General features: G+C 63.0%; 52 protein-coding genes and 1 pseudogene (2 of these 53 cut by a window edge). 23 read left to right on the top strand and 30 right to left on the bottom strand.

Annotation, left to right across the window (positions count from 1 at the left end):
- The 6 genes from ACKWRH_RS41880 to ACKWRH_RS41905 form a co-directional block, all read left to right on the top strand.
- Positions 1-221 carry the 3' end of an AMP-binding protein gene (locus tag ACKWRH_RS41880; RefSeq protein WP_445218301.1) on the top strand. 1,681 nt of this gene lie to the left of the window's left edge, so 221 of the gene's 1,902 nt are visible here — the last part of the coding sequence; the start codon falls outside the window, past its left edge; the stop codon is at positions 219-221.
- A 40-nt stretch (positions 222-261) separates the two neighbouring features.
- The gene (locus ACKWRH_RS41885; protein WP_445218302.1) at positions 262-1,233 is read left to right on the top strand and encodes an ABC transporter permease; all 972 of its coding nucleotides are present in this window, start codon (positions 262-264) and stop codon (positions 1,231-1,233) included.
- 41 nt (positions 1,234-1,274) lie between these two features.
- The gene (locus ACKWRH_RS41890) at positions 1,275-2,291 is read left to right on the top strand and encodes a sugar ABC transporter substrate-binding protein (RefSeq protein WP_445218303.1); all 1,017 of its coding nucleotides are present in this window, start codon (positions 1,275-1,277) and stop codon (positions 2,289-2,291) included.
- 83 nt (positions 2,292-2,374) lie between these two features.
- Complete coding sequence (locus tag ACKWRH_RS41895; RefSeq protein ID WP_445218304.1) at positions 2,375-4,492, top strand: ABC transporter permease subunit; 2,118 nt, start codon at positions 2,375-2,377, stop codon at positions 4,490-4,492.
- Positions 4,489-5,586 (top strand): hypothetical protein, encoded by a 1,098-nt coding sequence (locus ACKWRH_RS41900; RefSeq protein ID WP_445218305.1) that lies wholly within the window; start codon positions 4,489-4,491, stop codon positions 5,584-5,586. Before ACKWRH_RS41895 ends, ACKWRH_RS41900 begins: the two co-directional genes overlap by 4 nt.
- Positions 5,583-7,079 (top strand): sugar ABC transporter ATP-binding protein, encoded by a 1,497-nt coding sequence (locus tag ACKWRH_RS41905; protein ID WP_445218306.1) that lies wholly within the window; start codon positions 5,583-5,585, stop codon positions 7,077-7,079. The genes ACKWRH_RS41900 and ACKWRH_RS41905 overlap by 4 nt, the downstream gene beginning before the upstream one ends.
- Before the next feature lie 10 nt (positions 7,080-7,089).
- Here the strand turns inward: ACKWRH_RS41905 and ACKWRH_RS41910 are convergent, their stop codons facing one another.
- The 3 genes from ACKWRH_RS41910 to ACKWRH_RS41920 form a co-directional block, all read right to left on the bottom strand.
- The gene (locus ACKWRH_RS41910) at positions 7,090-7,578 is read right to left on the bottom strand and encodes a DUF2059 domain-containing protein (protein WP_445218307.1); all 489 of its coding nucleotides are present in this window, start codon (positions 7,576-7,578) and stop codon (positions 7,090-7,092) included.
- Between the two features lie 41 nt (positions 7,579-7,619).
- Entirely contained in the window at positions 7,620-8,840 is a 1,221-nt protein-coding gene (locus ACKWRH_RS41915) for an OpgC domain-containing protein (protein ID WP_445218308.1), read from the bottom strand.
- A gap of 336 nt (positions 8,841-9,176) precedes the next feature.
- Entirely contained in the window at positions 9,177-12,218 is a 3,042-nt protein-coding gene (locus ACKWRH_RS41920; RefSeq protein ID WP_445222571.1) for an ATP-binding protein, read from the bottom strand.
- 263 nt (positions 12,219-12,481) lie between these two features.
- On the opposite strand from ACKWRH_RS41920, the gene ACKWRH_RS41925 reads away from it, so the two are divergent.
- The 5 genes from ACKWRH_RS41925 to ACKWRH_RS41945 all read left to right on the top strand — a co-directional run bounded on the left by ACKWRH_RS41925 (position 12,482) and on the right by ACKWRH_RS41945 (position 17,543).
- Positions 12,482-12,976 carry a hypothetical protein gene (locus ACKWRH_RS41925; protein WP_445218309.1) on the top strand — a complete coding sequence of 165 codons (495 nt, stop codon included), beginning with the start codon at positions 12,482-12,484 and terminating at the stop codon, positions 12,974-12,976.
- Between the two features lie 313 nt (positions 12,977-13,289).
- A complete protein-coding gene (locus ACKWRH_RS41930) occupies positions 13,290-14,327 on the top strand; it encodes a thermonuclease family protein (RefSeq protein WP_445218310.1) in 1,038 nt (345 codons plus the stop codon).
- A 234-nt stretch (positions 14,328-14,561) separates the two neighbouring features.
- A complete protein-coding gene (locus ACKWRH_RS41935) occupies positions 14,562-16,214 on the top strand; it encodes a tyrosinase family protein (protein ID WP_445218311.1) in 1,653 nt (550 codons plus the stop codon).
- 9 nt (positions 16,215-16,223) lie between these two features.
- A complete protein-coding gene (locus tag ACKWRH_RS41940) occupies positions 16,224-17,102 on the top strand; it encodes a copper chaperone (RefSeq protein WP_445218312.1) in 879 nt (292 codons plus the stop codon).
- Between the two features lie 87 nt (positions 17,103-17,189).
- Positions 17,190-17,543 (top strand): hypothetical protein, encoded by a 354-nt coding sequence (locus tag ACKWRH_RS41945; protein ID WP_445218313.1) that lies wholly within the window; start codon positions 17,190-17,192, stop codon positions 17,541-17,543.
- 10 nt (positions 17,544-17,553) lie between these two features.
- Here the strand turns inward: ACKWRH_RS41945 and ACKWRH_RS41950 are convergent, their stop codons facing one another.
- The 13 genes from ACKWRH_RS41950 to ACKWRH_RS42010 form a co-directional block, all read right to left on the bottom strand.
- Complete coding sequence (locus tag ACKWRH_RS41950; protein WP_445218314.1) at positions 17,554-17,991, bottom strand: VirK family protein; 438 nt, start codon at positions 17,989-17,991, stop codon at positions 17,554-17,556.
- A 24-nt stretch (positions 17,992-18,015) separates the two neighbouring features.
- A complete protein-coding gene (locus ACKWRH_RS41955) occupies positions 18,016-18,327 on the bottom strand; it encodes a chorismate mutase (RefSeq protein ID WP_445218315.1) in 312 nt (103 codons plus the stop codon).
- Positions 18,324-19,013 (bottom strand): urease accessory protein UreG, encoded by a 690-nt coding sequence (gene ureG / locus ACKWRH_RS41960; protein WP_445218316.1) that lies wholly within the window; start codon positions 19,011-19,013, stop codon positions 18,324-18,326. Before ureG ends, ACKWRH_RS41955 begins: the two co-directional genes overlap by 4 nt.
- Positions 19,010-19,594 carry an urease accessory protein UreF gene (locus ACKWRH_RS41965; protein ID WP_445218317.1) on the bottom strand — a complete coding sequence of 195 codons (585 nt, stop codon included), beginning with the start codon at positions 19,592-19,594 and terminating at the stop codon, positions 19,010-19,012. The genes ureG and ACKWRH_RS41965 overlap by 4 nt, the downstream gene beginning before the upstream one ends.
- A 137-nt stretch (positions 19,595-19,731) precedes the next feature.
- On the bottom strand, positions 19,732-21,435 hold the full coding sequence (gene ureC / locus ACKWRH_RS41970) for an urease subunit alpha (RefSeq protein ID WP_445218318.1): 1,704 nt from the start codon (positions 21,433-21,435) through the stop codon (positions 19,732-19,734).
- Positions 21,436-21,447: 12 nt separating this feature from the next.
- On the bottom strand, positions 21,448-21,786 hold the full coding sequence (locus ACKWRH_RS41975; protein WP_445218319.1) for an urease subunit beta: 339 nt from the start codon (positions 21,784-21,786) through the stop codon (positions 21,448-21,450).
- Positions 21,783-22,361: a HupE/UreJ family protein gene (locus ACKWRH_RS41980; protein WP_445218320.1), complete on the bottom strand. Its 579-nt coding sequence runs from the start codon at positions 22,359-22,361 to the stop codon at positions 21,783-21,785. The genes ACKWRH_RS41975 and ACKWRH_RS41980 overlap by 4 nt, the downstream gene beginning before the upstream one ends.
- A gap of 6 nt (positions 22,362-22,367) precedes the next feature.
- Positions 22,368-22,670, bottom strand: coding sequence for an urease subunit gamma (locus ACKWRH_RS41985; protein WP_028148889.1), 303 nt, complete (start codon positions 22,668-22,670; stop codon positions 22,368-22,370).
- 26 nt (positions 22,671-22,696) lie between these two features.
- A complete protein-coding gene (locus tag ACKWRH_RS41990; protein ID WP_445218321.1) occupies positions 22,697-23,488 on the bottom strand; it encodes an urease accessory protein UreD in 792 nt (263 codons plus the stop codon).
- A 231-nt stretch (positions 23,489-23,719) separates the two neighbouring features.
- Entirely contained in the window at positions 23,720-24,994 is a 1,275-nt protein-coding gene (locus ACKWRH_RS41995; protein ID WP_445218322.1) for a beta-propeller fold lactonase family protein, read from the bottom strand.
- Positions 24,995-25,056: 62 nt separating this feature from the next.
- Positions 25,057-25,638, bottom strand: coding sequence for a cytochrome P460 family protein (locus ACKWRH_RS42000; protein ID WP_445218323.1), 582 nt, complete (start codon positions 25,636-25,638; stop codon positions 25,057-25,059).
- Positions 25,639-25,662: 24 nt separating this feature from the next.
- The gene (locus tag ACKWRH_RS42005) at positions 25,663-26,271 is read right to left on the bottom strand and encodes a cytochrome P460 family protein (protein WP_445218324.1); all 609 of its coding nucleotides are present in this window, start codon (positions 26,269-26,271) and stop codon (positions 25,663-25,665) included.
- A 247-nt stretch (positions 26,272-26,518) separates the two neighbouring features.
- The gene (locus ACKWRH_RS42010; protein WP_445218325.1) at positions 26,519-28,057 is read right to left on the bottom strand and encodes an amidase; all 1,539 of its coding nucleotides are present in this window, start codon (positions 28,055-28,057) and stop codon (positions 26,519-26,521) included.
- Between the two features lie 212 nt (positions 28,058-28,269).
- Between ACKWRH_RS42010 and ACKWRH_RS42015 the strand changes: the two genes are divergently transcribed.
- The 4 genes from ACKWRH_RS42015 to ACKWRH_RS42030 are packed head-to-tail and all read left to right on the top strand — an operon-like array spanning position 28,270 to position 30,193.
- On the top strand, positions 28,270-28,887 hold the full coding sequence (locus ACKWRH_RS42015; protein WP_445218326.1) for a sulfite oxidase-like oxidoreductase: 618 nt from the start codon (positions 28,270-28,272) through the stop codon (positions 28,885-28,887).
- Positions 28,874-29,635: a ferredoxin reductase gene (locus ACKWRH_RS42020; protein ID WP_445218327.1), complete on the top strand. Its 762-nt coding sequence runs from the start codon at positions 28,874-28,876 to the stop codon at positions 29,633-29,635. The genes ACKWRH_RS42015 and ACKWRH_RS42020 overlap by 14 nt, the downstream gene beginning before the upstream one ends.
- A 5-nt stretch (positions 29,636-29,640) precedes the next feature.
- Positions 29,641-29,907, top strand: a complete 267-nt coding sequence (locus ACKWRH_RS42025; protein WP_445218328.1) for a DUF6510 family protein — start codon at positions 29,641-29,643, stop codon at positions 29,905-29,907.
- 46 nt (positions 29,908-29,953) lie between these two features.
- Positions 29,954-30,193, top strand: a complete 240-nt coding sequence (locus ACKWRH_RS42030; protein ID WP_445218329.1) for a hypothetical protein — start codon at positions 29,954-29,956, stop codon at positions 30,191-30,193.
- 2 nt (positions 30,194-30,195) lie between these two features.
- On the opposite strand, the gene ACKWRH_RS42035 is transcribed toward ACKWRH_RS42030, so the two are convergent.
- The 7 genes from ACKWRH_RS42035 to ACKWRH_RS42065 all read right to left on the bottom strand — a co-directional run bounded on the left by ACKWRH_RS42035 (position 30,196) and on the right by ACKWRH_RS42065 (position 37,170).
- On the bottom strand, positions 30,196-30,606 hold the full coding sequence (locus tag ACKWRH_RS42035) for a DUF2000 family protein (protein WP_445222572.1): 411 nt from the start codon (positions 30,604-30,606) through the stop codon (positions 30,196-30,198).
- Positions 30,607-30,727: 121 nt separating this feature from the next.
- Positions 30,728-31,498 carry an SDR family oxidoreductase gene (locus tag ACKWRH_RS42040; RefSeq protein ID WP_445218330.1) on the bottom strand — a complete coding sequence of 257 codons (771 nt, stop codon included), beginning with the start codon at positions 31,496-31,498 and terminating at the stop codon, positions 30,728-30,730.
- Between the two features lie 32 nt (positions 31,499-31,530).
- Entirely contained in the window at positions 31,531-32,505 is a 975-nt protein-coding gene (locus ACKWRH_RS42045) for a zinc-binding alcohol dehydrogenase family protein (RefSeq protein ID WP_445218331.1), read from the bottom strand.
- Positions 32,506-32,546: 41 nt separating this feature from the next.
- Positions 32,547-33,416 carry an alpha/beta fold hydrolase gene (locus ACKWRH_RS42050; RefSeq protein ID WP_445222573.1) on the bottom strand — a complete coding sequence of 290 codons (870 nt, stop codon included), beginning with the start codon at positions 33,414-33,416 and terminating at the stop codon, positions 32,547-32,549.
- Positions 33,417-33,600: 184 nt separating this feature from the next.
- A complete protein-coding gene (locus ACKWRH_RS42055; RefSeq protein WP_445218332.1) occupies positions 33,601-34,533 on the bottom strand; it encodes a helix-turn-helix transcriptional regulator in 933 nt (310 codons plus the stop codon).
- A 346-nt stretch (positions 34,534-34,879) separates the two neighbouring features.
- Complete coding sequence (locus ACKWRH_RS42060; protein WP_445222574.1) at positions 34,880-35,494, bottom strand: response regulator transcription factor; 615 nt, start codon at positions 35,492-35,494, stop codon at positions 34,880-34,882.
- A 2-nt stretch (positions 35,495-35,496) separates the two neighbouring features.
- Positions 35,497-37,170 (bottom strand): ATP-binding protein, encoded by a 1,674-nt coding sequence (locus tag ACKWRH_RS42065; RefSeq protein ID WP_445218333.1) that lies wholly within the window; start codon positions 37,168-37,170, stop codon positions 35,497-35,499.
- A 328-nt stretch (positions 37,171-37,498) separates the two neighbouring features.
- Between ACKWRH_RS42065 and ACKWRH_RS42070 the strand changes: the two genes are divergently transcribed.
- Positions 37,499-38,203: a TMEM175 family protein gene (locus ACKWRH_RS42070; protein WP_445218334.1), complete on the top strand. Its 705-nt coding sequence runs from the start codon at positions 37,499-37,501 to the stop codon at positions 38,201-38,203.
- Here the strand turns inward: ACKWRH_RS42070 and ACKWRH_RS42075 are convergent.
- The 6 genes and pseudogenes from ACKWRH_RS42075 to ACKWRH_RS42100 all read right to left on the bottom strand — a co-directional run.
- Positions 38,130-38,567: pseudogene (locus tag ACKWRH_RS42075) on the bottom strand (YkgB family protein); the annotation flags it as partial. The gene ACKWRH_RS42070 and the pseudogene ACKWRH_RS42075 overlap by 74 nt on opposite strands.
- A gap of 19 nt (positions 38,568-38,586) precedes the next feature.
- On the bottom strand, positions 38,587-39,273 hold the full coding sequence (locus ACKWRH_RS42080) for a sensor histidine kinase (protein ID WP_445218335.1): 687 nt from the start codon (positions 39,271-39,273) through the stop codon (positions 38,587-38,589).
- A 37-nt stretch (positions 39,274-39,310) separates the two neighbouring features.
- Positions 39,311-39,565 (bottom strand): hypothetical protein, encoded by a 255-nt coding sequence (locus tag ACKWRH_RS42085; protein ID WP_445218336.1) that lies wholly within the window; start codon positions 39,563-39,565, stop codon positions 39,311-39,313.
- A 133-nt stretch (positions 39,566-39,698) separates the two neighbouring features.
- On the bottom strand, positions 39,699-40,679 hold the full coding sequence (gene egtD, locus ACKWRH_RS42090; RefSeq protein ID WP_445218337.1) for an L-histidine N(alpha)-methyltransferase: 981 nt from the start codon (positions 40,677-40,679) through the stop codon (positions 39,699-39,701).
- A gap of 56 nt (positions 40,680-40,735) precedes the next feature.
- Complete coding sequence (locus ACKWRH_RS42095) at positions 40,736-41,179, bottom strand: sigma-70 family RNA polymerase sigma factor (protein WP_223153778.1); 444 nt, start codon at positions 41,177-41,179, stop codon at positions 40,736-40,738.
- Positions 41,180-41,391: 212 nt separating this feature from the next.
- Entirely contained in the window at positions 41,392-41,757 is a 366-nt protein-coding gene (locus tag ACKWRH_RS42100; protein WP_282519898.1) for a response regulator transcription factor, read from the bottom strand.
- Positions 41,758-42,311: 554 nt separating this feature from the next.
- Between ACKWRH_RS42100 and ACKWRH_RS42105 the strand changes: the two genes are divergently transcribed.
- The 5 genes from ACKWRH_RS42105 (at position 42,312) to ACKWRH_RS42125 (ending at position 55,543) form a co-directional block, all read left to right on the top strand.
- The gene (locus ACKWRH_RS42105) at positions 42,312-42,761 is read left to right on the top strand and encodes a DUF417 family protein (protein WP_445218338.1); all 450 of its coding nucleotides are present in this window, start codon (positions 42,312-42,314) and stop codon (positions 42,759-42,761) included.
- Between the two features lie 442 nt (positions 42,762-43,203).
- A complete protein-coding gene (locus tag ACKWRH_RS42110; RefSeq protein WP_445218339.1) occupies positions 43,204-48,360 on the top strand; it encodes a trifunctional serine/threonine-protein kinase/ATP-binding protein/sensor histidine kinase in 5,157 nt (1,718 codons plus the stop codon).
- Between the two features lie 152 nt (positions 48,361-48,512).
- The gene (locus ACKWRH_RS42115; protein WP_445218340.1) at positions 48,513-54,032 is read left to right on the top strand and encodes a trifunctional serine/threonine-protein kinase/ATP-binding protein/sensor histidine kinase; all 5,520 of its coding nucleotides are present in this window, start codon (positions 48,513-48,515) and stop codon (positions 54,030-54,032) included.
- Between the two features lie 160 nt (positions 54,033-54,192).
- Positions 54,193-55,080, top strand: coding sequence for a DUF427 domain-containing protein (locus ACKWRH_RS42120; RefSeq protein ID WP_445218341.1), 888 nt, complete (start codon positions 54,193-54,195; stop codon positions 55,078-55,080).
- A 145-nt stretch (positions 55,081-55,225) separates the two neighbouring features.
- Positions 55,226-55,543, top strand: coding sequence for a hypothetical protein (locus ACKWRH_RS42125; RefSeq protein ID WP_445218342.1), 318 nt, complete (start codon positions 55,226-55,228; stop codon positions 55,541-55,543).
- A 29-nt stretch (positions 55,544-55,572) separates the two neighbouring features.
- On the opposite strand, the gene ACKWRH_RS42130 is transcribed toward ACKWRH_RS42125, so the two are convergent.
- Positions 55,573-56,568: an AraC family transcriptional regulator gene (locus ACKWRH_RS42130; RefSeq protein WP_445218343.1), complete on the bottom strand. Its 996-nt coding sequence runs from the start codon at positions 56,566-56,568 to the stop codon at positions 55,573-55,575.
- A gap of 128 nt (positions 56,569-56,696) precedes the next feature.
- On the opposite strand from ACKWRH_RS42130, the gene ACKWRH_RS42135 reads away from it, so the two are divergent.
- Positions 56,697-57,233, top strand: coding sequence for a carboxymuconolactone decarboxylase family protein (locus ACKWRH_RS42135; protein ID WP_445218344.1), 537 nt, complete (start codon positions 56,697-56,699; stop codon positions 57,231-57,233).
- 45 nt (positions 57,234-57,278) lie between these two features.
- Positions 57,279-57,671: the 5' portion of a YkgB family protein gene (locus tag ACKWRH_RS42140; RefSeq protein WP_014498377.1), read on the top strand. Its footprint extends 117 nt past the window's final position; only the first 393 of its 510 coding nucleotides appear in the window; the start codon lies at positions 57,279-57,281; the stop codon falls past the right edge of the window.

The raw sequence follows: 57,671 nt of genomic DNA on the forward strand, positions 1-57,671 counted from the left end.
CCACGCTTCGCGATCTCGCCGTCCGGGAAAAAGTCAGGACCGAGATCGATCGCATCTTCGGCCCCGACACCGCGGCAGATATCCTCGTCGAGAAAGACGAGAAGCTCAACACACTCGTCAGCATCTCGGTCCATTCCAGTGATCAGGATCGAACAAGGATGCTTGCCGAAAGCCTCGCAGCGCTTCCACAAACCTATCGCATTGAGAACCGATCGTCCTGACGGTCGCGCAACAGCCGAGTCAAAGAAAGGCAAGACGGGGATGAAGCGCTTTCGTTTCAATCAGCAAGAGATCGTCTTCGCCGTCTTCGCGCTGCTGTTCCTTGTGTTTTCGATCTTCCTGCGCGGCTTTCTGACGGCGGACAACATGCTGACGCTGCTCCAGAACGTGGCAGTGCTCGGCATCCTCGGCCTTGCCATGGCAATCGTGGTGATCGGACGCGGCATCGACATCTCGCTGATCGCAGCCCTCGCGGTGCCGCCGGGACTGGTGCTCCAGATGGTGCAGAACGGTCATTCGCTACCGGCCTCGCTGCTGACCGCCGTCCTGCTCACGATTGCGTTTGGCCTCGTCAACGGCTGGCTGATCGCCTATGCCGAAGTCCCTTCGCTGTTTGCGACGCTGGCGACAGGCCTGTTGCTGGCTGGGCTGGGGCAGACCGCACTGTTCCAGCTCGACGTCGTGCAATGGAGCCCCGGCATGGACGGCTTCGAGCGGCTTGGACAGGGCACCATTCTCGGCATTCCGACGTCGATCTGGATGTTCGCAATCGCCTGCATCGTGGTCGCGTTCCTGCTGCGCCAGACGCGCTGGGGCGCCTATATCTATGCGATCGGCGACAACCCCTACGCCGCGCGTGTCACCGGCATTCCCTCACGCCCGATCATCGTCCTGCAATATGTGATCACCGCCCTGATCGGCTGCTTTGCCGGCCTCGTGATGGCCGCATCCGTCAACTCGATGCCGACCCGCATCTTCAACTCGACGCTCATCTATGACGTCATACTGGTCGTCGTGCTTGGCGGCATCGGGCTATCGGGCGGCCGTGGCGGCGTGCTCAACGTCGTCATCGGCACGCTCGTTATCGGAACGATGCTCAACGGCATGACCATCATGGACATCTCCTACGCCGGACAGAATCTCATCAAGGGCGTGGTGCTGCTGTTCGCCGTCATCACGGACTCCTTCCTGAATCCGCGCAACGAGGAAACGGCCCAGCAGGGCGACATCTGAACGATCCAACAATAACGACAACCACAACCAAGGAGGAAGCAATGAAGCATTTCGGCAACCCGACAAGAGCAATTGTCGCCGCACTGGGTCTTGCGGCAATGACCGCGCCGGCCCTCGCCCAGCAGGGTCTGGACGAGCCGTTCCAGAAGCCGTTCAAGGAGGCACTGGCCGGCAAGACCGTGGCCTATGTGCCGGTCGCCATGAACTTCGACCTCACTGAGGGCTGGTATGCCGGACTAAAGAAGGAGCTCGAGCCGTTCGGCGTCAAGTTCGTGATCCGCGACGCCAACTGGAACACCAATGCCGGCGCGCAAGCCGTCACCTCGCTGATTTCGGAGAAGCCGGCGGTGATGGTGGTTCATAATCCGGACGTGCAGACCTACGCCAAGCTGCTTCAGCGCGCCGAGAACGAAGGCATCTACGTGATCCAGATCAACATGGGCTCGGCCTATCGCAGCTCGGCCTTCGTCGGTGCCAATTGGGTCGAGATCGGCGAACGCCAGACCGAAGGCGTGGTCAAGGCCTGCGAGGGCAAGTCCAACAAGATCGCGATCATCCAGGGTGCGCTGTCGGCCGCCGCGAGCGCCTATACGCTGAAGGGCGTCGAGAACGTGCTCGCCAAGCATCCTGAAATCAAGGTGGTGTCGAGCCAGGCCGCCGATTGGGATGCCGCCAAGGCCAAGGCGATCACCCAAACGGTGCTGAAGCAGAATCCCGATCTCTGCGGCATCGTCGGCTTCTGGGATGGCATGGACATCGGCACGGCAGCGGCCGTCAAGGAGGCCGGCCTCACCGGCAAGGTGTTCGTGGCGACTTCCGGCGGCGGCGAGCGCAAGGGCGCCTGCGAACTGGTGAAGTCGGGCGCATTCGATCTCAACATGAGCTACGACGTGCCGACCCAAGCCGCGCAGATGGCCGGCACCATCAAGTGGCTGCTGTCGTCGGGTGTCAAGCCCGGCTCCGTCAAGGGCTCGGAATACACCACGCTGATTCCGATCACCAAGGAGAACGCCGATAGCCAGATGGCCTGCTGGAATCTCAGCGACCTCAAGAAATAATTGTCGCGACGCAAGACCCTGGCGTCCCGGACGATCTCACGTCCGGGACGTGGTCTCGAAACTTGCAAGGTCCCGGAATTCCGATGCGCGACACTCTGACAAGCCTGCGCTACCGCTACTGGCCCGATCATCTCCTCGGTGAAATCCTGTCCAAGCGATGGACCGAGACAGCCATCCCGGTCATCCTCCTCCTGATCGTCGGCCTCGCGCTCAGCCGGTCCATCGACAATTTCCTGTCGCCGGCGAGCCTTGCCGACACCGCGCGCCAGGCTGGAGAGATCGGCTTCATCGCGCTCGGGCTGGCGCTGGTCGTCATCGTCGGCGGCATCGACCTCTCCGTCGGTTCGATCTTCGCACTGACCGATTTCTGTGCCCTCTATCTTCTCGACGTGCTGGGCTGGCCGGTCCCGGCGGTAGTGGCGGCCACCCTGCTTTGCGGCGCGCTGCTCGGCGCCGTCAACGGCATCCTGATCGGATATTTGCGACTGCGGGCCTTCATCACCACGCTGATCACCCTGATCATCTACCGCTCGGCCTACGATCTCCTGATCCAACGTTACTCCAACGCGATCGCGTCGGCCTTCCCCGACATTCCGTCCTGGGATTTCATCGGCGGCGGCAGCGTCTTCGGCATTCCGACCGTGGCGCTCGTCTATGTCGTCATCGCCATCTTCGGCCATATCTTCATGACCCGGCTGCGCCCGGGCTGGCACATCACCGCGATCGGCGGCTCGCGCCGTTCGGCTTACAATTCCGGCATTCCCGTCCGCCGCACCATCGCGCTCTGCTACGTCGCAAGCGGTGTGCTCACCAGCATCGGCGCGCTGTTCTTCGCGTCGCGGCTTGGCACCGTCGGTGGCGACATCGGCGTCGGACTAGAGGTAATCGTGCTGACCGCGACGGTGCTCGGCGGCATCACGCTCGGCGGCGGCAAGGGCTCGGTCGCCAAATCGGCAGTCGGGGTGCTGATCGTGCTGCTGATCACCAATGGCCTGACGACCATGAATGCACGTGGCGGCGTCAATCGGATGGCGCTTGCCGGCATCCTGCTGGTCGCCGCGATGGTCGATATCCGCTGGCAGAAGAATCGGACGCGCATCATCAGCAAGGTCTACGTGGCCCCCACCTACCACGCGCTGCCGCCACCGCCGCCGACCGAGATCGGGCAAGGCGGCCCATTCGAGCAGAACGACAAGCTGCGCAACGTCGAGTCGATCGGCCTCGGCCGCATCGAGGCACCGGAGGACGTCATCCTCGATCGCCACGACAATCTGTACGCGGGATCGCGCCATGGCGATATCATGCGCTTCCTCGCGCCCGACTATCAGAAGATGGAGGTGTTCGCCCATATCGGCGGCCAACCACTCGGCATGGCCTTCGACCGCGAGGACAATCTCTACGTCTGCATCGGCGGCATGGGGCTCTACCGGATCAAGCCTGACGGCACGGTCGAAAAGGCGACCGACGAGACCAATCGCAGCATGCGCTCGGTCAACGACGACAGCCGCCTGCGGCTCGCCGACGATCTCGACATCACCGACGACGGGCTGATCTTCTTCTCCGAGGCAACGGTGCGTTACGAGATGGACGAGTGGCCGATCGACGGCCTCGAGGCGCGCGGCAATGGCCGCATCATTTCTTACGACACCAAGACCGGCGTGACGCGCACCGAACTGCGCGGCCTCAAATTCCCCAACGGCATCTGCGTCGCCAGCGACGGCCAGTCGATTCTGTTCGCCGAAACCTTCGGCTGCTCGATCAAGCGCTATTGGTTCGCAGGGTCAAAGAAGGGCAAGGTCGAGGTCGTCATGGACAATCTGCCGGGCTACCCCGATAATATCAACCTCGCCTCCGACGGCAATTACTGGCTGGCGCTAGTCGGCATGCGCAGCCCCTCGCTCGACCTCGCCTGGAAGATGCCCGGCTTCCGCCGCCGTATGGGCAAGCGCGTGCCGGTGGACGAATGGCTGTTCCCCAACATCAACACCGGCTGCGTGGTCAAGTTCAACGAGCAGGGCAAGATCGTCGAATCGTTCTGGGACCTGCGCGGCGAAAACCATCCGATGATCACCTCGATGCGCGAGCATCGCGGCTATCTCTATCTCGGCGGCATCCTCAACAACCGGATCGGCCGCTACAAGCTCGACAACGCCGATCCGAACTTCGTCCAGTACGACAAGCGGTGGGGGAAGCAATCGTGATCGCGGCCGTGAGAGAGTTCGCCAACCGCTTTCTCGGGCGCGGCGACGCCACCATCACCGTGCCGTCCTTCGACGGCGCATTGAAGCCCAACCAGAAGCTGGAATCCGCCGAAACCTTGCTGACATGCGAGGCGCCGGAGGATCTCGCCACCGATGGCCGCAACCTCTTCATCGCGGCCGGCCAGCGGCTGATGTCTCTGAATGACGGCACGGCATCGGAGGTCCGCACGTTCGAACGGCCCATCTCCGCCCTATGCGCCCTTTCCGGCGGAGGCCTTGCGGTCGCGCTCGGGGGACGAGAGGTGCGTCTCTACGCAAGCCCCTCGGCCGAGCAGCCAAGTATGACGTTTGCCGATGCCGCCTTCAACGCCATCAACGCGCTGGCACTCGCAAGCGACAACACCCTGATCGCGACGGACGGCTCGGCGACATGCGGCGTCGACGACTGGGCACGCGACCTGATGGAGCTCAACCGGACCGGTCGCGTGTTCAGGCTGGATCCCGGCAACAAAACCGTCACGCTGCTGGCCCAAGGGCTCGGCCACGCCTTCGGTGCCTGCGCGCATGGCAACGGCGTGCTGGTCAGCGAGAGCTGGCGTCACCGCCTCGTTCTCGTGGCGCCGGGCGCATCGCCGCGGCCCGTGCTCGCTCACCTTCCCGTCTACCCCTCGCGGCTGTCGAAAGCGGCGGACGGCGGCTACTGGCTCACCGCCTTCACGGCGCGCACCCAGCTCATTGAGTTCGTGTTGCGCGAGCCGGCTTACCGGCGCCGCATGATGGCGGAGATCGATCCGGCATATTGGGTTGCCCCGCGCCTGCGCTCCGGCTTCTCGTTCAAAGAGCCGATGCAGGGCGCGCACATCAAGACCATGGGCGTGATCAAGCCGTGGGCGCCGCCGCGCTCCTACGGCCTCGTCATCCGCCTCGATGCAGATGGCCAACCGCTCTATTCGCTGCACAGCCGGGTCGACGGTGCCAATCACGGCATCGTTGCGGCGATCGAGATGGGCGACGATCTCGTCCTGATCGCCAAGGGACCTGGCCGCGTGCTGCGACTGCCGCTATCCGGTCTTGCCGAGGAATTCCGTTCATGAGCGACATCGTACTCTCGCTGCGCAAGGCCACAAAACTTTACGCTGGCGTGCCCGCCATCGACGGGGTCGACTTCGACCTCCGCCGCGGCGAGATCCACGCGCTGGTCGGCGAGAACGGCGCCGGCAAATCGACACTGACCAAGGTGATGGCCGGCGTGGTGACACTGACGTCAGGGACCATGACGATCGACGGCGCCGACGTCGCACCACGGACACCGCTGGAGGCGCGCAATCTCGGCATCGCCATGGTGTTCCAGGAAAATAGCCTGGTGCCGACCATGACTGTCGCGCAGAATCTGTTTCTCGGGCAGGAGAAATTCTATAACCGCCTGCGCGGCATCTACATCGCTGCGCAGCAGTTCCTGCAATCGCTCAATTTCGACGTCACGCCGACCGCCACCGTCGGCGGCCTCGGCGCCGCCAAGAAGCAGATGGTGGAGATCGCGCGCGCGGTTCTGCACCGCGCCAAGGTCATTATTTTCGACGAACCGACCGCATCGCTGACGCCGGAAGAGAAGAAATACTTCTTCGACCTCGTCCGCGACCTCAAGAAGCGCGGGGTCTCGATCGTCTTCATCTCGCACGCCCTGGAAGAAGCTTTGCTGCTCGCCGACCGCATCACGGTTCTGCGCGACGGCAAGCACGTCGTCACCGACGATGCCACCAAACTCGACCGTGCGGCGATCGTGCAGGCCATGGTCGGGCGCGACCTCTCCAACACGCTCTACGGTGCGCGAAAGAGCAGCGTACGGCCGCCCGGCGCGCGCGTGCTCACCGTGCAGAACCTGAAGATGGCGCCGATGGTGAAGAACAATTCCCTGTCGGTGTTCGCCGGACAGATCACCGGCGTATTCGGCCTCGTCGGGGCCGGCCGCACCGAAACGTTCAAGATCGTCTCCGGCGTGCTGAAGCGCGACTTCTTCCATGGCGGCGAGATCCTGCTGCACGACAAGCCGGTGCGCTACCGGGTGCCGGCGCCGGCGGTGAAGGCGGGCATCGCCTATGTGACTGAAGACCGCAAGGTCGAAGGCTTCTTCGAGACGTCCTCGATCGCACGCAACATCTATCTCGGCCTTCTGTCGAAATTTCCCAAGGGCCGCATGATGCTATCGCGGCGAGAAAACGAGGCGGTCGGCAGGACCTGGATCGAACGGCTCAAGGTTCGCGCGATCGGTAACGACGGCAAGGTGGTCGAGCTTTCCGGCGGCAATCAGCAGAAGGTCGTGATCGCCAAGTCGCTGGTGCAGGAGCCCGATCTGATCATCTTCGACGAACCCACGCGAGGCGTCGACGTCGGCGCCATCGTCGAGATCCACGAGTTGATCAACCAGCTCGCCGACGAGGGCAAGGCGGTGGTGGTCATCTCATCCTACCTGCCCGAGATCATGGCGCTCTCCGACCGGATCCTGGTCTCACGGCAGGGCAAGGTCGTGGAGGAATTCTCTGCGCTCGACGCGACGGAGGAGAGGATCATGTACGCGGCGATCCACTGAGCATGGCGGTCTACGGCTTGTGCGCTTTCTGGCGCAGCGCCTCGATGAGGCGCAGCTTCAGTTCGTCGGCGGCCTTCTGGCTGACGTCCTGGCCGATCTGCGCGCTCGCCTGCGCCAGCGCATCGGACTTTTCCATAAACTTCCGGCCAGCAGGCTGGGCATAGAACGCCTCGATCTGACGCAGCTCGTCGACGGTGAAGTTCTGGGCGTAGAGCGCGGCGATCTGGTCGATCATCGAGGCAAAGAACGGCGCGTAGATGTCGGAGCCCGGCGCCGTCATTGCATCATAATCGTGCTCGATCTCAGGCCGGTCCTGTGCGACCACCGGTCTCAGCTTGAGCAGGAGCTGCGGGAGCGCCGCGCGATACTGATCAGCGATCTTCAGCGTGGCGACGAGCTTTCGCGCAGCATCCATCGCCTCGGGCGACGGCCCTTGCGCCGACGCGTTGCAGACGAGGAGCAGGAGGGCGCCGGCAATCGTCAACAAAAATCTCGACATGCATCTCTCCCGACAAATCGTCCCGGCGACGCGACGTGTTCTCAACGACGAGCCGGAGCCGCGCCGATGACCGTTACCGGCACGCTTTCGGCGGCGGCCTCCCGCTCGTCGTCGACATCCGTCACCTTGACGAAGAGGCTGGGCACCCGCTCGGCGCGGTCGAGCAGCCACGCCGCCCCGAACATGATGACGAAGCCGGCGAACGAGACGGCGAGTTGCTCCCAGACGCCCCTCGTGAATTGCATCAGGATCCAGTGCGCCGAGAACGACAGGAACACGCTGAGGCAAAAGATCGGCAGCGAATGCTGGCCGCAGAGGATGACCGGATGCAGCCATTTCAAACGCAACGCTTTCCAGTGGCGTGGGATGAAATAGGTCATCCAGATCGCCAGCGCCAGAAAGTGCGTGAAGCGCAGCATGTCGAGGTCGGTCTTGTCGATCGGATAGATCGCCTTGATCATCCATTTCGGGATCAGCGCCTCGAGCGCAGGGATGTGCCAGGTCATCACGATCAGGAACGCGAAGGCGAGCCAGGCCGCCGCCAGTCCCATCACCGCCTTCGACCACACCCATGTTGCGATCTTGTCGATCTGGCCGACGCCACACCAGGCCGCGAACACGAACATCAGCTGCCAGCAGAACGGGTTGAAGTACCAGGTCGTGCCGGGAGGATAGGAGGCGATGTTCCAGTCGAACCAGCGCGCCAACACATACAGCACGACGGAGGCGGCCAGCGTCAGGTTCGGCCGGCGCACCAGGCCCCACACGATGAAGGGCGCGGCGAGCACCAGCGTGATGTAGAGCGGCAACACGTCGAGATTGACCGGCTTGTAGCGCAGCGAGAGCGCCTGACCTATCAGGATGTCCGGATGGTCGAGAAAATTGTGAACGTTGAACTCGTCCGCATACATCGGGTTGTCGAACCTCCTGACCGTACGGGCGATCTGCGCCGTGAACAACAGGAACAGCATGATGTGGGCGACATACATCTCGGCCGCGCGCCGCCACAGCCGCTTCAGCGCGGCGAGAAACCAGCCGCCGGCGACGATCGGCCCGTAGATCCAGCCGACCAGATACCCAGAGATGAAGACGAAGAACTCGGCGGCGTCACTGAAGCCGTAGTTGCGCAAGGTCAGCCAGGCCACGACGTCGTGCGGGATGTGATCGAGGAAGATCATCCACAACCCGATGCCGCGGAAGAGATCGAGCCGCAAATCGCGCTCGACCGGCGCCAACAAAGCCGACTGGTCCCGTGTGATCATGGCCCCGCCTCGTCCGGTGGGCGCCGCGCCGTCGCGGCGCCGAAAGATCGGATGCTAAAAAATGTAGATCAAAAGTCACCTGGCCCTGCGGCTAGTGCCGACGGTAGCCGACCTTGGCGTCCGTGCAAGGGGCTTCATCACCAGGGCGCGCAGACCGCATGAGACCGTGAACGGCGCCGGCAGGAGGTGGTGGTCTTCCCTGTAAAATGTCGAAAACAACCCCATGCACAGTAGAGACGGTCTCTTAAGTCCTTGCCTTGCCTGCGAAACTCAAATGACCCGTCGGGCAAAAAAATCAACCGGGCGGTACGATCGCACACCAGGGAGGGAGCAGGGTCAGGTCAGCTCGCCGCCCCGGGCGAGCATCTCGCTCAGCATCGCCTCGGCCTTGTGCTGGAGCGGCAGCGCGCCGCTCTCGGAGGCGATCGCGATGGTCGCGCGCAGGGCGGCGAGGATGGCTGCCTTGTTCTCCTCGCCGGAGGATGGCGTCACCACGGCCTCGCCGAACAGGGCCTCGGCCTCGAGGCCGGAAAACCCCTGCTGGCGGGCGGTGTTGCGCGCCTCGCGCAGCATGTTCTGCGCGGCCTGGACGTCGCCGAAGCGGAAGGTTGCGAGCGCAAGGTAGATCGAGCTGCGCAGCACCGCCGAGGTATAGCCGACCGCCTTCGCCTCCTCGCGCGCCTCGGCCAGCATGCCGCGCGCCCGGTCGAACAGCCCCTGCTCCAGATAGGCGATGCCGAGGTGACAGGCGAGCACCGGCACGAACAGCCGGATGCCGTGCTTCTGCGCCAGCACGAACCCGTCTTCGAGAATGGCAGCGGCCGCGGCCGGCTCATTGCGGCCGAGCATCAGCCAGCCGCCGCTATAGGCGGCGGCAACGCGGTCGTAGGGACGGTTGGTCTCTTCCGCGATCGCGGCGGCCTGTCGCTGGAGCTGGCCGGCGGCGTCGAGCTCGCCCATGACGGTGCGGGTGATGCTGTTCATCATGCAGCACAGCAGGAGCAAAGATCGTGCAGTCGTGCCGATTGGGGCACTCGCTGCGGGCGCGGCGAGATGGGCGCGGGCGGCGGCCAGCATTTCCTCTGCGCCATGGTAGCGCCCGGCAAGAAAATAGGCCTGCCCGAGGCCATACTGCGCGAGATTGCGCCAGGCGGGATTGCCCGAGGTCTCCGCCAGATGCACGACGTCTTCGCCGATCGCGACAGCTTCGACGGGCGTTCCATAGAAATTCTGCGCCCCCGCTCTCATCGTCATGGCCGCGACCTTGCGCCCAATGTCGTTGATCGCATCGGCTCGGCGTTCTGCTTCCCTTCCCAAATCCAGGGCTTCGGCGACACGCGCCGATCCGGCAAAGGCCAAACGCGCCTCCATCCGGAGATCGATGGCATCCACCTCTCGCGCGTGCGTCACTGGAGTCTTATCGAGAGATCCCATCGCGATCTCGAAATAGTCGACCGCGTCGGCATAGGCCGAGCGAACCAGACATTTTCGAGCGGCGCTCCTGCCGTGTTGAAACGCCTTCTGCCAATCCTTTGCCCTCGTCGCGTGATAGCAGAGGGTGTCCGGACCATCGGCCCATGCCTCATCGTCCTCAAGGGCTGCGAGTATGCTGGCATGGATGCCGTCCCGCACCTTTTCGACCATCGAATCGTAGGTCACCTGCCGGACCATCTCATGCCGAAATTCGAGCGAGTCCTCCAATTCACTGTCGATCCTGACAAGCAGTTCGGCGCGATCGAGCGCGGTAAGGCAATCCTGCAGGACATCTTCCGGCAAGGCCGCTACCTTCCGCAGCATGGCCTGGTTTGCTCGATGTCCAAGCGCCGCAGCTATCTGGAGGAGTGACCGTTCTTGTCGAGACACGCGATCAAGGCGCGCCGCGATGACGCCCTGGATGCTGCTGGGGATACCCAGCTCATCAACAGGACGCGCGAGGGAAAGATCACCCCACTGACCAAGAAGCATGCCGCTGTCCTTCAGATTGCGGCAGACTTCCTCGATGAACAGCGGAACGTTGGACGTATGAGAAATGATCCGATTCTTCAGGTCTGCGTTGGTCGTGGCGGGGCCAAGCATGTCCGCGAGCATGGCCAGGCCCGAATCGTCGTCGAGAGGCCGCATCGCCACGATTTCCGGGCGACAGCGCGCGATCCACACCGGCATTCCATTGGGCCGCGTCGTCAGTAGCACAAGCAAATCGGGGCATTGCAGCCCGGAGAGGGTGGCCACAACGGCATCGCTGGCGCGATCGATCCAGTGCAGGTCCTCGATCAGAAGAATCGTGCGCTGGCGACGGGCGACGCTCTCGACGATCGCACAGCTCGCATCTGAAATCGCGCGACCACGCGCGTGAGGCTCCAATTCGTCCCATTGCGAATCGGAAATCGGCAGGTCGAGGACCGCGTCGACCGCTCGCTGCTGTACTGTTGGCAACGCGTCTCTGGGATCGTCCGCCTTGGTCTGATCAAGGATCGACAGCAACAGACGCTTGAGGGCGCTGTACGGCGCACCCTGGAGATTCGGGCTGCACTCGGCATCGATCAGCCGCCAGCCACTGGCGCGGAGGTCCTGCGCGAACTCATGCGCAAGCCGCGACTTGCCAATGCCGGCGTCGCCCATCAGCAGGACCGTCTGCCGGCTGGCGCTGACCCTTTCCGCAGCGCGCCACAGCAAGGCCCGCTCCGTCGTGCGATCGACGAACCGGGAAATACTGCGCGCTCGCCGGACCCGCCAGCTCGAAAGATCGCTCGCGCCCATGACCCGGTACACGGGCTGGGGTTCACCAAAGCCGCGGAGCGCCTTGCGGCCAAGGAATTCAAAGCGGACGTGCCCATCGGCGAGCTTCTGGCAGGCCTCGGAGACGTAGATCTGGTTCGCCTCGGCCGCGGCCTCAAGCCGCGCGGCCAGATGCTGGGCTGCTCCGCCGATCTCGTAGACCTTGGAGAATTCGCTCGCGACCATGTAGGCCACGACATGGCCCGAGTGGAGGCCAACCCGGACCTGAAGTCCGGGATCGCCCAGGCTGCCGACACGCCGGACCAGCTCAATGGCCGCGTGGCAGGCCAGCGGCGCATGGTTGTCGTCGGCAATCGGGGCGCCGAATACCGCGGCCAACCCGTCGCCCAACTCCTTGCTGACGATGCCGCCGAACTGGCGCACCGCGCCCCTCATTGCCGCGAGCGCCGGTTCAAGGCGCAACACCGCCGCCTCCGGCTCCAGCTCGGCAACAAGACCTGTGGAATCGACGACGTCGGCACGCAGAATCGTCACAAACCGCCGTTCGCTGTCGGGGTCGATGCGCTGACGGACCGCCGCTCCGCATTTGGAGCACCAGCTGTCGCCCGGACCAACCGCCGACTGACACGCGAAGCAATGCATTCCAGTGCCTTCAACGACTGCCTCCGGCAGTCCCGCTCCAACGCCCGCGAGGCGTTTGACGTACATTACCCATAGTGGAATGCATGGCAATTGGGCTTGCGGGATACGCGATGTTACAGGATGGTAGCTCCCTGGGCGAAGTACAGTCCTGAGTGGTAGCGTAACTGCGCACAACAAATTGCGTGATCGGCCGCAGCGTGACGCGTATTTTCGGCCAGTCCCGTTACCGATTTTGACAAACAGACATATCGAGGAAAGAGGCGATGGCCGGACTGGTATATAGCGGCAAGGCATTTCGAGACTTGATGAACAGCAATTACTACCCTCTGGCGAATATGAAAAAGAGCGTCGCGAAGCTCAAGGCATCGGACGACATCGACCTGCCGACTTTGGAATACGGCCAGTACCACCTGATTTTGAACCCGGCATCGAATTGGCCGCAGGGAAGCGCCAAGTATTGGCACAAGGAGAAGGGCCGGGCCCGCGTCGACCTCAGCACCCAGCCGAACACGGTCCCCCTGTCCAAGGATGAGCCGGGCGTCATTCCCCTGACCCGATGCGATCTGCTCGATGCCTGTGTCCGGAAATGCTTCAACTCCGAGCCGCCGATTCCGATGAAGACGAAGATCGTCACCCATGCGGCAAGCGATGCTTTCGCGCATCGGCACGAGATCCGGCTGGAGTGGGAGTACAAGAAGGGCGAGGACAAGGCTCCCACGCTGCTCTATCTCACGATGGTCTGCCCGCACAGGTCCTGATCTCCAGAAACGTTCTGCTTCGTCCAAGAAATTGCCGTCGCCCGCGCGCTCCAGGCGCGCGGGCGCATTGTTTTTGCCGACAGCTCATGCCACTGGCCACTGGCCCACAGTCAGCCTATCCCCCTTTTCGAGCAATCCATCGCGAGAGCGCCATGGTCCGCTTCGGCCGAGAGCCGTTGCCAAAGCCGTAACGTGTCGCGCCTGTCCCATCTCTCGTCATGGGCCTGTCGCACGAAAATGATTCGCTGCCCGTCGGAGTGCATGCGAGTTGCCTCTACGAGGCGATCGTCCTGCGCGATAACAGGAGCGCCCGATGCCCGTTGGACTGCTGGAGGTCGTAGGCACCATCGATGTCGGCCAGTTCTGGCCGGAAGGCCGGTCGGACGCCGACACCACCAAGGTCGTGGTGAATGTCGCCCCTGACGCGATCCGCTTCCGCAAGAACGACTCGGTGCCGTTCCAGCCGACCCACGTCTTCGAGGGCGCCAAGGTCAAGGGCCGCACCGCGACGGCGCCGATCAAGAACGGCAAGCTCACCATTCGCCTTCAGGGCATCGACGCGCCGGAGCTGCATTATCAGCCCTCGCCGCTCTCGGCCGCCGAGAAGAAAGGCCTGAGCGACGCCAAGCGGCAGGCCTATCACGAGGTCACACGCCCCTACCGGCAGTTTCTTGGCGCGACGACGAGCAAGGCGCTGCATGACTTCCTCGGCAGCGCCGGCGGGCCGACGCTCGCCTGCCGCGTGTTCACCCATGTCGATGCGCCGAACGAGGTGTTCGACACCTATGGACGGCTGGTCGGCGACATCGAGGTGACGGTCGCCGGCAAGACCATCGACATCAACCACTGGCTGGTCGAGCAGGGCTTTGCCTATCCGACCTTCTACTCTTCGATGAACGACGACGAGATCAAGGCCTTCCTCGCGCTCGCGAAGCCCGCGCGCGCGCAGAAGCTGCCGGTCTGGAAGCATCTCGCCAAGACGACTCCCGCCTTCGACTTCGACCTGCGCGAGCCCAAGAAGAACGAAACCGACGTGCTCGCGACCGATAAGGGCCCGGTGATCCTGCCAAAACTTTATCGCCGCTACACCAATTGGTCGGCGCGCAAGAAGGCGAAGGTGACGAGCCAGACCTTCCAGAAATTCTTGGGCGAAGGCTCCGGCGGCAAGCCCGACACCTGCTACGAGATCGACGACTTCCTGACCAACGGCGTGCACTCGGCCACGCCGCGCAATTTCGCCGACTTCGTCGAGGGCGGCAAGACGATCAAGTTTCAGCCGGAGGGGCTGGTGTTCGGCGAGGCGCCGTCGAGTCTCGTCGGGGCGGACGGCAAGCCGATCACAACGTTCTGAAGATGCGCGCGGCCGACCGGGATCGACGGCGTTTTGTCGCAGATTGTTGCCGGCCGTGAGCTCGCATCTTCATGCGCCGCTATTCTCCTGTCGTTGCAGGCATTTCCGGCGGCCGAGCCTGGCTGATCAAAGACCGCTCGCGCTAACGGTTAGAATTCGCTACTACACAACCATAGATTTTTCGTCTATTTTCGGGGTCGCGGCGATTGCAGAGCGTCCTCGGTCAAAGTCCGAGTGATCCAGGATGCCGGCTCTCAAAACGAGCCGGTGGATGAGAGCAAGATCAATCCGGCGGAGCTGCCTGCCCGTTCTCTCGGCGGGCCGGCGCCGCAGTCAAGCAACAAGGAGAACGGCATGCTGGTTCGACAGAACGTGTGGGAGCTTGGCGGCGACTGGGCGGATCCGATTCTCTGGTACGCGCGCGCGGTTGGCGCATTGAGGCCGAAGCCGCTCAACGATCGAACCAGCTGGCGCTTCTGGGCCGGCATGCATGGCTATCATCAGGGCCTGTGGGAGTTCTACGGCTACAAGGGGCCCGCCGAGCAAGTTCCTGCGCAGGCCGACTTCGACGAGTTCTGGCAGCAATGTCAGCACGGCAGCTGGTATTTTCTGCCGTGGCACCGCGGCTATCTGATCGGGTTTGAGAAGCTCATTCGTTCGACCGTCGTGACGCTCGGCGGGCCGTCTGACTGGACCTTGCCCTACTGGAACTACTTCAAATCCGGTCAGGATGGCTTGCCGCCGGCATTCGGCAGCCCCGACTGGCCGGACGGCACAGGCAACAATCCCCTCTTCATTGAACAGCGGTGGGGACCCGGCGATCCGTCGCAGCCCGGCAAAGTCTTCGTCCCGCTCGATGCCGTGAACCTGGATGCGATGGACGTTCACGAGTTCACGGGTGTGGCAAGTGGCGGCGACCGCGGCTTCGGTGGCATCGACACCGGCTTCGAGCACGGCGGCACCAAGCATGGCGACATCGAAAGTCAACCGCACGACCAGGTTCACGGCCTTGTCGGCGGCGAGAAGATGTTCCCGGAGGCGAGCACGAGGCCATTGCCGGGACTGATGTCGTCACCGGTGACGGCCGGTCTGGATCCCATCTTCTGGCTGCACCACGCGAATATCGATCGGCTGTGGCAAAGCTGGAGGCAGAGCGATTCCCGAAACACGGATCCGGAAGAAGCCAGTTGGAAGAAGGGACCGGCCAGCCTCGGCCAGCACAAATTTGTCGTTCCTCTCCCCGACGGCTCGCCGTGGGAGTACACGCCGGAACAGATGTCGGACTTTGCCGGGGTGGGCTATACTTACAGCGATTTCTCGCCGGCAGGCGCGCCATTGGTGGCCGTTGCCGGCATGACGGCGACACCACCCGGAGCGGTCGCGATGGCGAGATCGACTGGAGCAGCAGTTGAGGTGCTAGGCGCCAATGCCCAATCGCTTCCCGTCGCAGGGAAAGGTGCCGAGACCTCCGTCCAGCTCGATGCGCGCACGCATACGAAAGTTGCCGCCAGGCTGGCTGCCGGCCCCGCGCCCGGGGCACGCGCGGAGCAGGTCTTTCTCAATCTGGAGAATGTGCGCGGATATTCCGACGCCACCGTGCTGCAGGTCTATCTGCAGTTTGCGGGGAAGGACGGCGCGCCGTCATTCGAGCGGCAGGTCGGGAGCATCGGGCTCTTCGGCATCACCAAGGCGACGGAGAGCGATACCGGGCACGCGGGAGACGGCTTGTCGTACGCGCTGAACATTACCAAGCCCTATTCGGAGTTCGCCGGTTCGGGCACTGCCGATCCCGCAAAGGTCGGCGTTCGCCTACAGGCCGTCGCGCCGGTGCAGCAGTCGGCCGACGTGAGTGTCGGCCGCATCAGCATCGTCCGACAGGGCGATTGACGGCCGCTCATGACGCCCGCGGCCTACGAGCGTCTGCAAATCCGTATTCCGCTCACCGTCGCGGCTGCCGCCGCGTGGGTGGCCGTCGTGGCGTTGTCGGACCAGCGCAGGCTGGTCGCCTTCTGCAACAGCGATGTCTGGCCGGCACTGTCGCTCGATCAGCTCGCCTTTGCCATGACGTTCTATTCGCCGGCAAGACTCGCCGGCGAATGGATGCTGATGGTCGCGGCGATGATGACGCCGATGCTCGCGGGCGCTGTCGGGCACGTGCGTGCGCGGAGCCTACCTCGTCGACGCATGCGGTCGATAGCGCTCTTCATGATCGGATATTGCGCCATCTGGGTTGCCTGTGGCGTTCCCATCGTACTGGCCGTGCTGGCGCTGCAACTGATGCAATCATCATCGATCGTCACGATCGCATTGGCAGGATCGCTCGTCCTGGTCTGGCAATTCTCCCCCGGGAAACAGATCTGCCTGAACCACTGCCACGACCAGCCGCCGCTGGCGGCGTATGGGATCAGGGCCGACCTGGCTGCACTCGGATATGGCGTCACCCAGGGTATCTGGTGTTGCGGCGCCTGTTGGGCGCTAATGCTCGTTCCGTTGGCGACGCAAGGCGTGCATTTGCCGGCGATGGTCGTGACCAGTGCATTCCTGATTGCCGAGCGCCTGGACAAACCGCGGCGCCCGGCCTGGGAGGTGCGATGGCCATCGACCGCTGCCAGGCTGCTATGGTTCAGGCTTGGCCTTGCGACGCTCGGAGAGCGCCGGAGTGAAGGCAACCCGATCGGTGCCGACGGCACGCGCGACGACGCGATTCGCGCAGGCGACCGGGCAAACTTTGCCGGCGGTACCGCCGCGCCGGCAATTTTTTCAAGCCGCCGATGAGCGCGAGCCCGGAAACATCGGGAAATCCAACGAAAGGATCTGGCACGCACGTTGCTTGCCCTTCGCGATCGTCTTGAGGGGCCGACCATGCAAGTCACGCCAGGAGCATCAATCTTCGGCTACCAGCCTGCCAAAGCCGGCTCGTCGACCGGTGCATCGAAGCCATCGGCGACCGACAATGGTGGCCTCTCGCAAGCAAGCGAAGATGGCGCATCGGGCGACAGCAGCGTCGTGCAGGAATTCCTGAAATACGCGAAGATGAATCCCTTCGACCGTATGCGGGCTGCCATTCTGAAGAGCATGAATCTCAGCGAGGCCGACCTCGCCAACATGACCCCGGACCAGAGAGCGGCGGTGGAGCAGAAGATCCGGGACGCCATCGAAAAGCAGCTGGAGAAGAAGGACCAGCAGCCCGGCAGTCTGATTGACCAGTCCGCGTAACGACCGCGCGTCACCAGTGGAAGGTCGCGCCTTTTCCAATCTCGCAGTCGAATGCCGTATCCTTGAGAACGGCGTCATTGACGGCATCCAGGATCATCGTGCGCGCTTCGATCCTGCCGTTTGGGTGCACCCTGAACGACAGGAATTCCCTGACCGCCTTGTCCGGTCTCACCGTGAAATGGGTCGTTGCAAAAGCGATCGTCCCGTCAGGCTGGATCATGTAACCGTCAAACCGCATGCTCGCCTTGACCGGAGGCCCAGCCGCGCCCGTGCCGTGAACTTGACAGGCTGAGAGGTCGACGAGCATGCGAAATTCCCTGCCATCGAGGATCGCCTTGTTCAGCGCCGCATAGTCGGCGTTTCCGGGTTCATCCGCGATCGCGGGGTGGGTCCAGAAGCTCGCTACGATCGCCAGAGCGGCGGCGCGGCTGCGCAGATGATTCGACAAATGTGGCTCCCAGGGATTGAGGCTCTAGCCGGCTCCCGACTCGAACTTCACCGCCTCATGATTGGTGATGACTTCTCGAACGACCAGAGCATGCAGCCTCCGGGTAAAGTCCGGATCAAGCCCGCTCTGTGCGGCGAGGATGCGAAGCCGCTTCAATTGCGCCGCTTCACGTCTGGGATCCCGGGACTCCAGTCCATGTCTGGCCTTGAGCTCTCCGATCGCATCGGTACAGCGAAAGCGTTCTGCGAGCAGGTGCACCATCGCCGCATCCAGATTGTCGATGCTGCGACGCAGCTTGGCCAGATCGCCGGCAAACTCCTGGTGATCATCCGTCATCGATGGGCACCTCCAGACAGCGTCGCGGCGGACAACCCGCCCTTCTGCAGAATGAAGCCCGCGATCTCATCGACACCTTGGCCACTCTTCAGATTGGAGAAGATGAACGGTCGCGCGCCCCGCATCCGCCGCGCGTCCGCTTCCATGATCTCCAGATTCGCGCCCACCATGGGAGCCAGGTCGATCTTGTTGATCACCAGAAGATCGGATCGCATGATTCCCGGCCCGCCCTTGCGCGGGATCTTCTCTCCCGCAGCGACGTCGATCACGTAGACGGTCAGGTCCGCGAGCTCCGGGCTGAAGGTGGCGGCGAGATTGTCGCCGCCCGACTCGACGAAGCAAAGCTCCGCGTCCGGAAACTTCAGGTTCATGTCGTGGATCGCCGCCAGGTTCATCGAGGCGTCCTCCCGTATGGCCGTATGCGGGCAGCCACCCGTCTCCACCCCCATGATCCGCTCTGCCGCCAATGCCTGCGCGCGGGTCAGAATGAGCTGATCCTCCTTGGTGTAGATGTCGTTGGTGATGACGTAGATCTCGTAGAAATCGCGCAGGTGCTTGCACAGCGCCTCGACCAGCGCCGTCTTTCCGGAACCGACCGGACCGCCGATTCCGACGCGCAGCGGCCCGTTGGTTGCCGCAATCCCGGGCGTGCGGAGAGACCTGCTCTCGCGTTCAATCGTCTTCATGACCGAAACAACCTCGTATACTGGAGCTCGTGCGCGATGGACGCGAGCTCAACCATCAGGCCCGCCGAACCGAGATCGTCGACCGTCTCACGGCTTGCGATTTCACTGCGCGACAGGATCGGCAACTCGAGCGCCGCGATGGCGAGCTGACCATCGGTCTGACCGAGAGGCACCAATCGCACCCCCGCGCTCACCAGATTGGCGACATAGCTGTGCAGGAATGCCGGCAGCGCGATCTCGACGGCAATCCGCTCGCGCGCCGCCCGCGCTCCGAGCAGGACAGCCAGCACCGGCGGACATTTCGGATCGGAGAACATGTCCAGAATTCGATCCGGCCAGACACTGCGAAGGGTCGTAAGGCACGCGGACGATTGTTGGGCGGATTCGAGCACGAATTCGGATGTGCCGCGGGAAGCGGCTGCGAGTTCGGCCAGATCCGGGAGCAGGTCCTCGGCGCCCTCGGCCACGCATCGGTAGGCTTCGCTGAAGAAGATGGCTTCGTTCCGGCCGGAGCCATAGCAAAGGTCGGCCTCGAGCCAATCGACCAGGCTGCGCCGATCGGAGACATAGCCGGCCTCCACGGCCCACTCCAGTCCGTGCGAGTAGCTGTAGGCGCCGTTCGGGAACGACGGCGAGAGCCAGCTCTGCAGCCTCAGGAACGTCAGCGCCGTATGTCCATAAGTCTGGTCTGTCATCGCACCACCATGCCGGCAACGCGTCAGTACATGAAATAGCGCTGCGCCATCGGGACCACATTCACCGGCGGACACGTGAGGAGCCGTCCGTCGGCCCGCACCTCGTAGGTTTCGGGATCGACCTCCATGCGAGGCAGCGCGTCGTTGAGGATCATGGAATGCTTGCCGATCGATCGCGTGTTCGAGACCGGCAGGAGTTGCTTGGCCAGGCCCAGCTGTCTCGTCGTCTCAAGCGAGGCCTGACTGACGAAGGTCACCGAATTTCTGCCGGGAGAGCGGCCAAAGGCGCCGAACATCGGCCGGTAATATTCCGGCTGAGGCGTTGGTATCGATGCATTGGGGTCGCCCATGATCGCGGCGACGATCATGCCGGACTTCAAAACCATGTCGGGCTTGATCCCGAAGAACGCCGGATCCCAGACCACGATGTCCGCGAGCTTCCCGACCTCGACCGAACCGACATGGCGTGACATTCCCTGCACGATGGCCGGATTGATCGTGTATTTCGCGACGTAGCGCCGCGCCCTGAAATTGTCGCTCTGCCCGGTCTCCTCCGGCAACCGCCCGAACTGCTTCTTCATCTTGTCGGCGGTCTGCCACGTCCGCGTAATCACCTCGCCGACCCGCCCCATCGCCTGGCTATCCGACGACACGATCGAGAACGCGCCGAGATCGTGCAGGATGTCCTCCGCGGCGATCGTCTCCTTTCGTATGCGGCTCTCCGCGAAGGCGACGTCCTCCGGAATGCGACGGTCCAGATGGTGGGTCACCATCAGCATGTCGAGTGCTTCGTCGAGCGTGTTCGCGGTGTAGGGGCGCGTCGGATTTGTCGAGGCTGGAATGACGTTGCTCTCGCCGCAGACCTTGATGATATCAGGCGCGTGCCCGCCGCCGGCCCCTTCCGTATGGGCCGCATGGATCGTCCTGCCCTTGAATGCCGCGATCGTGCGCTCGACGAACCCGCCTTCGTTCAGGGAATCGGTGTGGATCATGACCTGCACGTCCATGTCGTCGGCGACGGAGAGACAGCAGTCGATCGATGCGGGCGTTGCGCCCCAATCTTCGTGCAGCTTCAGGCCGCACGCGCCGGCTTCGATCTGCTCGACCAGGCCCGCGGGTACGCTCGCATTGCCCTTGCCGAAAATGCCGAAGTTCATCGGGAACCCATCCAGCGCCTCGAGCATCCGATGGATGTGCCACGGCCCCGGCGTACAGGTCGTCGCCGTCGTCCCTGCGGCAGGTCCGGTGCCACCACCCATCATGGTCGTCACGCCCGAGAAGAGCGCCTCGTCGATCTGCTGAGGGCAGATGAAGTGAATGTGCGTATCCATTCCGCCGGCCGTGATGATCTTGCCCTCGCCCGCGATGATTTCCGTCCCCGGCCCGATGATGATCGAGACACCCGGCTGTATGTCGGGGTTGCCCGCCTTGCCGATGGCGGCAATGAGCCCGTCCCTGATCGCGATGTCGGCCTTGACGATTCCCCAATGATCGAGGATCAGCGCGTTGGTAATGACGGTATCGACCGCCCCCTGCGCGCGCGTGAGCTGCGATTGTCCCATGCCGTCGCGAATGACCTTGCCGCCGCCGAACTTGACCTCCTCGCCATAGATCGTGAGGTCCCTCTCGGGCTCGATGAACAGGTCGGTGTCCGCCAGGCGCACCCTGTCGCCGACCGTGGGGCCGAACATCTGCGCATAGGCCGCGCGGCTCATCGTGTGAGACATGTCTTCCTCACCTTATTCGTTGGCGCTGGACGCATCGGTCCCTGATTCCAGAGGTCCCATCACGCCGCCGCTGAAGCCGTAGATGCGCCGCGCTCCGGCAAACGGAATCAACGAGACCTCGCGCGACTGACCCGGCTCGAACCGCACGGCCGTCCCCGCCGGGATATCGAGGCGGCATCCACGAGCGGCGGATCGATCGAACACGAGTGCGGCGTTCACTTCGGCGAAGTGATAATGGCTGCCCACCTGGACCGGCCGGTCCCCGGTGTTGGCTACGGCGATCGATGGTCCGGTCCTGTCCCCGTTCAGGACGATGTCGCCGTCCGCCGGAATGACCTCCCCGGGAATCATGCCACGCCTCCAAGCAGCAGCAGCCCGACAAGCCCGGCGCATACGCCCGCCGCGCGAAGCAAGCTTCTTCTGACCGCGTGTCCTCCCCAGAACCCGATGACCATGCCGGTCAGGAGAAGAGCGGCGGTCGCCGTCGTGAAGCCGATCACGTAGGGAACAAGCATCGAGGCGGCTTCAGTTCCGTGGGCGTGACCATGGAAGAACGCGAACAGGCCGACGGCCGCCGCGCCCAGCATGACGGGCATCCTGAACTCGAACGCAACGAACGCTCCCAGCGCCACCACCGAGAGGCTGATCGCCGCCTCCACAAAGCCCATCTGAAGTCCCGCGCTTGCGGCGGCGAAGCCGCCCAGCATCGCGATCAGAAAGGTCAGCGGCCACACCGCTCTCGCGGATCCGCCCACCAGCGCGCTCCACGTTCCCACCAAGGTGATCGCAATCAGATGATCAGCGTCGCTGAAGGGATGGACGAGACCGGCGTCGAACGAACTACCCGCGCCCGGAACGGGATGAGCGAACGCCGGCGATGCAAGCAGGCTCAGCGCGGCGACGCAGATCGGGATGATGCGCATCATCAGCTCCTATCGAATCGGGTTGTGCACCGGGACAAGTTTGGTCCCGTCCGGAAACGTCGCCTCCACCTGGATCTCGCGGATCATTTCCGGGATGCCCTCCATGACCTGGTCGCGGCGCAGCAGCCGGCCGCCTTCGGACATCAGATCCGCGACCGATCGTCCGTCGCGGGCGCCTTCCATGATGGCATCCGAAATCAATGCGATGCTTTCGGGATAATTCAGCTTGACGCCGCGCGCGAGCCGGCCGCGCGCAACTATCGCGGCGAGGGCTATCATCAGCTTGTCTCGTTCCCGTGGCGTCAGATTCAAGATGCTCCTCCCTCTCGGCCGCGCTGCTAACAGGACCACATCTTCGGCACTCCGAAGGGACCGGATCCGAGTTCATGGTCGAGTTGATCGAGGAAGCGGCGCAGACCTCGCCTGAGGTCCACGCTTGCAATCGCGGCGACCCGGACCACGATGATCGCGCCCACGATCGTGACGCCGCACGCGCATTCCAGCGAAGCGCCGATCTCGCGCAATCTCTCGAGCCGGGCCTCGAGACCCGGACCGAAATAGATCATTGTCGCGATCGCCTTCCAGTTCGAGAGCAGGGCCGTCTTCCGAAGCTGCAGGAGAGCCTGGTCTGACGCGAGGAAGCCATCTGCCCATACCATGCGGCCATCGACCCTGACGCGCCAACTGTCCAGGATATGTCCGGCAACCACCTCCTCGCCGCTCTCGATGCGGCCAAGAACCAGCCACTCCAGGGCAATCAATTCAGTGCCCGAGCTCACATCGATCTCGGTGTGCCGCGCGATGCGCGCCTGGTTGAAGACGATCGTCTCCTGTGGGAGCCACGCAAGCCGGGCATTTCCCTCAGCCCTTAGCCGCGTCCGGATTCGGGCAGGCCGATCCAGCGCCCGGTAGACCTTCTCCGCGGCCTGCGTGGTCACCGCGACCGACGCATTGCCTTGAGCGACCACCTCGATCCTGATCTCGTCGCCGCCCGCGACGCCGCCCGATGTATTGATGAGGACCGCCTCCTTGCGCCGACGATCGTCGACATTCGGGAAGGCAACGGCCATCGGAAACTTCTGATAGACGTCGATGATCTCCGTGCCGTTTGCGGCGCCGGAGAACACCATGCGAGCTTCCCCGACAGCGCGCTGCAGATCGAATTTCTCCGTGGCGCCCTGCCCTTCTCCCGGACGGCCGGGATGAGCCGCGGATGTCCCGCGAGAGCGCTCGTGAATTGCTTCAAACATCCGTCTCGGGGCTCATGATTGACCGTGTGTGTCTCGCATATCGGCGAGGGAGAGGCCGGGCGCGGAACGGCAATGCCGACCACGCCCGGCCCTCGTGTCGCGAACCCGGGATCAGAAACCCGCAAGGCCCTGGGAGCCGTTGTACGGGATCTTGACGCTGCCGATCTCCTTCAGCGAACCGTCCGGCTGAGTGCTGTAGCTGACCAGCTTCGAGGCGTTGCCGTAGATCTGATAGAGATAGGCGCCGTCGGGCGAGATCCAGCTATCGCTGGGACCGCTCGTCACGGTTCCGTTCAATCCCCTCGCGGTGCCGTCGCCGGGGACCTTCGGACACGCCGGATCGCACGCAATCTCCAGGCCGCTACCATTGATCCGGTAGCTGCTGATGTTGCTGTAGCCAAAGTTCGTCGCGTAGATCGTGCGATCATCGGGAGCGATGGCCAGCCAGCACAGCTCGGACGGCAGGCCCGCGCTGGTGTCGATCTTGACGAGCGGGCCGATCTTGATCGAGCCGTTCTTCTCGATGGTGCAGATCGAGCATCCGTCGCCGACGGCATAGCCGATCACGAACGTATTCGGACGCTGATTCAGGAACGCGATGTAGAACGGAGAACCGCCCTTCGCATCGTAGAACCTGGCCGTGCCGAGCGAGCCGTCCTTTTGCAGGGCGAACACGGCGAGGCCGTCCGGATCCGGTGCATTCGACGCGATCGAGTGCAACGCGCCGCCAGCGCGCTGGACCCAGAGAATCGGTGAGCCGTCGGGATACAAGCCGGTGAGCGCGATCGGCTCGTCGAAAGTGGTGCCGACGAGCACAAGCTCCTCGTCGGGCGAGACGACGACCATGGTGGAGACACGGTTCCGCTTGCTGTACGTGTTCACCGTGTATCCCTCAGGCCGCGTCTTGAGCATGCCTTCGGCATCGACCGACATCAGCCGAAGATGATCCGGTCCGAACGCGTGCAGCACGAAGAGGGTGCGCGTCGACGGAGCGAAAGCCAGCGATTTGGCCGTGCCGCTCCTGCCCTCGACCGGGTTTCCGGTCGACTTCACGTCGAGCAGCGTGAGACGACCGTCGCTCTCCAGGCGGAAGCTCGAAACGGAGTTGTCTCCGCCATTGGTCGCAAACAAAAAACGCCGATCGGATGTAATGATGACGCTTCCCGCACCCTCGTAGGAGTTGGGCGCGCTGTCCTGGCCGCTGATCGGCTTGAATTCACCGGAGCCGGCCCCGCCCGTCTTGATACGCGCGACCTCGGCCAGCTTGCCGTCCGCCTGCCGCGTGTAGTGAATAATGGCGTTGTCGATCTCGTTGGTCTGGATATAGAGATGGCCAGTCTGCCCCTTCGACATTCCCATCTCGCTCGTCGTCGCCTCTTTAGCCATCTCTCGCTCCTTTGATGATTGGCTTTGGTAAATCGAATGACTTTCGGTGACCTGCACCATCGCTATGGCTTCAGCGGAGGGTATCCATCGATGTAAACCCAGTCGGACGCCCGCACGGGCACGTGGCACGCCTGGCATTGGGCCCTGTAATTCGTCGTCGTCGTTTTTGAGCGATCGCCCGCGTCGAACCAGGACCATCCCCAGCCGTCGCCCCACAACGCGCTCTCCGGGTGACGGTTCGCTGAGTCCTTCACCATCACGAACCACCCCTTCAAAGCATCGGCGCGGCTGACGGTACCGGTCGTCATTTCAGAGGTTGCCGCCTTGAACACCTCCTTGACCAGCACCGCACCGTCCGGGAAGCGCTTGTCCTTCCGATAGGCGTCGATCACTCCGGGCGAGGCGTACACGACGTGAAGCTCCTTCGAGCCGTGATTGTCGTCTGCCGCAATCGCCCAGCTTCCGAGCATTTGATAGGTCGTACGATAGTCATCGGGCACGTGCAGCTGCCCGTCGCGGTCGGCGACGCTCGCACCGGTCGAAACGCCATCCGCCGCGTTCGCCCGCAGCTGTGACTGCCTGACCACGGCCGCGATCCCGAGGATCACGACGAAGGCGACACAAGCGGCTTTGAGGATTTTCATGCCGATCTTCCGCCGATTACGCGGTCACCGCGCGTCCTTGTTGTCCAGCAGAGGATAGAACTGGGTCCAGACCTCATCCTTCTTGGCGTTGGCGATATGGCAGTAGGCGCACTCGTCCTTCGACTTCACCTTGGCCATCGACGCCTTCGGTTCGTGGTGATTGAAGTTGAAATAACCCCACCCGTTGGTGTCGGCGAAGCGCTTCGAATCCTTGACGGTCACGTCAGCGCCGTTCCACCTGCCCGGGAAGTAGCCACGTCCCGACGCTTCCGTTCGCGAACCGTCGGCATTCTCCTGCGGCAACGTCAGCTGCAGCTCCTTGAACAGGATCGTCCCTTCCGGGAATTCACCGGTCTTCTTGTAGATCGCGTACGATCCCGGCTCGATATAGACGTTGTGGAATTCCGGGAAATTCGCCTGCCCGCCGTTGAGGGCATTCGGCGTCAGCGGCGAGCCGACATAGACCCACTCGTGGAAATTCTTCGGCAAGAGCAACTGCCCGTCCGCGGTGTATTCCGGCAGATATCGCGTATTGCTCTGGGCATTGCTATCCTTGAGCGATCCGAAGAACAGGATCGTTGCGACCGCACTGCCTACGATGACCGCCGCTGCTGCCTGGACTCTCACGCGCATTGTCTTCTCCCGCGACTGCGGCCGAACGCGCGAGGCGCCGGCACGATTGACCTGTCGAGAGATGACTTAGCCAGTCGCGGAGGATCCTGCGCGCTGGCGATTGCTTCCGCTTTGGCCATCTTGATGCATTCCGTGCCGAACTTGCGATCGGTGAAGAGGTTCACGCTTCGAATGCAGGACGCGCGGCCCCAATCGGCGCCGCGATCGCGGCGCGGACGGCCATGGAAACGGCCGAGAGGGTGCAAGGTCAGCGGGTGAGGTCTGAAAGCGGGGTTGCTCTCAGCGGGCGCTCTCGGCAGATCCGGTAATTGTCCTGCCAGGGACGAAGCCGCTCGAAAGCCGCGCTCGCGGCCAGCACGTCGAAGTCGGCGTTTCGCCGACCTATGATCTGCATCCCGACCGGAAGACCGTCGGACAGACCCGCCGGGATCGAGGCTGCCGGATGGCCGGTGAAGTTGACGAAGTAGGTCAGGCCCCATCCGATCAGAGGATCTATCTCGACACCATTGATCGACTTCGGCCCAACCGTGTTGCCGTCGCTGGCGTTGTCGACCGGCGGGCACGCGACGGTTGGCGTGACCAACAGATCGAATCTCTCAAGGACGTTCTGGAAGGCATCGTAGACCTCCGACCGGACGACCTGGTCGCGGAAGAAATCGAGCCCCGACATGCGATTGGTCTTCTCGACCCAATCCATGTATTCAGGCGGAAAGTCGTCGCGATGCTTGCCGAACAGATCGATGCCGTCGCGCTTCATGTTCTCGATCGCCTGCAGGTTCAGAAGCATGTAGAGACGCGACCAGACGTCGCTCAGCTCACGTTGCGAGCGGACGATGCCGAGCTTCACTTCCTCCACGTGAGCGCCGGCTTCCTCGAACGCCTGTACCGCGCGGCGGACCGTCGCCGCGACTTTTCCGTCGACCGGAAAGACGTCCAGATCCGGACTATAGGCAATCTTGAGGCCACGGATCGAACGACGGGTCGCCGCGGTGAAATCGACGGGCGGCTCGATCAGGCTGAAGGGGTCTCGCGGATCAGGGCCGGCGAGTACGTTCAACGCGATGGCGGCATCTTCGACCGTCCGCGTGATGGGCCCTTCGAACAGGAACGGAGAATCGGCCACGCCGAACGCGTTGGGACGCACGAGGAACGGCACGCGTCCGAACGACGCCTTGTAGCCATAGACTCCGCACCAGGCGGAAGGGATTCGTATCGAGCCGCCGGCATCCGTACCTTCTGCAATGGGTAGCAGTCCATCGGCGACCGCCGCGGCGCTTCCTCCGGATGAGCCGCCCGTGTTCTTGGCAAGATTGAACGGGTTGCGCGTGGGACCAAAGAGGTAGTTATCGCAGGTGCCTCGGAATCCCATGAGGGGGCTGTTGGTCTTGCCGAGGAACACCGCGCCGCCACGCTTCTCCATGCGTTCGCAGAACACGCAGTAACCGTCCACGACGTGGTGCTTGAGCGCCCGGATGCCGCCCAGGCTCGCAGGCCAGCCCGGCTTGAAGTCGAACAGATCCTTGAGCGCCGACGGGATGCCGTGCAGTGGCCCCCACTGCTCGCCGGCGACCAATGCGCGCTCGGCCTCTTTCGCTCTCGCGCGAGCGCCGTCGAAATCGAGATAGACCAGCGCATTCAGGCTCGGGTTGCGCGCTTCGATGCGCCGGATGAACGCATCGACCACGTCAACCGGCGACAGATCACGCCGCCGGATGCGAGCTGCCAGCTCGTGCGCGGTGAGGTAAGCGAGTTCGTCGGAATGCAAGGGCAGGCTCACGCTCGACATCGTTTCCTCCTTCTGAACCACTTCAGAACGAAGCCGCATTTGACATTGAAACAGTTCTTGCCCGCGCAGCCGCGATTGCTTCGTCTTTCGCAATCTTGATGCATTCACCGCGACGCCCATCGACAAGGCATCGATCAGGGTTCATGTGGGCTGCAGGTTAAGTCGACGCGCGTTGGGACATCCCGCGCGTCACCGCACAAGGGCACGCTTCCATGGACCGACCTCCCGTTTCTCGCGGCTTCAAATCCAAGCGACAGGCACCCGAAGCCGCACGGCTGCCGCCGGGCCAGTATCTGACGACCGACTTCCCGGTGTTGTCCGCCGGACCCACGCCGGATATCCGTATCGCCGACTGGAAGATTGCGCTTCAACTCGGCGGATCGTTGCTAGGCAAATGGACCTGGGACGAATTCGAGGCACTGCCCCAGACCACGATCACGGTCGACATTCACTGCGTCACCAAATGGACGAAGCTCAGCACGGTCTGGCAGGGTGTCAGCTTCGACGATCTGCTCAAGGTGGTCGGGGTGAGCGAGCCGCCGGACGCCTATGTCATGGCGCATTGCGACGGCGGATACACGACGAACCTTCCGGTGACCGACCTGGTCGCGGGAAAGGCGATGATCGCGACCCGCTATGAGGGTCTGCCGCTCGCCCCGGCGCACGGCGGCCCCGCGCGACTCCTGGTGCCGCATCTTTACTTCTGGAAGAGCGCAAAGTGGCTGCGAAGGCTCCGCTTCATGCCCAAGGACGAGCCCGGGTTCTGGGAATCGCGTGGTTATCACAACTATGGCGATCCCTGGCGGGAGCAACGTTATGACGGCGACTGATGCGCCGCTGCAGCCGCCCAGGATCGCATGGCAGACCGGTCGCGTGCAGGCCATCGTGGCCGAAACAAGCCGGGTGAAGAGCATCATCCTGCAGCCGGCCAACTGGTCCGGGCACTGGCCCGGCCAGCACGTCGACATCCGTCTCACCGCCGATGACGGCTATCAAGCCGAACGAAGTTACTCGATCGCATCGCCCCCGGAAGAAGAACTGCTCACTCTCACCGTGGAACGGGTCGAGGACGGTGAGGTGTCCCCCTATCTCCTCGACGAATTGCAGGTTGGTGACGCTCTCGAATTTCGTGGACCCATTGGGCGGCATTTCATCTGGAGCCAGAGGCGCGGTGGACCGATTTGCCTGGTCGCGGGCGGCACCGGGATTACCCCGCTGATGGCTATGTTGCGCCACCGCAGGAGGTCGCTCACACCCATACCGGCATCATTGATCTATTCGGCACGCAGCCTTGCCGAAATCGTGTACCGGGATGAACTCGATGCGATGGCTCACGGCGATCGCGACCTGCGACTGGTCTATGCGCTCACCCGCGAGCATCCGAGCGACTGGAACGGACATCGGGGACGGGTCAACGAGGCTCTGCTCGCAGAGAGCAGCTTTGCGCGCGAGCAGAATCCCACGTTCTTCATTTGCGGTCCCACCGGGTTTGTCGAAGGTATCTCGAGCATGCTCGTGAAGCTCGGCTTCGACCCTCTCGCCATAAGAACCGAGCGTTTCGGGCCAACAGGAGCATGACCGCCATGGCAGACAACATCGCCGACCTCATTCTTGGCGGTGATCCCGGCACACATTTGCTTCAAGAAGCCTTTGCCTTTGACATCACCCTGACGAAGATCCGGTGCGCGGCATGCAACACCGTGTCCTGCCTTGGCTCTCTGGCCATCGACGGCGGGCCGCTCGAGGCGGTCGTCAAATGCGCCGATTGCGGAAGCGATCTGCTGAGGGCGACGCGCACTCAGAGGGGATGTGTTCTTGAAATGCACGGTGCCCGGCACCTGTACTTCTGAATGCCGCGCCCGATCGCCCGCCAAAAGTCTGAAATCAAAGACCCCCATGCACGGTGAAGACATCCACCTCGCTGAAATCGAGCGCCAGATTGCCGCCACGGCGGCGAAGCTTCGCGAGCTGATTGAACAGTCGACCTCACATCTCGCCGCGATGAGCGAAGAGCTCGTCGGCCAGCGAATTGACGATCAGGCCGCACGGCTCGAGATTCTGATCACGCGTCGCGAACAGCTCCTCAGAGCCAGATCTGGCGAAGACCGAAAAGGCCGGCCGGAGCAGATCGGGTAGCGTCAGCTGTGAAATTTCAACCCGTCGACGATCTTGTCGATCACCTTGCGCTCGGCGCGCATGGAAATCCCAACCAGATTCAGGTCTGTGCGGGAAACTGCCTTCACGACTTCGCGGTTGGCGGCGTCGTGAGCGGTCCTGAACATGTCCTCGGTATAGAGCCCCGGCGTCACTCCGCGCGCCAGTGTGCGCTCGAGCGCGCGTGATAGCGCCGCGCGGTCGGCGCCATAGATCAGGATGGGCTGGCCGATCAACGGCAGATATTTCGTCCCGGAGCCGTCTTCGTAGGGATCGCCGATGCAAGCCGGAAAAGCCGCCGCGATCCCGCTGGCGAGGAAGGAGGCCACGTTCAGTTTCTGCCACGGCTCAAGGTCGGTGCGGACCACAACCGCGATTTTGGTATCAAATTGCATGACGGTTTTGTCGCTATTCCTCAACGCTGGCGGAGAGCGAAAGAGCCCTCCCCAAGCTTGCGCGCATCGAACGCTGTTGCAGGCGGCCCATTTCCGCGGACGCCCTTCGGGTGTAAACCGATTATATCGATTTCACCTCGCCGCCGTCCATCCGCAACGCCGCGCCGGTCATCCAGCGCGCCCCGGGGGATACGAGGAACGCGATCAACTCGGCAATCTCCTCCGGCTCGCCGTAACGCGCGATCCCGGCGTCCTTGGGAAACTTCGCCATAGCTTCCTCGACGCTCATGCTGTGCAGGGGCGCCCAGTGCTCGAGGTAGGAGCGGCGGCGGCCCGTCATCACCGGCCCCGGCAGGACGCTGTTGACCTGGACGCCATCGCTGATTCCCTTGTCGGAGAACGCCTTTGCCAAGGCGACGATTGCAGCGTTGATGGTGCCGACCGCGGCATAGGGCGCCTTGGGGAAAGAGGCCGAGTTTCCTGACATCAACACCACCGCCCCCATCGCGGCCATGAGCGACGGCCAGGCGGCGATCGTGAGCCGCCGGGCGCCATGCAGCTTCAACGCCAGTCCGGCTTCCCACTGCGCCTCCGTCGTCTCGAACAGATCGACCTGAGGTACCGCGCCTGCGATATTGAGCAGGGCATCGATCCGGCCGAACGCCGCCAAGGTCTGGTCGACGACAGATTGAGCAGCACGAGGTTCGGCCAGATCGGCATCGATCACCAGCACCCCGGCGCCGGCGGCCCTGACCGCCTTTGCGGTGTCCTCGAGATTGGCGCGGTTTCGCGCGACCAGGGCAAGCGCCGAGAAATCGCGCGCCAGGCGCACCGCGGTCGCCCGGCCGATTCCCTGGCTCGCGCCCGTCACGATGGCGACCGATTTCGACATATGAACTCTCCCGAATGCCTAGCTTGTAAATATCAGTCGCGAACGACGACCATCTTTCCGACGGCCTCGTTCGCCTCCATGACGCGATGCGCCTCGCGAATCTCGTCGAAGCGAAAGATTCGCGCCGGCTTGACGTCCAGCCGGCCGGCCGCGGCGTCGGCGGCGATTTCCCCCAGCGGCACGTCGGAGAGCGAAAACCCGGGCGTGCCGAACACGAAGCTGCCGAAGAAGGTCAGATAGACGCCGCTCGGCATCTGCAGCAGCGGGTTGAAATCCGGAATCGGATCAAGCCCACCGAGCCAGCCGGCGAGACAGGAGCGGCCGCCCCGGCGAAGCATGGCAAGGGAGTCGAGCACGACGCTGTTGCCGACGAGGTCCAGGACTGCGTCGACCTGCTTCGCCTCGGGCAGATGCTTCGAGAGATCGCGCCGTTCAATCTCGCAGCGCGCGGCTCCGAGCTGCTCCAGCATGGCAAAGCGTTCCCGGCTGCGCGTCGTCGCGATGACCCGCGCGCCGGCATTGACCGCGAGCTTGAGTGCGGCCTGACCGAACGAGGACGTCGCTCCACGAATGACGAGAACCTGATCTTTCTCGAGATCGAGATTTCGAAAGAGACAGGTCCATGCCGTCGCGAAGGTTTCGGGGATCGCGGCGAGCTCGGCCCATGGCAAGTCCGCATCGATCAATGCGACGTTCGAGACCGGCGCACGCGTGTATTCGGCGTAGCTGCCGTTGATGGTTCGGCCGAGACCGCCCATCAATGCGGCCACCTTGGCGCCCACCGGAAATTCTCCGCCCGGACACGACTTCACGAGACCGACGCATTCGATGCCGCTGATCGGCGCCGCTTCGGCCCATTCGCCCCGGCGCATGTGCATTTCCGCATGGTTGATGCCGAATCCCTTGACCTCGATGACGGCATGACCGAGCTGCGGCTCCGGCTCCGGAACGTCCCGATAGACGAGGCTATCCAACCCACCGAATTTTTCAAGAACGATGGCGCGCATGATGGCTCTCCTGACGTTTCTCGCGGCGAGGGAGGCGGCGGTTACCCATTTGAATTCGGCCGGGCAAGAAAATCACCGATCGCCGCTGCGATTTCCCGCGCATGAGTCTCGAGCGCAAAGTGCCCCGTGTCGAAGAAGCGCACTTCCGCGCCCGGCATGTCGCGCTGAAACGCCTTCGCGCCCGCCGGCAGGAAGAAGGGATCGTTCTTGCCCCAGACCGCCAGGAAGGGCGGCTTGTGCTTGCGGAAGTAGGCCTGGAATTCCGGATACATGGCGACGTTGGTCCTGTAGTCGCCGAAAAGATCGAGCTGGATCTCGTCCGCCCCAGGGCGCGCGAGATAATGGTTGTCCAGCGTGAATCCGTCGGGGGAGATCAGGGAGGCGTCAGGCACCCCGTGGGTGTATTGCCAGGCCGTCGTCTCCGGCGAAAGGAATGATCGCAGCACCACCCGATTCGCTTGCGATGCATCTTGCCAGTAAGCCCGGATCGGGCTCCAGCCTTCGCTCAATCCCTCCTCATAGGCATTGCCATTCTGCGAGATGATGGAAACGATGCGTTCGGGATGTCGAAGAGCCATCCGAAAGCCCGTCGGCGCGCCATAGTCGAAGACGTAGAGCGAGAAACGGGCGAGTCCTATGACTTCCGTGAACCGTTCGATCACCTGCGCCAACGCGGCGAACGTATAGGCAAAGCTCTCGCGAGCCGGCATGTCGGACTGGCCGAACCCGGGCAAATCCGGCGCCACCAGTCGGAAGCGATCCGAGAGCGCCGGGATCAACTCTCGGAACATGTGGCCGGCGGTCGGAAATCCGTGCAGCAGCAGCAAGGCGGGCGCGTCAGCCCGGCCAGCCTCCCGATAAAATACGTTCAATCCGTCCACGTCCGCCTTGCGGTATCGAATGTTCGTCATCTGCGGTCCCTCCGGCACCTGTTGCGCCCGGTGAAATCGATGATCCGTTGGCAGCCGATCCGAGGCGGTCTCACCTGGATATTTCGTGGCTCGGGACGATCCGGTTACAGACTCTTCGGGGATTTCTGCCCGGACGAGACTGCCTGTCGCCTCCACTGCCCGATCTATCGCCCCTCGGATCTACTCATTCGAACTCCCTGCGATAGTCCGTAGGGGTCCAACCCGTCGCTTTGCGAAAGGCGGAGCTGAAGGAGCTCGTTTGCGCATAGCCCAGGCCGAGTGCGATATCCGTAATCGATACCGCGCGATCCGCCAGCCGCAGCTTGGCGAACTCCATGCGTCGCTGCACTTGATACTGGTAGGCCGGGATTCCGAACGACTTCTTGAAAGCACGGCAGAAGTGGTGAACGCTGAGCCTGGCGAGTTCGGCGAGCTTGAGGAGGCAGACCTGTTCTCCCAGATGCCCCTCGACGTACTCGACCACGACACGCTTCTGCCAACCTGCGAGACCGCCACGACTGACCGCTGCCGGTTCGCGAACAACATCGTGATCGGACCTGGAAAGCTCGTGGGCGAGCACACCACAAAGCGCCTCGAGGTAGGGCGCGCAATTCGTCTCCGCGCTCTCGATCGCCTTCTTCAATTTGGAGGCGGTCTCCCAGACCAGCGGATCCTCGAAATATATTCTTGGCGCGAGCCCGGCTGCGCCGTCGTCGGACTTATGAAGCGCGGCGGGATCGAAGTAGAGGAAGGTCACCTGCGCGGACGAGGCGGCCTCATGCCATTCCCGATAAGCGCGTCCCGCCGGGACAAAGGTCAGCCTGTGCTCAGAACCTCGCAGCTTCGACGAGCAGAGGCCATCGATGGAGGTCTCACCGCTTTTCCGTGCTCCCTCGTTGTACAACGCCAGGAGATGTCTCGATCCCTGAAAGCGAAATTCAATCCTGTTGCCGACCGGGAGGTGAACGCTCTCCGAAAACCACCAACGCCAGCCGATCCCAAGGCGCTTCACCGGCTCGGAAGGCGTGATGCTGACCGTCGGATGAAGCGCCGCGTCGGACGGCCTGGAAGACTGCGTCTCATCCACCGGCCGGATTGGCGAAGCGGAGACCGCCATCCGCGGCACGCTCTCGCTCGAATTTGATACGTACGTCCCCATCGTCGTCGCCCTGTTCTGTGCTCCGGATGGCCGCGTCCAATCGTCAACGAATTTCTGCACGGAGGAGATGCCCTGATCGCCTGGATACGGGCGTTGAAGCCGCAAGCTGCACGTGGCGTTACCTCTCCGGTCAAGGCGCGCTGCCAACGCCGGCTGACAGCACCGCACAGGGGCAACATGCTTTTCATCGTGCTGGCGGGCAATCTCACGCTTGTGCTGTTCCGGCCCATACTTAGGTATGGGTCGCGTGCAGCGACGGCGCCGAGATGATTCAGCACGAGATGCCAGTCCCGGAGGCGAAGCTTCAGCCCTGGAGTTGGAGCGCTTCAGCCATTCGAACGAGCATCGCCGCGGTTTTTGCCCCCAGCTTCCGCATCACGCTGCCACGATGCATCTTGACTGTCGCTTCGCTGATCGAGAGCTCGCTGGCAACCTGCTTGTTCATCAGACCGGATGCCACCAGCGTCATCACCTGCCGCTCGCGCGTGGTCAGGAGTGCAAACTTCTCCTGCAACTGCGACAGGTGCGCGCTGTCGTCGCGCCGATCGATGTCCTTTCGGATCGCGGCAGTGATCGCATCGAGAAGATCCTGATCCCGTATCGGCTTGGTGAGAAAATCGACCGCCCCCAGCTTCATGCCTCTTACCGACATGGGAATGTCGCCAAAGGCGGTCATCAGGATCACCGGGATTCCGACATTGATTTTTGTCAGGTACTCCTGCAGCTCCAAGCCGCTCGTGCCGGGCAATCTGACATCGAGCACCAGACACGCAGGGGCGTCCGACAGTTCGACCTTCAGGAAATCCGAGGCAGATCCGTACAAGGCGACTTTGTAGTGCAGGGACTCGAGCAGGTCGCCAAGGGACTCGCGAACCGCGCGGTCATCGTCGACGATATGAACAACGCCGGAAGGAGGCATGTCTACCGGCTTTCCGACGTCTGAGCCGCCTGGCGAAGCGGGAGAGCGAAGGTGAACTTCGCTCCGCACCTCCCGTTTTCTTCCACCCATAGCTGTCCTCCGTGGAGTTTCACTATCTTGCGGCAGATCGACAGTCCCAGACCGAGTCCCGCTCCCTTCGTCGTATAGAGCGTCTCGAAGACCCGCTCTCTATCGGCCGGGCTGATGCCGCCCCCCGTATCCGCGATTGCCACGGAAATCATACCATCGGCGACCCCCGAAGAGAGCGCCAAAATGCGGTTCCTCTCCTCGACCCCGGCCATGGCCTCGATCGCGTTGCGCACGAGGTTGAGGGCGACCTGCTGGACCTGAACACGGTCTGCTTCGACACGGGGCGATGATCGATCGAAGTCGGTACGGACGACGACCCCGGCTCGCTCGATTTCCCTTTTCGACAGAAGCAGAACCTCCGCAACCGCATCGTTGATATCGAACTCGGCAAAATGGACCTGCGTGCCCCGCACGAGAGAGCGGACCCCGGTCACAACCTCCGCGGCTCGACGTGCCTGCCTGATGATGCGCGCGACCGATTTCCGGGCCTCCGCGGCATGAACGGGATCCCGGGCGAGCCACCGGAGGCAAGCTTCCGCGCTCATGATCATGCCCGTCAGCGGCTGATCGATCTCGTGAATGATCGAGCCGGCGAGTTCACCAAGGGACGTCAGCCCCGTCGCCCGCGCAAGCTCGTTTCGTGCGTCGGCGAGAGCCTGCTCCGCCGCCTTCCGTTGCGAGACGTCCGTGATGATGCCTTCCAGCTCGAGGTCTCCCGTGGGCCCCTCATCGAACTGCCCGACGGCCACGACATGCAACATCTTGCCGTCCCGATGGACCACGCGGTACTCGTGGGTGAAGGGCGACTTCGTGCTGATCGCTTCGGTGAGGGCCTGCTCCAGCGCAGGGTAATCCTCGGGGTGGACCCGGCTCCTGAACACCTCGAAGGGCACGGGGTTTACGTCCAGGTCGATATCCAGAATGCGGTAACATTCGCGCGATCCGCGGGAGAGCAGGGTCCGCGTGTTCCAGCGATAGCTGCCCATCCCGCCGATCTGCTGACCTCTGACCATCCACATATTGGTCTCGCGCAGCGCCTCGAACAGGCGAACGGATTCGAATGAGACGGCGGCCTGGTTGGCCAGCATGGATGTCACCCAGACGCATCGCGGCGTGAAGATATCCGCATCTCCATCCGCTTCGAGATAGAGAACGCCAATCGCCCAGTGCTGGTGGATCAACGGCAGGCACAGCTGGGCTATCTTTCCAGACGGCGGGTTCGCGGGATCGATCAGTGCGGAGCTCTCCGCGCCAGCTTGCCTCACGACCGTTTGCTTTCGATCGAGCACCTGTTCGGCAAGGTCGCTCGGCAAGCGGAATTCGGCGTGCGGCGGGAAGGAGGCAAGGAAGTTCGCCCTCTCGCGCGGGAAGCTCGCATCGGCCTTGGCAAGCAACTCTCTTTGCCCGCTGAGCAGGATCGCTCCCCGACTGGCCCCGGAGTAGCTCAGCGCCTCCATGAGGAGAGCCTTGGCCAATCCCTGATAGCTGATCTCTCTCGAGATAATCTGAAACGCCTTTGCGACCAGATCCAATTCGTGCGTCTCGTTATCAAGCCTCATACCGAGATGTCTCGTCGTGACAATCATTTCCAGACGTCTCGACGCATCACCCCGCCGCTTGCGTATCGAGGGGTGGGACGAGAGCGCGTTCAGTACGCCGCAACATGTAACGGGACTTGCGAACGTTGCCAAGTTTGGTTGCGAGAGCCGCGGTTCGCGAGCCCACGCCATGCACCTCGCTGCGATTTTTTTTAGAAGCAGGTGTAACCGATGCGACGGCTGCTCCGAATGTCTACGAAAGTGCGGAGCAGCGGCATTGCGCCCCGCTGGTCGCCGGCATGAGCCGCTTGCTGTTCAGGCCCAATCGGGGCGTCGAGACACTGCCGCGCAGGCCTGCATCGGCAAGGAAACAGGAATGATGACATCGGACTGTCCGAACACAGAACGCCTGAATGCCCTCTCGGATGCCGTTTTTGCAGTCGTTATTACAATTCTTGCCCTGGACCTGCGCCCGCCGCACGCTCCGAGCCTCGATGCTCTATTCGAGCTCTGGCCGACCGTCATCGGCTACGCAGTCAGCTATCTCTTCATCGCCATCGTCTGGGTGAACCATCACCATCTTCTGCACTACGCAAGCGCGGCGACGCCCCGATTGATCTGGGGAAACTTCGCTCATCTGTTTTCCGTATCGCTGCTGCCGTTCTCGACAGCCTGGATCGCGAGCTCAAGGCTGGCGCCGCTGCCGGTCACCGTCTATGCCGGCGTATTCGCGCTGGTGAACGCGACCTATCTCTTGCTGTGCTGGGAAGCCGTCGACCGGCCGGCGATCGAGGCGATCCCGGGCCAGGCGCGCATGATGATGCGCATGCGATCCCTAACCACCCTGCTCGGCTTCCTCGCCGCAGCGGCCGTCTCTTTGCACCATCCCATGGTCGCGCTGGCCATGATCTGCATCTGCCTTGCAGTGTATCTCAAGCCTCAAGTCGCAGGACACGCGCCGTATCCTGCTTCAGAAGATACAACGAGACCGCAAGCAGCACGACATCCTTCATCAGGAACGGAACGTTGCCCGTCATCGCCGGAAAGCCACCCGCAGCAGCGTCCCAACCGTCCGGCATAAATGGAATGATCGTGACTGTTGCGATGAAGGTACCGGTAGATCCAAGGGCGCCCAGAACGCCGAGGCGCTTGCTCCAGAAGCCCGCGAATATCAGAGCACCAAAGGTCCATTCGGCGACGCCGAGGAACCAACTGGCACCCTGATAGCCGAAAGCGGGGTAGAGCCACCAGATCAGGGGACCGTTGCTGATGAAGGGCTCCAGGCGATCCGCCTCGTACGCCCACCATTTCTGGTAGCCGAAGAAGAAGAACAGGATCACCATCGACGCCCGGACGATGTGGTAATCCAGGTCTCCCGCAAGCAGCCCCGATATCGGCAGCCTGCTTGCGAACGATGTGCGCGGGGCTCTCGCTAATGTGCTCATGGTGTCGATCCTCCTGATCCTAACTGACAGGCCCTTGCGTGGTCAGCGTCTGACCGAGATCGATCAGAAGCCGGCAGACAAGACCGTCGGGTGCGAAGTCGAGATCGACCTGCGCGCCCGGCAGGGCCCTTGCGATCAGTTGCGTGCCAAAGCCTTTCCGTTCTGGCTTGGTCACTATCGGTCCGCCGCGTTCGCGCCACTGGATCGCAAGACCTTGTCCGCCGAGACAGGACGGACTCTCCCAGATCACCTCGACGGCTCCTGCCGTCGATGTCAGCGCGCCGTACTTGCTCGCGTTGGTAGCCAGCTCGTGAATGATGACGTGCAGCGCCAAGGCGATGTGCGGCTCCAGCGTGAGGTCCGGCCCCGCGAGCAGAATGCGGCCCCTGTGAAACATCGCGTGCGGCTTGAGCGTTCGCTCCAGCATCGCCGCGAGAGACACCCGCTGCTCTCCCGCGGATTCGATCATCCTGTAAGCATCGGACAGGGTCGCGATCCGTGCCGAGAGCGCCTCGCGAAAATCGGCGGTCGTATTCGCATCGGTGTTGTTCACGAAGCACACAACGATGCTGAGGATATTGCGCATGCGATGCTGCAATTCCCTGACGACGAGCTCGAGCTCGTCATCCCGGATCGGGGCGATCCGCTCAAAGTGCGCGCACCCGCTCCCGTCGTCGTGGAACGAACCGGTGACAGTGTGCCTCATGTGCAGACCTATCGCTGTTTGCTGAACCGGATTTCGATCAACATCCGCGGCAGATTTTCAGCTTCTTGTCGAGATCCGCGTCCAGACCTTCCTGTTTCCGGTTGAAATCGGTAATGCGCTTCTGCAACGCATCCTCGGCGAGTGAATTCGGCATGAATTCATTGCCGCGCGGCTGCACCTGGACGCTCTCGGCCGGGCTCGGCGCTTTCGGCGACGGCGCCGGCAGTGGATCTGCCAGGGCGGTTAGAGGAATGGCGGCGAAGCTCAGGATGAGGGATGAACGGAGTTGCATGGTCGCGCCTCAACGCAGTTGATTGCCGTGATGACGCGAACATCATGCAGCATATGTACGGGCCTCGCTGTTCGTGGATTGCGCCGATTGAGGCGATATTGTTGAAATGATTCCGTTTGCGCCGCGATGCAGCCTAGGGCGCCGCCGGCGCGGGCCTTTGCTCCGCGAGAATGACCGAGAAGAGCCCCCTGTCGTCGGTCCAGTCGGCGACGGGATTCCATCCGCCGGCCTGCAGTAGGACGAAGGCATCCCTCCGCCCGTATTTGAGGCTGTTCTCCGTGTGGATGGTCTCGCCCTTCGACAACGAGAAGACGCGACCGTCGACCTCGAAGCGGACGTCGCGCGTGGCTTCCAGATGCATCTCGATACGCGCCTCCGCATCATTCCAGCGCGCCAAATGGCGAAACGCGCCCAGCGGAATCGAGCCGCCCAGCTCGCGGTTGATCCGATGCAAGAGGTTGAGATTGAATGCGGCCGTCAGCCCTTGCGTGTCGTCATAAGCCGGCAGGAGAACGTCCTGATCCTTGATGCGGTCGATGCCGATCAGCAGCATCGATCCCACACCCAGGGTCGCCGCCATGGCCCGCAACAGGTCGACCGCCGCAGGCACGGTCAGGTTTCCGATCGTCGACCCCGGAAAGAAGCCAAGGCGCGCAGTCGAGGCAATCTCTTCCGGAAGTGCAAAGGGATAGGTGAAATCGGCCTCGGTTGGATAGATCGGCAGTCCCGGGAATGCATGCGACAAGCCTGCCGCAACCTCCCGGAGGAACTCGCCCGAGATGTCGATCGGCACATAGGCAGAAGGCTCCGTCTCTGCCAGCAACAGTCGCGTCTTTGCCGACGAGCCTGAGCCGAATTCTATGACCGCGCGGCCCGGCCCCGCGAGCGCGGCGATTTCCGATACTGCGGAGGCAAGGATCGATCGCTCGGTTCGTGTCGGGTAGTATTCGGGCAGCAGCGTGATGGCTTCAAACAGAGCCGATCCGCGGCGGTCATAAAGCCATCTTGCCGGAATTGCCTTTGGCGCGAGGCTCAGCCCTTCCATGATGTCATAGCGGAACGCCGCCGTCAGGTCGGCCACCGTAGATCGCATTTCGTTCTGGAGTTGAAGCAATTTCGGCTTTCCTTCGCACGACGTCTCGGTCGGCCCGGCCGGCGGCCGCAATGACGTCAGGAGACCAATGTCGACAATTTCTTCAGGCCGCGATGGATATTGATCTTGACCAGAGCCGCCGACTGTCCGGTCGCACCGGCCGCTCGCGCGATGCTCAGACCGTTGAGCTTCACGAGGCGGATCACGCTCTCCTGGGCAGGCTTCAACCGGCCAAGCAGCTGGTCCAGCGCAGCGGCGCTGATCGCGGCACCTTCGTGATCCTCGATTGCGATGTCTTCGTCGAGCGCGAGCGCGCTGTAGCGAGACGCATCGCGCACGCGATCGACCCATTTGTAGCGGGCAATCGCCGTAACCCAGGCGCCGAAGGGCTTCGAGGCCGCAAACGTGTGGCGTTTCGCGTGAATGGCCAGCAGCACCTCCTGCCTCGCATCGTCCGCGGCGGGATAGGGAAGCCGGCGCGCGTAGTAGGCTCGAAGCCACAGATCCAGCTCCCGCAGCAATCGCTCATATGCGTCTCCATCCCCTGCTCGCGCCGCAAGCAAGAGCCGGCCCCATCGCTCCGAACAATCGTTCCATCTCTCCCAACGGGCCGTCTTCCGGCGATCATGTCGCGACGAATCCGTATTCCCGCGGGGGCGGGCACGGGCGGGCTCGTCGCCGCCAGGCGATTGCGTCGCGATAGAGGACGTGATGTCGTCACCCGAGAGCGCTTTCATCTTCGAAGGCTCCTGTCGAGACACTCAAGCAGCGCGCTCGTTTCGAACGGCTTTCTGAGAAGGCAGAAAGCGCCGATCGAGGCCGCTTCGGCGTCCAACTGCCTGTGAGGAAGCGCGGTAATGAGAATCACCGGCGCTCCGACCTTCTGCTGCTGGAGCTCGCGAACGAGGTTCAGCCCGCCCATTCCAGGCATGTGAACGTCGGCAATGATGCAGTCGAAGCTGAACCGGCCGGCGTAGCTCAGCAGCGCTTCGGCCCTGTCAAACGGCTCGGAGCGGTAGCCGATCGATCGCATCAGATCCACCAAAGACAGGCACAGGGCCTCGTCGTCATCGACGACTCCTACGAAAGGGACCTTCACCTGACTTACCCTCGCAAGACGCGATGATCATCGAAACGCGATCGCAACAGGGGCGATTGAAGCGCAAGCCGCTCCCAAGTTGACCAGGTGGCTGCTGTCGTGACGTTCGATGCTTGTTCGCGAGAGGCACATGTTCGGTCTCCCCAACTGAGGAAAATCCAGTAGCTGCGCCATGATCGGTTGCGCATGTTGGGCTCGAGCATGCGTTCGGCGGCTGCCCCCTACAATCTCGCGATTGTGATGCACAGACCCATACTTTGGTATGGGTTTGCGGCGCGAAGGGCGAGCCACCCAGGGCGACGCGATGTCAGGCCACGCCGATCCCGGTCGCCTGCGGCCGAACAGCGCAAGTTTGAGAAATACACGATAAGCCGCGCACAGCGCGTCCTTCGGAGCTTGGCTACCGTTCAAGTCACGACAGACGTCGACGCCGCCCTTGGCGCCAATCCGCGACCTCGAGGATGAGAGGACATCAGATGGACCATCTCATAAAGAAGCTGTCCGAGCTCGATCTGGTCAGAGGCGATTTTGACTACCATGCCACGCGGGTGGCGATGATCATCGTCTTCTTCGTCTTCAGCTGCCAGAAATGGTTCGACTACGAAGCGCACGCGTTGATCCCGTTCATCAGCAATGGTCCGCTGATCTTCTGGCTGTATCCGGTGTTTGGCGTGCGCGGCGCGGCCTACTTCCTGGGTTCGGCGGAATTGCTGTTTGGATTGCTTCTTCTGCTCGGCTTCTGGAGCAGAAGACTGGCGGTCCTGGGATCGCTGGGTTCATGCGCGACCTATGTCGCCACCGTGACGATCATTCCGTTCTTCCCCGATGCCTGGGCCGCGCCGGCCGGCGGCTTTCCTGCGGCCACGTTGCCATTCCTCTTCCTCATGAAGGATGTCGTACTGCTTGCGGCTTCCGTCTATCTGCTCAAGCGGGACCTTCTCCGGGCAGCAGCCGACGTGTCGCTGGTTCAGAACGGGATTGTTCGAAAGGAAGCGATGCAATAGCGCCGGTTGGCACTGGAAGAGCAAGGTCGGCGTCGTCCCCTGTGACGGGCGATGAGCTGTTCGGCGACATCGGCGAGGTCGTTGCCGATGATCTGCGTGAACGTGGGTTTGCGGCGACGGGCTTATAGACCTTGACGCTGTCCACGCTGAACGGCCTCTCGAAGACTCCCGCAAGTCCCCCCGCTCAAGCCAAGGAAATCAAGAGCTCACGAGAGAGTTCCCGACACTTGGAGTTCCCGATCAAAATCAAATCTGCCTGTAACCTTTGGCGCGGCCTCTTCGAATATTGGAGGCCAGAGGAGCGAGCAGCGTGAAGCCGGCGGGTTCGTTCTGATGAGTGCTGTTGTGGGGGACCTTTTCGGGGAATAGGCTGATGAGGGGGCGATTGAACGGTTGCCGCGCCTTCTCCACGGGGCGGCTGGTCAGTTCCGGAGTCCGGCAGATGAATGTGTCCTCGCCGATCCCCACGAACCGAGATGCCGGTCTCGAGCTCCTGTGGGACGACGGCGAACGCGTCTTTTACCGCGAATGGCGCCGCGGCGCCGATGGCAACGTCAACCGTGTCTTGACCGTAAGAGCGGCGACGGAACATCCGCCCGCGGTCCACGACCGGTTCGCTCACGAATACGCCTTGCGCGACGAGCTCGATCGAGCCTGGGCCGTACGGCCGCTGGAGCTGATCCGCGATGGCGACCATGCCTTGCTGATACTGGAAGACCCCGGCGGCGAGCCGCTCGAGCGGCTGCTCGGCTCGCCGATGAAGCTGGACCATTTTTTGCGATTGGCCCTCGCCATTGCCGGGACGATCGCCCAGCTCCACAATCGTAGCCTGATCCACAAGGATCTGAAACCGGCGAACATCCTGGTCGACGCAACGGGCGCGATCAGGATCACCGGATTCGGCCTCGCCTCTCGCCTGCCGCGCGAGAGACAGCAGCTCGAACCACCGGAGACCATCGCGGGCACGCTGGCCTATATGGCACCGGAGCAGACCGGCCGCATGAACCGGTCCGTCGATTCCCGTAGCGATCTGTACGCACTCGGCGTGACGTTCTACCGGATGCTCACGGGCGCGCTGCCGTTCACCGCGGCCAATCCGATGGAATGGGTGCACAGCCACATCGCGAGACGAGCCATTCCGCCAGCCGAACGGGTCGATGGCGTGCCTCGCGCCGTGTCGGCGATCATCATGAAGCTTCTCGCCAAGACGGCCGAGGATCGCTACCAGACCGCCGCCGGCCTCAAGAACGACCTCGAGCACTGCCTTGCCGAATGGCTGGCGCAAGGCCGGATTGATGGCTTTGCGCCCGGCGAGGCGGACCAACCGGACCGCCTCCTCATTCCCGAGCGGCTCTACGGCAGGGAACATGAGATCGAGGCCTTGCTCGCCGCGTTCGACCGCGTCGCGCGGAGCGGAAAGCCAGAGCTTGTCTTGATCTCGGGCTATGCCGGTATCGGCAAGTCCGCCGTAGTGCACGAATTGCACAGAGCCCTGGTCCCGCTCGGTGGCCTTTTCGCCTCGGGCAAGTTCGATCAGTACAAGCGCGACATCCCTTATGCGACGCTCGCGCAGGCCTTTCAAAACATCGTCCGTCGCCTCCTCGCCAAGAATGACGCCGAGCTCGCATCGTGGCGCGACGCGATCTGCGAAGCATTGACGCCCAACGGCCAGCTCATGGTCGATCTGGTTCCCGAATTGAAACTGGTCATCGGCGATCAACCGCCGGTGCCGGATGCTTCACCGCAAGACGCCCTGCGACGATTTCAACTCGTCCTGCAGCGCTTCATCGGCGTCTTCGCGCAACCGGACCGGCCGCTTGTGCTCTTCCTCGACGATCTGCAGTGGCTGGATGCTGCGACGCTCGACCTGCTCGAGGAACTGCTGACCCGATCGGACCTGCAACAACTCCTGCTGATCGGCGCTTATCGCAGCAACGAGATCGATGCCAACCACCCGCTGAGGCGCAAGCTCGCCGCAATTCACGATTCGGGCGCGCTCGTCCGGACGCTCAGCCTGGCACCCCTCACTCACGCCGACGTCGAGCATTTCATCCTGGACGCGCTTCGCTCCGAGCCGGCCCGCGCCGCGCCATTGGCGCAACTGATACATGAGAAGACCGGCGGCAATCCGTTCTTCCTGATCCAGTTCCTGCACGCACTCTCGGAAGAAGGCTTGCTGGCCTTCGATCATGCGGCAGGCCAATGGCAGTGGGACCTCGAGCGCATCCATGCCAAAGGCTATACTGAAAACGTCGTTGACTTGATGGTCCACAAGCTGAGCCGCCTGCCGGACGAAACGCGGACGGCTTTGCAGACGCTTGCATGCCTCGGCAGCAGCGCCGAGATCGCAACGCTGTCATTGATGCTCGGCACATCGGAACAGCAGGTCCATCTGGATCTCGTCGACGCGGAACGTCTCGAGCTGGTCGAGCGTCAGGACCGGCACTGCAGGTTCGTGCACGACCGGGTCCAGGAAGCTGCCTACGCACTTATTCCGGAGTCCGAGAGGCCTGCGTCGCACTTGCGAATCGGCCGGCTCCTGGTGGCACGCACACCACCGGAGCAGCGCGAGTTGGCGATCTTCGATATCGTCAATCAGCTCAACCGCGGTCTGTCCCTCGTCGGCTCGCCGGGCGAGCGCGAGAAACTCGCCGAGCTCAACTTGATTGCCGGCCAGCGCGCCAAGGCATCCTCGGCCTATAGCTCGGCACTTGCCTATCTCTCCACCGGAAGCGAGCTCTTGACCGCCGATTGCTGGGAGCGGCGGCACGAGCTTGCCTTCGCACTGGAAATCAATCGGGCCGCATGCGAGTTCCTGACCGGCAAACCTGATGTCGCGGACGATCGTCTGACTGCACTGGCGACGCGCGCGACCAATCCGCTCGAACAGGCCGCCGTCGCATGCCTGCGCATGGATGTCTATACAACGCTCGGTCAGTCCAGCCGCGCCGTCGACATCGGCCTGGGATACCTGCGGCAGCTGGGCGTGCACTGGTCTCCCAACCCGACTGAAGCGCAGGCGCGCCGCGAGTACGATCTCATCTGGACGGCCATTGGGGAGCGCAGCATCGAAGACCTCGTCAAGCTGCCCTTGATGAGCGACCCAGCCTCCCTTGCAACGATGGATGTTCTGACAAAGCTGCTGCCGCCCGCCCTCTTCACGGATATGAACCTGCTTTCCCTCACGATCTGCAGGGCCGTCAATCTTGGGCTCAAGTGGGGCCACAGCGACGGGTCGTGCGTTGCTTATGTACAGCTCGGAATGGTGGCCGGCCTGCAATTCGGCGACTACAAATCCGGCTTTCGCTTCGGAGAGCTCGGTTATGAATTGGTCGAGCAGCGCGGAATAAGCCGCTTCCAGGCTGCGACCTATCTGATATTCGGCGCACACGTCGTGCCTTGGACCAGACACTTCAGGGTCGCGCGCGATCTCCTTCGCCGCGCTTTCGAAAGCGCGCACAGGAGCGGCGATCTTACCTATGCGGCCTACAGCTGCAGCAATCTGAATGGCAATCTCTTCCAGGCCGGCGATCCACTCGTCGAGATTCTGAGCGAGGCCGAGACTGGCCTCGCCTTCGTCCGGAAGATGAGGTTCGGGTTCATCGAGGACATCATCGCCGCGCAACGCGGGCTGTTCCGGACGCTCCGCGGGTTGACCCCGACATTCGGTTGCTTCGACGACGAGCAGTTCAACGAACTTCGGATCGAACAGCACTTCGCCGCCAATCCGAATTTGTGGCGGGCAGAGTGCATCTACTGGATCCTCAAGCTCAGGGCGCGCTTTCTTGCCGGCGACTACGCAACGGCGGTCGGCATCCTGTCGAAGCTGCAGCGCCGGCGATGGACGCCGCTCACTCCGGCGGAGGCAGCTTCGTATCACTTCTACAGTGCGCTTTCTCTGGCTGCACTTCCGGAAGCGCCCCCCGCCGAGCAGGGGCACATTGACACGATTGCCGGGCATCATCGGCAACTCCAGGCCTGGGCGGAGAATTGTCCGGACAATTTCGCGCATTGCGCGGCGCTGGTGGGTGCCGAAATCGCCCGGCTGGAGGGCCGCGACTCCGATGCAATGCGCCTTTACGAATGCGCAGTTCGCTCGGCCCGCGCAAACGGACTCATTGCCGATGAGGGTATCGCCTACGAACTGGCTGCGAACTTCTATGCGGCTCGCGAGTATGACGCGTTCGCCGACATATACCGTCGGAATGCGCGCGACGCCTATTCCCAGTGGGGAGCCGATGGCAAGGTACGCCAGATCGACGACATGTATCCGCACCTTGCGGAGAACGCACCCGTGGCCGCTGCAACTGACACGATCGGTGCGCCGCTCGAATATCTGGACCTCGTGGCAGCGCTGAAGGTCTCGGAGGCCGTGTCCGGAGAGATCGTCCTCGATAAGCTGATCGACATTCTGATGCGCACGACCATCGAGCATGCCGGTGCGGAACGAGGATTGCTGATTCTGCAGCGAGACTCGGCGCTGGGGATTCGAGCGGAGGCGACGACCCGGGGAGCTTCGATCAATGTCGATCTGTGCGATCGCCCAATCTCCCAGACGGAAATGCCGGAGTCGCTCGCCCTGTACGCGGCTCGCACGCAAGGGAGCGTTATTCTCGACGATGCTGCGGAAAGTGGAACGTTCAGAGGGGACCCGTACATTCAGCTCGAGAGCGCCCGGTCGGTTCTGATCATTCCGCTCACGAAGCAAGGGAGCCTGGTCGCCCTGCTGTATCTCGAGAACAATCTTGCGAAGGGTGTGTTTACGCCCGCCAAGGTCGCTCTTCTCAAATTTATCGCGTCCGAGGCCGCGACGTCGCTCGACAACGCTCGTCTGTACCGGGAGCTTCAGGAGCGCGAGCAGCGTTACCGTGAGGCTCAGATGGAGCTGGCCCACGCCAACCGCGTGGCGGTGATGGGGCAGCTGACAGCGTCGATCGCCCACGAGGTCAATCAGCCGAACACCGCCGTCATCGCCAGCGCGCAAGCGGCCTTGAGCTGGCTCGATCACCAACCGCCGGCACTGGCGCAGACGCGCAGGGCGCTGACACGGGCCATCGAGAACGGCATCCGCTCCAGCGAGGTCATCGAGCGAATCCGGGATCTCGTCAAGAAATCACCGCCCAAACGGGATTCCCTGGCGATCAACAGCGTCATCGGCCAAGTGATCGAACTCACGCAGGCCGAAGCGGCACGGCACGATGTCGCGATCCAGACGGTATTCGCCGATCGTCTGCCCAAGGTCATCGGCGATCGCGTCGAGCTGCAGCAGGTCACGCTCAACCTGATCCTGAACGCCATCGAGGCCATGAGCGAGACAACGGAGGGCAAGCGCGAGCTGTTGATCCAGACCGCGAGAGCAGATGCCGAGAGAATACGCGTATCGATCACGGATTCGGGACCAGGCTTGTCGGCGGAGGGCCAAGCGCGGCTGTTCGAGCCCTTCTACACCACCAAGTCGGGCGGCCTCGGTGTCGGACTGTCGATATGCCACTCGATCATCGTGGCGCATGGCGGCAGGCTCTGGGCGGCTGCAAACGAACCGCGCGGAGCCGTCTTCCAGTTCACCGTGCCAATCGATGACGGCTTTGCGGTTGGTTGAGCCGCGCTCCGAAATCGGAATGCGGCTCATGCCATGGCGCCGATCCCGGCTATTGTTGGGGATTGGCGTTGGGAGTACGTTCCCGAACGGGACAGGTGAAAACCTTTCCCTCCTTTTCAATCGACTGGCCGGCTAGTTCCGGAGTCCGGCAGATGCACGTATCCTCGCGGGTATCCACGAATGGCAATGCCGGTCTCAAGGCGTCATGGGACGACGGCGAGCGCGTCTTTTGCCGCGAATGGCGCCGGGGCGCCGATGGCGACGTCAACAGTGTCCTGACCGTAAGGGCGGCTACGGAACATCCGCCGGCCGCGGTCCTCGACCGGTTCGCCCATGAATACGCCTTGCGCGACGAGCTCGACGGGACCTGGGCCGTACGGCCGCTGGAGCTGATCCGCGACGGCGGTCGAACCTTGCTTGTTTTGGAAGATCCCGGCAGCGAGCCGCTCGAGCAGCTGCTCGGCGCGCCGATGAAGCTGCCCCACTTTCTGAGATTGGCTCTCGGCATCACCACCGCCGTCGACCAGCTGCATCGGCAGGGCCTGGTCCACAAGGATTTGAAGCCGGCCAATCTTCTGGTGACCGGGGCAGACGAAGTCAGGATCACCGGATTTGGCCTCGCATCTCGCCTGCCACGCGAGCGACAGCAGCTCGAACCACCGGAGACCATGGCGGGCACGCTGGCCTACATGGCGCCCGAGCAGACCGGCCGCATGAACCGATCGGTCGATTCCCGCAGCGATCTGTACGCAATCGGCGTGACGTTCTACCAGATGCTGACGGGCGCATTGCCGTTCACCGCGTCCAGTCCGATGGAGTGGGTGCACAGCCACATCGCGAGACGAGCCGTTGCGCCCGCCGAACGAGTCGATGGCGTGCCTCGCGCCGTGTCGGGGATCATCATGAAGCTCCTCGCCAAGACGGCCGACGACCGCTACCAGACCGCCGCCGGTCTCAAGAGCGACCTCGAACGGTCACTCGCCGAATGGGAAGCGCAGGGACGGATCGATGATTTCGTTCTGGCCCAAACCGATATACCGGACCGCCTGCTGATTCCCGAACGGCTCTACGGCAGGGAGCACGAGATCGAGGCGTTGCTCACCTCGTTCGATCGCGTCACCCGGAGCGGCACGCCCGAGTTGATCCTGGTGTCCGGCCCCTCCGGTATCGGCAAGTCCGTTTTCGTCGACGAAATGCACAAGGCCTTGGTCCCGTTGGGAGGCTTCTTCGCCTCCGGCAAGTTCGATCAGCACAAGCGCGATATGCCTTACGCGACGCTCGCGCATGCGTTTCAAGGCGTTATCCGAGGCCTCCTCGCCAAGAGCGATGCCGATCTGGCACCCTGGCGTAGCGCGCTGCATGATGCGCTGGGCCAGCTCGGTCAACTGATGGTGGATCTCGTACCGGAGCTGCGGCTCGTGATCGGGGATCAACCACCTGTCCCGGAGGCTCCCCCGCAAGACGCACAGCGACGCTTCCAACTCGTCGTGCGACGCTTCATTGGCATCTTCGCCAAGCCTCACCATCCCCTTGTGCTGTTCCTCGACGACCTGCAGTGGCTCGACCTGGCCACATTGGATCTGATCGCGTTTCTTCTGAACAGATCCGACTTGCAAAATCTGCTTCTCATCGTCGCCTATCGACGCAACGATGTCGACGTCAAGCATCTGCTGGCTCAACGAATCGTCGAAATTCGGACGTCCCGCAAACGGGTTCGGGAAATCGACCTGGCCCCCCTCACCCGCGATGCCGTCCTGGAATTCACCGCGGATGCACTTCACTGCGAGCCGGCATACGCCATGCCCATGGCGCAGCTGATATACGAGAAGACGAACGGGAATCCGTTCTTTCTCACGCAGTTTCTGCGGGCGCTGGCCGAGGAAGAACTGCTGACCTTCGATCATGACAAGCGACAGTGGCGCTGGGATCTCGAACGCATCAAGGAAAAAAGCTACGCCGAAAACGTCGCGGATCTCATGGTCGGCAAGCTGAGCGGTTTGCGCGACGAGACACGTCGGGCCCTGCTGGAGCTGGCCTGCCTGGGCAACAGCGCCGAGATCGCAACGCTCTGCCTCGTGCACGGAGCATCGGAGCAGGCGCTGCACGCGGATCTGCGAGACGCGACGCGTCTCGAACTGGTCCGACGCCTCAAGAGCTCTTACGCGTTCGTCCACGATCGCGTGCAAGAGGCCGCTTATGCGCTTCAGCCGGACCAGGACAGGCGAACGGCCCTGCACCTTCGAATCGGTCTGGTCCTGGCAGCGCAGCTGACGCCCGACGAAACCAACGAGCGCGTCTATATCGTTGCCAACCAGCTGAACCGCGGCATCGCCGCTTTGACGAACGGCGCTGAACGCGAACAGGTCATTGCCGTCAATCTCGCCGCGGGCCGGCGCGCGAGAAATGCAACAGCCTACCACGCGGCAGCAACCTACCTTGAAATCGCCCGCGAACTGCTCGGGGAGGAAGGGCATCCGCGGTGCAGCCGGGACGCCTTCGCGATCGGCCTGCTCCACGCCGAATGCAAATTCCTGCTCGGCGAGCTGAATACGGCGGAAGCGGAATTGACGGTCCTGTCGGAGAGCTGTTCGGACATTCAGGCGAGCGCCGAGGTCGCCAGGCTCCAGGCGCAGCTATACACCACTGCGGGACAACTCGAGCGGGCGGTCGACGTTTGCCTCGCATTCTTGCGCAGAACCGGGATTGACTGGTCTCCTCATCCCAGCCGCAGCGAGGTGGATGAGGATCGGCGACGCCTCCGGAACTTGACCGAAAAGCTGTCTGACGAGCAGCTTCATGCGCTACCGCCGATGACCGATCCGGATCATCGTGCGACCATGGGCGTTTTGGCCGACCTCCTCACACCTGCGTTTCTCACCGATCGCAACCTGTCCGACACCATGCTCATGGAGGCCACTCGACTGACGCTCCAGCACGGGACCAGCCCTGAAGCGTGCTACCCGCTGACCGCCATATTCGGCGTGCTCGCGAGCAATTCAACCGATGCGGAACTTGGATTCCGGCTATCACAATTTGGCGCAGCCCTTGCTGACAGGCAGCCCCAGACAGGGCTGAGCGGCCGGGCACTTCTGGTATTCGGCCTTCACGTGACCCCATGGATTCTCCCGATCCGATCGGGACGGCCGTTCATTCGGCGCGCTCTTGCAATCTGTTTGACGACCGGAGATCTGGCATTCGCGGCGTATTCGCACCGCGGACTGATATCGGTGGATCTCTTCTGCGGCGATTCGCTCATGGACGTCTGCTCGAACGCCGAACAGTCCCTGGCATTCGCCGAGGGTCTAGGCGTCCGATTGGCTGCGGTGGGCCTCATCAGACAACGAGATCTGGCGCTGAGCCTTATGGGGCGCGATGGCCGGAATGACTTCGAGAGCCCCGGGGCGCTTCAACCCTCGGACGTGAGCGAACCGCTAGGCGTCTTCTTCTACTACGCGACGCAAATTCAGATCGAAGTCATTGCTGGACGTAACGATGTCGCGATTGCCCTCGCCGCACGCGCAGAAGCGCTCTCATGGTGCGTCCGGTCTTATTCGGACTTCACCGAATACCGGTTTTACACGGCACTCGCTCATGCCGGGGCTTATCACGCATCACGCCCCGAGGATCGCGAGCGGCACCTCAGCGACCTCCGCGAACACCACCGCAAGCTGACAGTCTGGTCCAACCGCTGCCCCGCAAACTACGCTGCCCGGCAGAAGCTCGTCACGGCGGAGCTTGCGCGCATCGAAGGCCGCGAGCTCGAGGCGGAACAGCTGTACGAGGAATCGATCCGATTGGCGCAAGAATCCGGCTTCGCACAGATCGAAGCGATCGCGGCGGAACGTGCAGCAGGGTTTTACGAGGCGCGCGGCATTCGAACGGTCGTTCTGTCCTACCTGACAAAAGCGCGCGATTGCTACGCGCGCTGGGGCGCCGAGGCGAAGGTGAGCCAGCTCGAGAGACTCCATCCGAACCTGCGGGAGCGAGGATCCGCGCTCGGCGCCGCAGGGACGATCGGAGCACTTGTCGAGCAGCTGGACCTTGCGACAGTTCTCAAGGTGTCGGAGGCTGTTTCAGGCGAGATCGTGCTGGAGAAGCTCACGGAGACCCTGCTTCGTTCGGCCATCGAGCATGCGGGTGCGGAACGTGGCGTGCTGATTTTGCCGAGGGGTCCCGAGCTGCGAATTCGGGCGGACGCCGTGACGGGCGGCGGTTCGATCGCTCTCGATCTCGCCGATTCACCGATCTCCGCCGCTGAAGTCCCGTTGTCGATCGTGCTTTACACGGCTCGCACCCAGGAAAGCGTCGTGCTCGACGATGCCTCGACGAGCAGCGCGTTCGGCGGCGACGAATACATCCAGAAGAAGCACGTCCGATCAGCCTTGTGCGTGCCGCTCGTCAAGCAAGGCAGGGCGGTGGCATTTCTGTATCTCGAGAACAATCTCGCCTCGCGCGTGTTCACACCCGCCCGGATCGCGATTCTCAAATTTCTCGCATCCGAGGCTGCGACCTCGCTCGACAATGCCCGGTTGTACCGGGAGCTTCAGGAGCGGGAGTCGAGGATCCGCCGGCTGGTCGAGGCCAACATCATCGGGATCTTCATCTTCGATCACACCCCCGACATTCTCGATGCCAACGACGCGTTCCTGAAGACCATGGGATATGACCGCGAGGATCTCGCCGCAGGCCGATTGCGCTGGGCAGATCTGACGCCGCCCGAATGGCAGGAGCGCACCGACCGCGCCCGGGCCGAATTGAAGGCGACGCGGGTTGTCCACCCATTCGAAAAGGCGTTCTTCCGCAAGGACGGCAGCCGGGTGCCGGTGCTGACCGGCGGAGCGTTGTTCGACGACGAGCAAGAGCAAGGCGTTGCCTTCGTGCTGGATCTCAGCGAGCGCAAGCGCGCCGAAACCGAGGCACGCGAGAACGAGCAGCGCTACCGCGAGGCTCAGATGGAGCTGGCCCACGCCAATCGCGTGGCGGTGATGGGGCAGCTGACGGCGTCGATTGCCCACGAGGTCAATCAGCCGAACACCGCCGTCATCGCCAGCGCACAAGCGGCCTTGAGCTGGCTCGATCACCAACCACCGGCACTGGAGCAGACGCGCAGGGCGCTGACACGCACCATCGAGAACGGCATCCGCTCCAGCGAGGTCATCGAGCGAATCCGGGATCTCGTCAAGAAATCACCGCCCAAACGGGACTCCCTGGCGATCAACAACGTCATCGGCCAAGTCATCGAGCTCACGCAGGCTGAGGCGGCACGGAACGATGTCGCGATCCGGACGGTATTCGCCGATCGTCTGCCCAAGGTCATCGGCGATCGCGTCGAGCTGCAGCAGGTCACGCTCAACCTGATCCTGAACGCGATCGAGGCCATGAGCGAGACAACGGAGGGCAAGCGCGAGCTATTGATCCAGACCGCGAGAGCAGACGCCGACAGCATACGCGTATCGATCACGGATTCGGGACCGGGCTTGTCGGCGGAGGGCCTCGCGCGGCTGTTCGAACCCTTCTACACCACCAAGTCCGGCGGCCTCGGTGTCGGACTGTCGATATGCCGTTCGATTATCGTGGCGCATGGCGGCAGGCTCTGGGCGACTGCAAACGAACCGCGCGGCGCCGTCTTCCAGTTCACTGTTCCGATCGATGACGGCTTCACGGTTGGTTGAATCACCTCGGCTGGCGTCATCACCGCAAAAATTGGTGGGATGACCTGTAACCAAGGCCGGGCCGCGGACGAAATAGAGCCATCGGATCGTGCCGGCGAAGCCAAGCACGGGCCGGAACAGGTCCGCCATCGACCGACGGTGTGCTGCAGGGAGAGATCAGTTGGGACTGTCCTGGCAACAAGGCCCGCTTTCAACGGGAGCAATCGGCCGCTTTCTCGTCCCCGAGCCGCTGCCCAAGCGACTCCTGTACGTCGAACCGTTACGCCGCCGCATCCGCGTGCGCTTTGGGGGAAGCTGGATCGCCGATAGCGAGCGCGTGCTCCTGCTTTTCGAACCGGGCCGTTATCCTGTGGCCTATTTCCCGGAGGCCGATGTTTCCCCGCATGTGCTGGAACCTACCGAGCACATCACTCAACACGCCGATCTTGGGCCGACGTCCTGGTACAGCGTTAGGGTCGACGAGCAACACATCGCGGCGCGGGGAGCATGGCGGCACACCGACCTGCCCGCCCATGCAGGCGATTTGCAGGGTCTGATCGCTTTTGCCTGGCGGGCCATGGATGCCTTCTACGAGGAAGACGAACGCATCGTGGGCCATGCCGCCGATCCCTATCACCGCATCGACATCCGCCAGACCTCTCGTAACCTCGTGGTCAACCACCAGGGCCGGGTCATCGCCGATACAAGGCGGCCGCTGGTCCTTTACGAGTCCGGCTTTGCACCGCGTTGGTATGTTCCACGTTCCGACATCGATGAGTCTGCCCTCGCTCCGGTCAAGCTCCAGACCTTCTGCCCGTACAAGGGCCTCTGCAGCTACTACTCCATCGGAGACGCGCGCCAGGCGGCATGGTCGTATCCCGACGCCTATCCCGAAGTCCGCCGCATCTCCAATTTTGTATCGTTCGAGCCGGACATCGTGACGGTCCATCTCGATGGCACGCAGCTGCGTCTCGAACCCGGCCAATTGGTGGTTCCACACGGCCCCGATCGTAATCTCGACATCGCCGAGGTGGTCGCCGAGCCAACGCCTGGTGGCCAGGCCCGCTGAAGCTGCAACCAGTCCCCTCCATCGACGCTCGTGAGACGAACGAGCATATCTTCGAGATCGCGCAGCATTCAGCCTTTCGCGTCCACGACTATTGTGGCGCTCAACGGAGCCGCTCATCCCGAGCCTCCACTACGGGAGCGCCACAATGTCCCATCGTTCGAACCAGACACGCTCGATCCGCTCCGCTTTTGCGGGCCTTCTCCTGATCGGCTTGCTGTCGCCCGTACATGCCTCCGACCGGAACAGCTCTCTCGACGCCCTCCCCGATCTGCCGTCGCGGGCCGCCGCGCGTTTCGCCTCGGCCGAGCCCACGTCGCGGCTGCCCTGGCTCGCTCCGGTCGGCCACCGTCAGCCGAGCCGGGCCGATGCGCCTCAGTCGGATGCTCTGTCGGCCTGGGAGCGTGAGCAGCAGCAGCGCGATCGGATGCTGGATCGCAAGCTCATCATCTGCCGCGGATGCTGAGCTAGCCCGGCCACCTCACGCGCGCCTACCTAGGCATTCTCGCCACCCGATGTCGCCTCTGCGCCCTTCGCCAGCTCCAGCTCGCCAATCGTCGCAGGCGTCTGCGCAGACTTTCGCCATTGCGCGGGAGTGATGCCCATGTGGCTCTTGAACGCCCGCTGGAACGCCGCCTCGGATAGATATCCGACCGCTTCGGCCACCGCTCCGGTCGAGAGCGAGGATTTCCTCAGTTCGTTCGTTGCCAGCGTCATGCGGATGTCGGTCAGCAGCTCGCTGGGCGAACGTCCGACCTTCTCCTGGAATTGACGGGCGAGCGTCGCACGCGACATGTTGGCGAGCTGCGCGAGCTCGGGCAGCGTCCATGCGCGCGCGGGCGCATTGAACATGGCCGCGACGACCGGCGCGAGGCGTGGGTGACCTGCGAGCGCAAGCAGCCCGCGTGGCGCGTCCCCGGTCTCGCTGGCGAGGCGCAGCACGAGCGCGAACATCGCCGTCGACAATGCGTTCAGCATCGCGCGGCCGCCCAGCTGATCGTCTGCGGTCTCGCCGCGCATCAAGGCAACGAGGCCTGCGAGCTGCCCCGCCGTATCCCGCTCTCCGGCCTGCGCGCCGGCCCTCACGATCAGCACCGGCGGGAGATAGTTGCGCAGCAGCCGGTCGTGCGGCGGGGCGATCGAAAAATGTCCGCACAACAGATCGAGCCGGGCGTCCGAGCCGGGATTCTCGCTGATCGTGAAGTTGAGTGACGCGCGGTTGCGGGCCTTCAGCGGCGCAGCTCCGCTGCCGTCGTGCATGACGTGCCGCGGGTTGCGCGGCAGCAGCAGAATGTCGCCGGCCTCCAGTAGTAGCGGCCGACCTCCCGCCGGATCGTCCAGCATCGCCGAGCCAGCGAGCACCGCGTGGTACGGGATTTCGTTGGCCTCGCTGGGCCCCTGCTCGATCCGCCACGGCGCGCCGTAGGAGCAACGCAGGTCCAGACGGCCGCGCACCGGCATCATCTCGAACAACCGGCTCAGCCAATCCATCGTGCTCCCCTCTCGATGTCACTTGAGACGATTGAGCATATATACAAGCTTACCAAGCATTCAACATCTCATATCGAGACCATACTGTCACTTCGTAATCGTTCACCACCCCAACACGGAGTGCCATCATGTCCCGTCTTTCCGTCCCGAACCTCGAAGCTGACGCCGGCCCCTCCGGCCAGGTCTATGCCCAGATCAAGAAGGCCATCGGCAGCGTGCCGAACACCTTTGCGGCCATCGCCGCCCATGGCCCCGCTGCGCTCAAGGCCGTGCTCGCTGCCGACACTGTGCTTGCCTCCGGCGGACTGACCAAGTCCGACAAGGAGATCATCAAGCTCGTCATCAGCGAAGCCGCAGGCTGTGACTATTGTGTCGCCGCCCACAGCCATCTCGCAAAGCTCGTCGGCCTAGCGCCGGAGGTCCTGAAGCAGATCCGCGATGGCCAGCCCACCGGTGATGCCCAGCGCGATGCGCTGGTCGCTTTCGTCGACAAGCTTGCGCGCACCAGCGGCACCGTCCGCCACAAGGATTTCGTCGCGATCAAGGCCGCCGGCTACAGCGACGCGCAGCTCGTCGACATCAGCCTGGCCTTTGCCACCACCGTGTTCACCAACGTCTTCAACCGCATCAACGATACCGAGATCGACTTCCCGGCGGTCGCCTAACGCGACGGCCGCCACGTCGCTCATCTCACATCAGGGATCACGACCATGACCATGCTTGCCAACACCCACACCGCCCAAAATCCTCTCGTCCGCGCCCTGCAGGGATCCGGCCTGCTCGCGGAAGATCTCGACTACCATGTCGTCCGCGCCTCGATGGTGATCATGTTCTTCTTCTTCGGTTACCAGAAGTGGTTTCCGTACGAATTCGAACGGCTGGTCCCGTTCATCAGCAACGGCCCATTGATCTGGTGGCTCTATCCCGTGTTCGGCCATGCCGGCGCCAGCTATTTCCTCGGCGTCTCCGAATGGACCTTCGGCGCGCTGCTGCTCGCGGGCTTCTGGAGCCACCGGCTTGGCGTGCTCGGCGCCCTCGGCTCGACCGGCACCTTCATCGCGACCGTCACCATCATTCCCTTCATGCCGGAGGGTTGGGACCTC

This window comes from Bradyrhizobium sp. Pa8, from assembly GCF_052588265.1.

Bases quoted from the DNA above. Each gene is read 5' to 3' on its own strand.
- ACKWRH_RS41975 (WP_445218319.1), bottom strand. From the start codon at position 21,786: ATGATTCCCGGGGAGGTCATTCCGGCGGACGGCGACATCGTCCTGAAC.
- ACKWRH_RS42055 (WP_445218332.1), bottom strand. From the start codon at position 34,533: ATGGCGGTCTCCGCTTCGCCAATCCGGCCGGTGGATGAGACGCAGTCT.
- ACKWRH_RS41885 (WP_445218302.1), top strand. From the start codon at position 262: ATGAAGCGCTTTCGTTTCAATCAGCAAGAGATCGTCTTCGCCGTCTTC.
- ACKWRH_RS41925 (WP_445218309.1), top strand. From the start codon at position 12,482: ATGGCCGGACTGGTATATAGCGGCAAGGCATTTCGAGACTTGATGAAC.
- ACKWRH_RS42065 (WP_445218333.1), bottom strand. From the start codon at position 37,170: ATGATTGTCACGACGAGACATCTCGGTATGAGGCTTGATAACGAGACG.
- ACKWRH_RS41890 (WP_445218303.1), top strand. From the start codon at position 1,275: ATGAAGCATTTCGGCAACCCGACAAGAGCAATTGTCGCCGCACTGGGT.
- ACKWRH_RS41940 (WP_445218312.1), top strand. From the start codon at position 16,224: ATGACGCCCGCGGCCTACGAGCGTCTGCAAATCCGTATTCCGCTCACC.
- ACKWRH_RS41995 (WP_445218322.1), bottom strand. From the start codon at position 24,994: ATGGCTAAAGAGGCGACGACGAGCGAGATGGGAATGTCGAAGGGGCAG.
- ACKWRH_RS41945 (WP_445218313.1), top strand. From the start codon at position 17,190: ATGCAAGTCACGCCAGGAGCATCAATCTTCGGCTACCAGCCTGCCAAA.
- ACKWRH_RS42125 (WP_445218342.1), top strand. From the start codon at position 55,226: ATGTCCCATCGTTCGAACCAGACACGCTCGATCCGCTCCGCTTTTGCG.
- ACKWRH_RS41915 (WP_445218308.1), bottom strand. From the start codon at position 8,840: ATGATCACACGGGACCAGTCGGCTTTGTTGGCGCCGGTCGAGCGCGAT.
- ACKWRH_RS41910 (WP_445218307.1), bottom strand. From the start codon at position 7,578: ATGTCGAGATTTTTGTTGACGATTGCCGGCGCCCTCCTGCTCCTCGTC.
- ACKWRH_RS42025 (WP_445218328.1), top strand. From the start codon at position 29,641: ATGGCAGACAACATCGCCGACCTCATTCTTGGCGGTGATCCCGGCACA.
- ACKWRH_RS41930 (WP_445218310.1), top strand. From the start codon at position 13,290: ATGCCCGTTGGACTGCTGGAGGTCGTAGGCACCATCGATGTCGGCCAG.
- ACKWRH_RS42070 (WP_445218334.1), top strand. From the start codon at position 37,499: ATGATGACATCGGACTGTCCGAACACAGAACGCCTGAATGCCCTCTCG.
- ureG (WP_445218316.1), bottom strand. From the start codon at position 19,013: ATGAAGACGATTGAACGCGAGAGCAGGTCTCTCCGCACGCCCGGGATT.
- ACKWRH_RS42085 (WP_445218336.1), bottom strand. From the start codon at position 39,565: ATGCAACTCCGTTCATCCCTCATCCTGAGCTTCGCCGCCATTCCTCTA.
- ACKWRH_RS42030 (WP_445218329.1), top strand. From the start codon at position 29,954: ATGCACGGTGAAGACATCCACCTCGCTGAAATCGAGCGCCAGATTGCC.
- ACKWRH_RS42000 (WP_445218323.1), bottom strand. From the start codon at position 25,638: ATGAAAATCCTCAAAGCCGCTTGTGTCGCCTTCGTCGTGATCCTCGGG.
- ACKWRH_RS42105 (WP_445218338.1), top strand. From the start codon at position 42,312: ATGATCATCGTCTTCTTCGTCTTCAGCTGCCAGAAATGGTTCGACTAC.
- ACKWRH_RS41895 (WP_445218304.1), top strand. From the start codon at position 2,375: ATGCGCGACACTCTGACAAGCCTGCGCTACCGCTACTGGCCCGATCAT.
- ACKWRH_RS42010 (WP_445218325.1), bottom strand. From the start codon at position 28,057: ATGTCGAGCGTGAGCCTGCCCTTGCATTCCGACGAACTCGCTTACCTC.
- ACKWRH_RS42135 (WP_445218344.1), top strand. From the start codon at position 56,697: ATGTCCCGTCTTTCCGTCCCGAACCTCGAAGCTGACGCCGGCCCCTCC.
- ACKWRH_RS42035 (WP_445222572.1), bottom strand. From the start codon at position 30,606: ATGCAATTTGATACCAAAATCGCGGTTGTGGTCCGCACCGACCTTGAG.
- ureC (WP_445218318.1), bottom strand. From the start codon at position 21,435: ATGTCTCACACGATGAGCCGCGCGGCCTATGCGCAGATGTTCGGCCCC.
- ACKWRH_RS42060 (WP_445222574.1), bottom strand. From the start codon at position 35,494: ATGCCTCCTTCCGGCGTTGTTCATATCGTCGACGATGACCGCGCGGTT.
- ACKWRH_RS41990 (WP_445218321.1), bottom strand. From the start codon at position 23,488: ATGGTGTTCTCCGGCGCCGCAAACGGCACGGAGATCATCGACGTCTAT.
- ACKWRH_RS42110 (WP_445218339.1), top strand. From the start codon at position 43,204: ATGAATGTGTCCTCGCCGATCCCCACGAACCGAGATGCCGGTCTCGAG.
- ACKWRH_RS42115 (WP_445218340.1), top strand. From the start codon at position 48,513: ATGCACGTATCCTCGCGGGTATCCACGAATGGCAATGCCGGTCTCAAG.
- ACKWRH_RS42015 (WP_445218326.1), top strand. From the start codon at position 28,270: ATGGACCGACCTCCCGTTTCTCGCGGCTTCAAATCCAAGCGACAGGCA.
- ACKWRH_RS41905 (WP_445218306.1), top strand. From the start codon at position 5,583: ATGAGCGACATCGTACTCTCGCTGCGCAAGGCCACAAAACTTTACGCT.
- ACKWRH_RS42080 (WP_445218335.1), bottom strand. From the start codon at position 39,273: ATGAGGCACACTGTCACCGGTTCGTTCCACGACGACGGGAGCGGGTGC.
- ACKWRH_RS42020 (WP_445218327.1), top strand. From the start codon at position 28,874: ATGACGGCGACTGATGCGCCGCTGCAGCCGCCCAGGATCGCATGGCAG.
- ACKWRH_RS42130 (WP_445218343.1), bottom strand. From the start codon at position 56,568: ATGGATTGGCTGAGCCGGTTGTTCGAGATGATGCCGGTGCGCGGCCGT.
- ACKWRH_RS42005 (WP_445218324.1), bottom strand. From the start codon at position 26,271: ATGCGCGTGAGAGTCCAGGCAGCAGCGGCGGTCATCGTAGGCAGTGCG.
- ACKWRH_RS41920 (WP_445222571.1), bottom strand. From the start codon at position 12,218: ATGCATTGCTTCGCGTGTCAGTCGGCGGTTGGTCCGGGCGACAGCTGG.
- ACKWRH_RS42045 (WP_445218331.1), bottom strand. From the start codon at position 32,505: ATGCGCGCCATCGTTCTTGAAAAATTCGGTGGGTTGGATAGCCTCGTC.
- ACKWRH_RS41980 (WP_445218320.1), bottom strand. From the start codon at position 22,361: ATGATGCGCATCATCCCGATCTGCGTCGCCGCGCTGAGCCTGCTTGCA.
- ACKWRH_RS42050 (WP_445222573.1), bottom strand. From the start codon at position 33,416: ATGACGAACATTCGATACCGCAAGGCGGACGTGGACGGATTGAACGTA.
- ACKWRH_RS42040 (WP_445218330.1), bottom strand. From the start codon at position 31,498: ATGTCGAAATCGGTCGCCATCGTGACGGGCGCGAGCCAGGGAATCGGC.
- ACKWRH_RS41955 (WP_445218315.1), bottom strand. From the start codon at position 18,327: ATGACGGATGATCACCAGGAGTTTGCCGGCGATCTGGCCAAGCTGCGT.